General features: G+C 43.4%; 49 protein-coding genes and 1 pseudogene (2 of these 50 running past the window's edge). 13 read left to right on the forward strand and 37 right to left on the reverse strand.

Going from position 1 to position 57,671, the window contains the following annotated elements; all coding sequences use genetic code 11:
- Nucleotides 1-367, reverse strand: partial view of a YqhR family membrane protein gene (locus ACUC6J_RS14895; protein WP_045244446.1) — the 5' portion only. Its footprint begins 224 nt before the window's first position; only the first 367 of its 591 coding nucleotides appear in the window; it begins with the start codon at nucleotides 365-367; its stop codon lies beyond the left edge, outside the window.
- Nucleotides 368-632: 265 nt separating this feature from the next.
- Between ACUC6J_RS14895 and ACUC6J_RS14900 the strand changes: the two genes are divergently transcribed.
- The 3 genes from ACUC6J_RS14900 (at nucleotide 633) to ACUC6J_RS14910 (ending at nucleotide 3,222) form a co-directional block, all read left to right on the forward strand.
- Nucleotides 633-1,634, forward strand: coding sequence for an ABC transporter substrate-binding protein (locus ACUC6J_RS14900; protein WP_016822300.1), 1,002 nt, complete (start codon nucleotides 633-635; stop codon nucleotides 1,632-1,634).
- A 267-nt stretch (nucleotides 1,635-1,901) separates the two neighbouring features.
- The gene (locus ACUC6J_RS14905; protein WP_447249049.1) at nucleotides 1,902-2,894 is read left to right on the forward strand and encodes a DUF1385 domain-containing protein; all 993 of its coding nucleotides are present in this window, start codon (nucleotides 1,902-1,904) and stop codon (nucleotides 2,892-2,894) included.
- A gap of 7 nt (nucleotides 2,895-2,901) precedes the next feature.
- Nucleotides 2,902-3,222, forward strand: a complete 321-nt coding sequence (locus ACUC6J_RS14910; RefSeq protein ID WP_290402767.1) for a hypothetical protein — start codon at nucleotides 2,902-2,904, stop codon at nucleotides 3,220-3,222.
- A 119-nt stretch (nucleotides 3,223-3,341) separates the two neighbouring features.
- Here ACUC6J_RS14910 and ACUC6J_RS14915 read toward each other — a convergent pair whose 3' ends face one another.
- From ACUC6J_RS14915 to mntR, 3 genes are all read right to left on the reverse strand, one after another.
- A complete protein-coding gene (locus ACUC6J_RS14915) occupies nucleotides 3,342-4,331 on the reverse strand; it encodes a patatin-like phospholipase family protein (protein WP_090890111.1) in 990 nt (329 codons plus the stop codon).
- 95 nt (nucleotides 4,332-4,426) lie between these two features.
- Entirely contained in the window at nucleotides 4,427-6,169 is a 1,743-nt protein-coding gene (locus tag ACUC6J_RS14920; protein ID WP_290409545.1) for a family 10 glycosylhydrolase, read from the reverse strand.
- Nucleotides 6,170-6,306: 137 nt separating this feature from the next.
- Nucleotides 6,307-6,732, reverse strand: coding sequence for a transcriptional regulator MntR (gene mntR / locus ACUC6J_RS14925; protein WP_007430946.1), 426 nt, complete (start codon nucleotides 6,730-6,732; stop codon nucleotides 6,307-6,309).
- Between the two features lie 252 nt (nucleotides 6,733-6,984).
- Here mntR and splB point away from each other — a divergent pair, with 252 nt between their 5' ends.
- Nucleotides 6,985-8,049, forward strand: a complete 1,065-nt coding sequence (gene splB, locus ACUC6J_RS14930) for a spore photoproduct lyase (RefSeq protein ID WP_017427491.1) — start codon at nucleotides 6,985-6,987, stop codon at nucleotides 8,047-8,049.
- On the opposite strand, the gene ACUC6J_RS14935 is transcribed toward splB, so the two are convergent.
- The 9 genes from ACUC6J_RS14935 to adhE form a co-directional block, all read right to left on the reverse strand.
- Entirely contained in the window at nucleotides 8,042-8,758 is a 717-nt protein-coding gene (locus tag ACUC6J_RS14935; protein WP_447249050.1) for a cytochrome c biogenesis CcdA family protein, read from the reverse strand. The two genes, splB and ACUC6J_RS14935, sit on opposite strands and share 8 nt — an antisense overlap.
- 168 nt (nucleotides 8,759-8,926) lie before the next feature.
- Entirely contained in the window at nucleotides 8,927-10,945 is a 2,019-nt protein-coding gene (gene metG / locus ACUC6J_RS14940; protein ID WP_113050342.1) for a methionine--tRNA ligase, read from the reverse strand.
- Between the two features lie 415 nt (nucleotides 10,946-11,360).
- The gene (gene yidD, locus ACUC6J_RS14945) at nucleotides 11,361-11,651 is read right to left on the reverse strand and encodes a membrane protein insertion efficiency factor YidD (protein ID WP_045244441.1); all 291 of its coding nucleotides are present in this window, start codon (nucleotides 11,649-11,651) and stop codon (nucleotides 11,361-11,363) included.
- Between the two features lies 1 nt (nucleotide 11,652).
- Nucleotides 11,653-12,144: a Fur family transcriptional regulator gene (locus ACUC6J_RS14950; RefSeq protein ID WP_016822309.1), complete on the reverse strand. Its 492-nt coding sequence runs from the start codon at nucleotides 12,142-12,144 to the stop codon at nucleotides 11,653-11,655.
- 255 nt (nucleotides 12,145-12,399) lie between these two features.
- A complete protein-coding gene (locus ACUC6J_RS14955) occupies nucleotides 12,400-14,619 on the reverse strand; it encodes a copper amine oxidase N-terminal domain-containing protein (RefSeq protein WP_174820876.1) in 2,220 nt (739 codons plus the stop codon).
- A gap of 487 nt (nucleotides 14,620-15,106) precedes the next feature.
- The gene (locus ACUC6J_RS14960) at nucleotides 15,107-15,535 is read right to left on the reverse strand and encodes a hypothetical protein (protein WP_017427487.1); all 429 of its coding nucleotides are present in this window, start codon (nucleotides 15,533-15,535) and stop codon (nucleotides 15,107-15,109) included.
- 503 nt (nucleotides 15,536-16,038) lie between these two features.
- Nucleotides 16,039-16,797 carry a pyruvate formate-lyase-activating protein gene (gene pflA, locus ACUC6J_RS14965; RefSeq protein WP_013371803.1) on the reverse strand — a complete coding sequence of 253 codons (759 nt, stop codon included), beginning with the start codon at nucleotides 16,795-16,797 and terminating at the stop codon, nucleotides 16,039-16,041.
- Between the two features lie 65 nt (nucleotides 16,798-16,862).
- Nucleotides 16,863-19,124 carry a formate C-acetyltransferase gene (gene pflB, locus ACUC6J_RS14970; protein ID WP_016822312.1) on the reverse strand — a complete coding sequence of 754 codons (2,262 nt, stop codon included), beginning with the start codon at nucleotides 19,122-19,124 and terminating at the stop codon, nucleotides 16,863-16,865.
- A 327-nt stretch (nucleotides 19,125-19,451) separates the two neighbouring features.
- On the reverse strand, nucleotides 19,452-22,064 hold the full coding sequence (gene adhE / locus ACUC6J_RS14975) for a bifunctional acetaldehyde-CoA/alcohol dehydrogenase (RefSeq protein ID WP_016822313.1): 2,613 nt from the start codon (nucleotides 22,062-22,064) through the stop codon (nucleotides 19,452-19,454).
- 259 nt (nucleotides 22,065-22,323) lie between these two features.
- On the opposite strand from adhE, the gene ACUC6J_RS14980 reads away from it, so the two are divergent.
- On the forward strand, nucleotides 22,324-23,040 hold the full coding sequence (locus tag ACUC6J_RS14980) for a Crp/Fnr family transcriptional regulator (protein WP_014599995.1): 717 nt from the start codon (nucleotides 22,324-22,326) through the stop codon (nucleotides 23,038-23,040).
- 145 nt (nucleotides 23,041-23,185) lie between these two features.
- On the opposite strand, the gene ACUC6J_RS14985 is transcribed toward ACUC6J_RS14980, so the two are convergent.
- The 7 genes from ACUC6J_RS14985 to ACUC6J_RS15015 form a co-directional block, all read right to left on the reverse strand.
- Nucleotides 23,186-23,953, reverse strand: coding sequence for a dioxygenase family protein (locus ACUC6J_RS14985; RefSeq protein WP_016822314.1), 768 nt, complete (start codon nucleotides 23,951-23,953; stop codon nucleotides 23,186-23,188).
- A gap of 705 nt (nucleotides 23,954-24,658) precedes the next feature.
- Nucleotides 24,659-25,003 carry a winged helix-turn-helix transcriptional regulator gene (locus ACUC6J_RS14990; RefSeq protein ID WP_013371810.1) on the reverse strand — a complete coding sequence of 115 codons (345 nt, stop codon included), beginning with the start codon at nucleotides 25,001-25,003 and terminating at the stop codon, nucleotides 24,659-24,661.
- Nucleotides 25,004-25,246: 243 nt separating this feature from the next.
- Nucleotides 25,247-25,978 (reverse strand): ThuA domain-containing protein, encoded by a 732-nt coding sequence (locus tag ACUC6J_RS14995; protein WP_447249051.1) that lies wholly within the window; start codon nucleotides 25,976-25,978, stop codon nucleotides 25,247-25,249.
- A gap of 19 nt (nucleotides 25,979-25,997) precedes the next feature.
- A complete protein-coding gene (locus ACUC6J_RS15000; RefSeq protein ID WP_016822316.1) occupies nucleotides 25,998-26,966 on the reverse strand; it encodes a sugar phosphate isomerase/epimerase family protein in 969 nt (322 codons plus the stop codon).
- Nucleotides 26,967-27,043: 77 nt separating this feature from the next.
- Complete coding sequence (locus ACUC6J_RS15005; protein WP_016822317.1) at nucleotides 27,044-28,126, reverse strand: Gfo/Idh/MocA family protein; 1,083 nt, start codon at nucleotides 28,124-28,126, stop codon at nucleotides 27,044-27,046.
- Nucleotides 28,119-28,886 (reverse strand): sugar phosphate isomerase/epimerase family protein, encoded by a 768-nt coding sequence (locus tag ACUC6J_RS15010; protein WP_016822318.1) that lies wholly within the window; start codon nucleotides 28,884-28,886, stop codon nucleotides 28,119-28,121. The genes ACUC6J_RS15005 and ACUC6J_RS15010 overlap by 8 nt, the downstream gene beginning before the upstream one ends.
- Complete coding sequence (locus ACUC6J_RS15015) at nucleotides 28,879-29,403, reverse strand: hypothetical protein (RefSeq protein ID WP_447249052.1); 525 nt, start codon at nucleotides 29,401-29,403, stop codon at nucleotides 28,879-28,881. The genes ACUC6J_RS15010 and ACUC6J_RS15015 overlap by 8 nt, the downstream gene beginning before the upstream one ends.
- Here ACUC6J_RS15015 and ACUC6J_RS15020 point away from each other — a divergent pair.
- Entirely contained in the window at nucleotides 29,353-30,171 is an 819-nt protein-coding gene (locus ACUC6J_RS15020) for an AraC family transcriptional regulator (protein ID WP_013371816.1), read from the forward strand. The two genes, ACUC6J_RS15015 and ACUC6J_RS15020, sit on opposite strands and share 51 nt — an antisense overlap.
- A 79-nt stretch (nucleotides 30,172-30,250) precedes the next feature.
- On the opposite strand, the gene ACUC6J_RS15025 is transcribed toward ACUC6J_RS15020, so the two are convergent.
- The 5 genes from ACUC6J_RS15025 to ACUC6J_RS15045 all read right to left on the reverse strand — a co-directional run bounded on the left by ACUC6J_RS15025 (nucleotide 30,251) and on the right by ACUC6J_RS15045 (nucleotide 34,607).
- Nucleotides 30,251-31,735 carry an alpha-N-arabinofuranosidase gene (locus ACUC6J_RS15025; RefSeq protein WP_447249053.1) on the reverse strand — a complete coding sequence of 495 codons (1,485 nt, stop codon included), beginning with the start codon at nucleotides 31,733-31,735 and terminating at the stop codon, nucleotides 30,251-30,253.
- Nucleotides 31,736-32,060: 325 nt separating this feature from the next.
- Nucleotides 32,061-32,339, reverse strand: coding sequence for a hypothetical protein (locus ACUC6J_RS15030; protein ID WP_025365174.1), 279 nt, complete (start codon nucleotides 32,337-32,339; stop codon nucleotides 32,061-32,063).
- 95 nt (nucleotides 32,340-32,434) lie between these two features.
- Nucleotides 32,435-32,752, reverse strand: coding sequence for a hypothetical protein (locus ACUC6J_RS15035; protein WP_016822322.1), 318 nt, complete (start codon nucleotides 32,750-32,752; stop codon nucleotides 32,435-32,437).
- 57 nt (nucleotides 32,753-32,809) lie between these two features.
- Complete coding sequence (locus ACUC6J_RS15040; RefSeq protein ID WP_045244436.1) at nucleotides 32,810-33,754, reverse strand: Gfo/Idh/MocA family protein; 945 nt, start codon at nucleotides 33,752-33,754, stop codon at nucleotides 32,810-32,812.
- A gap of 163 nt (nucleotides 33,755-33,917) precedes the next feature.
- Entirely contained in the window at nucleotides 33,918-34,607 is a 690-nt protein-coding gene (locus ACUC6J_RS15045) for a TerC family protein (RefSeq protein ID WP_447249054.1), read from the reverse strand.
- A gap of 351 nt (nucleotides 34,608-34,958) precedes the next feature.
- Between ACUC6J_RS15045 and ACUC6J_RS15050 the strand changes: the two genes are divergently transcribed.
- Together ACUC6J_RS15050 and msrA are read left to right on the forward strand one after the other, a co-directional pair.
- Nucleotides 34,959-35,576 carry a TVP38/TMEM64 family protein gene (locus ACUC6J_RS15050; protein ID WP_090890090.1) on the forward strand — a complete coding sequence of 206 codons (618 nt, stop codon included), beginning with the start codon at nucleotides 34,959-34,961 and terminating at the stop codon, nucleotides 35,574-35,576.
- Nucleotides 35,577-35,757: 181 nt separating this feature from the next.
- Nucleotides 35,758-36,729 carry a peptide-methionine (S)-S-oxide reductase MsrA gene (gene msrA, locus ACUC6J_RS15055; RefSeq protein WP_016822326.1) on the forward strand — a complete coding sequence of 324 codons (972 nt, stop codon included), beginning with the start codon at nucleotides 35,758-35,760 and terminating at the stop codon, nucleotides 36,727-36,729.
- A gap of 93 nt (nucleotides 36,730-36,822) precedes the next feature.
- On the opposite strand, the gene ACUC6J_RS15060 is transcribed toward msrA, so the two are convergent.
- Nucleotides 36,823-37,626 carry a lipid II flippase Amj family protein gene (locus ACUC6J_RS15060; protein WP_025365178.1) on the reverse strand — a complete coding sequence of 268 codons (804 nt, stop codon included), beginning with the start codon at nucleotides 37,624-37,626 and terminating at the stop codon, nucleotides 36,823-36,825.
- Nucleotides 37,627-37,778: 152 nt separating this feature from the next.
- Here ACUC6J_RS15060 and ACUC6J_RS15065 point away from each other — a divergent pair, with 152 nt between their 5' ends.
- Nucleotides 37,779-37,970 (forward strand): hypothetical protein, encoded by a 192-nt coding sequence (locus tag ACUC6J_RS15065; protein WP_016822327.1) that lies wholly within the window; start codon nucleotides 37,779-37,781, stop codon nucleotides 37,968-37,970.
- 115 nt (nucleotides 37,971-38,085) lie between these two features.
- Here the strand turns inward: ACUC6J_RS15065 and ACUC6J_RS15070 are convergent, their stop codons facing one another.
- Nucleotides 38,086-38,790, reverse strand: a complete 705-nt coding sequence (locus tag ACUC6J_RS15070) for a YitT family protein (RefSeq protein WP_044785253.1) — start codon at nucleotides 38,788-38,790, stop codon at nucleotides 38,086-38,088.
- Between the two features lie 420 nt (nucleotides 38,791-39,210).
- Nucleotides 39,211-40,137, reverse strand: coding sequence for a DMT family transporter (locus tag ACUC6J_RS15075; RefSeq protein WP_447249055.1), 927 nt, complete (start codon nucleotides 40,135-40,137; stop codon nucleotides 39,211-39,213).
- A 302-nt stretch (nucleotides 40,138-40,439) separates the two neighbouring features.
- On the opposite strand from ACUC6J_RS15075, the gene ACUC6J_RS15080 reads away from it, so the two are divergent.
- Nucleotides 40,440-40,853: a hypothetical protein gene (locus ACUC6J_RS15080; RefSeq protein ID WP_447249056.1), complete on the forward strand. Its 414-nt coding sequence runs from the start codon at nucleotides 40,440-40,442 to the stop codon at nucleotides 40,851-40,853.
- Nucleotides 40,854-41,333: 480 nt separating this feature from the next.
- Here the strand turns inward: ACUC6J_RS15080 and ACUC6J_RS15085 are convergent, their stop codons facing one another.
- The gene (locus tag ACUC6J_RS15085; RefSeq protein ID WP_447249057.1) at nucleotides 41,334-43,859 is read right to left on the reverse strand and encodes a transglycosylase domain-containing protein; all 2,526 of its coding nucleotides are present in this window, start codon (nucleotides 43,857-43,859) and stop codon (nucleotides 41,334-41,336) included.
- A 192-nt stretch (nucleotides 43,860-44,051) separates the two neighbouring features.
- Here ACUC6J_RS15085 and ACUC6J_RS15090 point away from each other — a divergent pair.
- Nucleotides 44,052-44,509: pseudogene (locus tag ACUC6J_RS15090) on the forward strand (Y-family DNA polymerase); the annotation flags it as partial.
- Between the two features lie 202 nt (nucleotides 44,510-44,711).
- Here ACUC6J_RS15090 and ACUC6J_RS15095 read toward each other — a convergent pair.
- From ACUC6J_RS15095 to ACUC6J_RS15105, 3 genes are all read right to left on the reverse strand, one after another.
- A complete protein-coding gene (locus tag ACUC6J_RS15095) occupies nucleotides 44,712-45,980 on the reverse strand; it encodes a DNA polymerase IV (protein ID WP_016822332.1) in 1,269 nt (422 codons plus the stop codon).
- A gap of 792 nt (nucleotides 45,981-46,772) precedes the next feature.
- The gene (locus ACUC6J_RS15100) at nucleotides 46,773-47,813 is read right to left on the reverse strand and encodes an NAD(P)-dependent alcohol dehydrogenase (protein WP_017427469.1); all 1,041 of its coding nucleotides are present in this window, start codon (nucleotides 47,811-47,813) and stop codon (nucleotides 46,773-46,775) included.
- A 320-nt stretch (nucleotides 47,814-48,133) separates the two neighbouring features.
- The gene (locus ACUC6J_RS15105) at nucleotides 48,134-49,003 is read right to left on the reverse strand and encodes an SDR family NAD(P)-dependent oxidoreductase (protein WP_290402736.1); all 870 of its coding nucleotides are present in this window, start codon (nucleotides 49,001-49,003) and stop codon (nucleotides 48,134-48,136) included.
- Nucleotides 49,004-49,225: 222 nt separating this feature from the next.
- Here ACUC6J_RS15105 and ACUC6J_RS15110 point away from each other — a divergent pair, with 222 nt between their 5' ends.
- Nucleotides 49,226-50,131, forward strand: coding sequence for a helix-turn-helix domain-containing protein (locus ACUC6J_RS15110; RefSeq protein WP_249506775.1), 906 nt, complete (start codon nucleotides 49,226-49,228; stop codon nucleotides 50,129-50,131).
- Between the two features lie 646 nt (nucleotides 50,132-50,777).
- Here ACUC6J_RS15110 and ACUC6J_RS15115 read toward each other — a convergent pair.
- Both ACUC6J_RS15115 and ACUC6J_RS15120 read right to left on the reverse strand, forming a co-directional pair.
- Nucleotides 50,778-51,635: a GRP family sugar transporter gene (locus tag ACUC6J_RS15115; protein WP_090890261.1), complete on the reverse strand. Its 858-nt coding sequence runs from the start codon at nucleotides 51,633-51,635 to the stop codon at nucleotides 50,778-50,780.
- A 136-nt stretch (nucleotides 51,636-51,771) separates the two neighbouring features.
- Nucleotides 51,772-52,611, reverse strand: a complete 840-nt coding sequence (locus ACUC6J_RS15120; RefSeq protein WP_016822338.1) for an AraC family transcriptional regulator — start codon at nucleotides 52,609-52,611, stop codon at nucleotides 51,772-51,774.
- A 277-nt stretch (nucleotides 52,612-52,888) separates the two neighbouring features.
- Here ACUC6J_RS15120 and ACUC6J_RS15125 point away from each other — a divergent pair, with 277 nt between their 5' ends.
- Nucleotides 52,889-54,253, forward strand: coding sequence for an MFS transporter (locus ACUC6J_RS15125; protein ID WP_031461716.1), 1,365 nt, complete (start codon nucleotides 52,889-52,891; stop codon nucleotides 54,251-54,253).
- 314 nt (nucleotides 54,254-54,567) lie between these two features.
- Here ACUC6J_RS15125 and ACUC6J_RS15130 read toward each other — a convergent pair whose 3' ends face one another.
- The 3 genes from ACUC6J_RS15130 to ACUC6J_RS15140 form a co-directional block, all read right to left on the reverse strand.
- Complete coding sequence (locus tag ACUC6J_RS15130; protein ID WP_016822341.1) at nucleotides 54,568-54,855, reverse strand: stage VI sporulation protein F; 288 nt, start codon at nucleotides 54,853-54,855, stop codon at nucleotides 54,568-54,570.
- A gap of 111 nt (nucleotides 54,856-54,966) precedes the next feature.
- Complete coding sequence (gene recG / locus ACUC6J_RS15135; RefSeq protein ID WP_025365192.1) at nucleotides 54,967-57,015, reverse strand: ATP-dependent DNA helicase RecG; 2,049 nt, start codon at nucleotides 57,013-57,015, stop codon at nucleotides 54,967-54,969.
- Between the two features lies 1 nt (nucleotide 57,016).
- Nucleotides 57,017-57,671, reverse strand: partial view of a DegV family protein gene (locus ACUC6J_RS15140; RefSeq protein WP_016822343.1) — the 3' portion only. 212 nt of this gene lie beyond the right edge of the window; the window shows 655 of its 867 coding nt (coding positions 213-867); its start codon lies beyond the right edge, outside the window; it ends in the stop codon at nucleotides 57,017-57,019.

Below are 57,671 nucleotides of genomic sequence, written 5' to 3' on the forward strand. Positions count from 1 at the left end.
GGCCATTAAACCTGCGCAAAATCAGGGTGTACACCAATGACGCTACCACGGACAATCCAATAAAAAACAGCAACCCCACCAAATGCCCTGCCATGGTGTTCATGAACGAATGCTTGAAAAACGGCTCTGCCAGAAAGCCAGGCGCCACTACTGTAAAGTGCAGCGTATAAAACAGCCAGCGCAGCAACCCCCAGAGCAAACCCGCAAAAAAACCCAGCTCAAGTGCAAAGGGAATGAGCGGTGTATGTAATTTGCCTGACTGTTGTCTGCCTCTGTTACTGTTGTCATTATGATTACGTTGATTTTGAGATTCACGGGACTGTTCCTGATCACGACCTATTTTCGGTATAGAGTAAGTTTCACTCATGTGGTTGGATCTCCTTTCAAAATGAATAAATTTTCTCATGGTGAGGACTCATTGTTATAAGGAAAAGCATGTGTACTTCCACCAAATTCGTGCCTATCCATTTTGAGAGGTAGTATGCTCCAATGGGGGGCAGTTTAACAATGAAGTTGAAGAGTAGATTTAATAATCTTTGCATTGACAAAATTTCAATCCTGTTTCATAATATATTGATGAAAATGATAATCATTATCATTTTATAATACGTTTATACAGGAGAACGCAATCTATGAAAAAGGGATTTATCGGATTCTTATTGTTACTGACTTTTATGCTCACACTGGCAGGTTGTGGAGCAACTGACAATGCAGCAGATAAAGGTCAGACAACTACGTCGGGCAGCAAACCCACTGAAGCAGCGACCGGTCCTGTGACAGTAAAGCATAATCGTGGTGAACTCACGCTTGACAAGCCCGCGCAGCGTGTCGTGGTGCTTGAATGGACATTTACGGAGGATTTGATTGCATTGGGCGTTCAGCCAGTTGGTAATGCGGACAATGCCAACTATAAGGTGTATGTGACTCCAGAGGCGGCTCTGGACAGTAACGTGGTCGATGTCGGTACACGCAACGAGCCTAATTTGGAGGCGATTGCTTCATTAAAGCCGGATCTCATCATATCCAATTTTGATGGGAATGAAGCAATCTATGAGCAGCTCAAGGCCATCGCACCGACGATTGAATATAATCTGAACGATGGTAACGGCTACGACTATGATAAGATGGTGAAGATTTTTAATAGTATCGCAGTCGCTCTTGGAAAAGAGGATAAAGCTAAGCAGGTGCTTGCCGATCTGGACCAGCATTATGCCGAAGCCAAACAAAAGCTCGCCGCTGCAAACAAATCGGATTTCCATTTTATACTGACACAGGCTTTTACTTCGCAAAATGCAGCCAGTCTGCGTATGTTTTCAGATAATTCAGTCGTTGTGGGAACACTGGCGAAGATCGGTTTGGTTAACGATTGGAAACCGAGCAAGGTTGAATCGTATGGCTTTTCAACGGTTGGCATTGAAGCTCTGTCAGCCGTTCAGGACAGCAACTTTATCTATATTGTGCAGCCAGACGATAATGTTTTCGGCTCATCTATGAAAAACAATTCTGTTTGGAACGGTTTGAAATTCGTCAAAGAAAAACGTACTTATCCGTTGGCCAGTACAACATGGACGTTTGGCGGCCCGGTCTCGTCAAAGGGACTGGTGGATGAGACTGTCGGGGCAATTACGCAATGAATTTGATCCGGCGATTCCGTCTGATTTATAACTGGCGATAATAAGCATTTATGGGGGCAGTCTGACCGCTCTCATAAATGCTTTTTTAAACCTATGGCATGATATCTCCCCACACTACAAGGATTTCCATCTTCTCCGTTATGATTAAATTTCCTTTTCGAATGATAAAATTAGCAGGTCACTACATCCCATTTTCGTCTAACTAGATATTCCCTTCCAAATTCGATACAATATACAAAAAAGCATGTATTAAGAGAGGTGAGACGGTTGTCACAAGCATCCAAGCCTGTGAGCTACGGCGGTCAGGCAGTCATTGAAGGTGTCATGTTCGGCGGCAAGCGTGTCAATGTCACGGCAGTTCGCCGCAAATCTGGCGAAATCACATATTTGGAAGTACCACGCAAGGAGCAATTCTGGGTGTCCAAATTCCGCAGAATTCCGTTATTGCGGGGGATTGTCAGCATTATCGACTCCAGTGCCAAGGGCACCAAGCATTTGAACTATTCAGCCGATGCGTATGCTGATGATGAAGTAGATCCGGAAGAACGCGCTGAACAAAAGAAAAAAGAGGAAGCCCGTTGGAGCCTGAGCATGATGATCGGCGTGGCTGCGGTCGGTATATTGTCCTTCCTCTTTGGTAAAATTGTATTAACCCTCGTTCCGGTTGTTGTGGAGAGTTTCCTGTTTGGCGGCTTGTTTCACAACCAGATTTTGCATAATCTCGCTGAAGGAGCTATTAAGCTGATTTTGCTGCTCGCTTATTTATGGGCTATTTCCCAAACTCCGTTAATTAAGCGACTGTTTCAATATCACGGCGCGGAGCATAAAGTGATTACTGCATTTGAAGCAGGGGAAGAACTGACTCCAGCCAACGTACAAAAATATAGCCGACTGCATTATCGCTGCGGTAGCAGCTTTATTATGCTCACCGTGATTATCGGGGTACTCGTCTACTCCCTGTTTACCTACGATAATCTGTGGGAGCGCATGGGGCAACGTCTTTTACTACTTCCGATCGTATTGGGTCTTTCTTTTGAATTTCTCAAGCTGACCAATGCACTTCGGGAAATTCCAGTGCTTCGTTATCTAGGTTACCCCGGCCTATGGCTGCAGTTGCTTACCACCAAAGAACCGACCGATGATCAAGTGGAGGTATCGATTGCCTCATTTAAGCGTATGCTTGAATTGGATGCTGAGTTAGAAAATGTACCTGTAAAGGAGACTCTCAACAGTCCGGTCCTTGATCCTGTGAAAGGATGAGTGAATGATGTACAGACATGCCGTTATTTTCTGGCTTACCCTTGCTTTGGGCGCATATGGAATTGTAGATATGCTATGGAAAGGTAGCTGGGGCTTTCTCATTAGTTTACTAATCCCCGTCTTTATTTTTGCAGTTATATTTCTGCTGTACAAATACCAGCCAGGACAACGCAAGCGAACTCCCAAAGTTAAGCCCTCTGTGCGCACCATGGCCAAAACAGCCAGTGTACGTAAACAGCAGACTACAAGCAAACGCAAAACGTATCCTTTTCATGTCATTGAGGGTTCCAAGGGCAAAAATGAAGAGGAACAACCTAAATATCATTAATCATTATCAACCTTTAAAATGTAACACAAAGGAGCCATCACCCGTGTTTTGCAATATGACCGGGAAGAGGCTCCTTTTTTACTTTCTTTAAAATTACTTCAGCTGCCAGTAAGTGGTGCTTATTTCATGGCGTACATGGTATCTTTCATCAATTGATACTTACTATACTGCTGCTGGTAAGAAGTGATGCTCCATTTGTGGAAAAAAGCTTCTCCTGCCTGCACACCGGAAGCATACAACAAATCACTTTGCTCTGGTGAAATGCTGAATTGGGCAGTGCGGATACCCAAAGTTGGAATTTTAATGGTCCGATACCGATTCTCCTGCTCAATATACCGTTCATCATGTGCCGATAGCATGGTATCAAAAATAGCCTGCAGCATGGTCAATGGGCCTCGTATATAAGAAACCTTGGTCTCCGTCCCTGTTTTGCCCACCATTTGAAATCCTACCGTTGGAATCGTTTTGGCCTCACGTTCATTGACAGGCTCATCAAAAAGCCATAGAGGCAGATTGCTGAGTAAGGCTCCATCAACAACAAATACAAATTGCTGGGAAAAGGTTTTTCCCTTGGCAAGTGCAGAATCAAGTCTTAACATAACAGGATCAAAAAAATAAGGGATACTCGTGCTCATCCGAATGGCCTTGGCTACCTCTAGTGAAGAGGGGTTTATACCAAAACGTTTGATATCCTCAGGAAGCACCAAAATGCGTCCATTCGTAATATCTGATGCAATAATGCGCAGCTTGCCAGGAGGTAGATCCGCGAATGTACGCACTCCTTTAGCTCGTAACAGCTCGCGTACCCAATGCTCCAGTGCCTCCCCTGAGTAGAGCCCTTTTTTAAGAAAGATACGTGCTGCTGGCCCAACCCACTTAATATTGAACACTGGAGAACGTCTTAACAACTTGACCAAGGGAGTTTTCTCAATTACGGCTTTCATTTCATCCGCCGTATATCCCGCAGCCAACAAAGCAGCTACAATAGCACCTGATGATGTACCAGCCAAACGATTGAATACAATATCATGCTCCTCCGCAGCCTTAACTGCACCCGCCAGCGATATTCCCTTAACCCCTCCACCCTGGAACACAGCATTGATCAGCATAGATCAAAAAACCTCCGTTCTCTTGGGAGTAAGCAGTTCTACTGCTTATGTATGAGAACGGAGGTCCATGTAGAACCTAAATGATCCAATTTATATCATAATTGATAATAATTTTGAAGAAGTTGAATGAGTCCGTATGGATTTTTCCGCAAATGCTGTGCACTAAAATAAATATCCCCTTTGACCTGCTTATAATTCTCGTTCAGTTCAAGCTGCTTAATTAACTCTTGAGAGGATTGCCATCCTTTTTCAGGGGTGCCGATTTTATAAGGTGAATGGCCAATATACAGCTTAACATCTGAATTTTTGACCTCATTGGACCACCATGCGACAAGCTTGTCATATCCAGCCGCTGGGAAACCGATACTCCAGTAAATTTGTGGAGCTACATAATCAATCCATTCTTTGTTAATCCAGGTTCTTACATCTGCAAATGTCGTGTCATAAGCAGTAACGCCTGCCTTGGTGTCTGAACCCGTTAAGTCCTGAGACTTGTTGCGCCACACGCCAAAAGGACTAATCCCGAATTGAACTTTCGACTTGCTGGCATGAATGCTTTTGCCCAAATCGCGAACAAAACTATTTACATTATCTCTCCGCCAGTCACCTTTGTTAGAGATTTTGTTGGCGTTATATGCTTTGAAAGTCGCGTCATCATCAAAAGTCCCGCTGTAAGGATAAAAATAATCATCCAAATGGACACCGTCAATATCGTATCCGTTTACGACCTCCATAATCGCAGCAATGACATGCTGACGTGCAGCTGGAATTCCAGGATTGATGTACAACTGGCTACCATTCTTAACAATCCAATCCGGATGTTGATTAGCCACATGGTTTGCTGCCAAACCGCTAGTTGTTCCTGTAGAATTAGCACGGAACGGATTAAACCAGGCATGGAATTCCATCCCCCGCTTATGTGATTCACTAATCATAAATTTCAACGGATCATAGCCTGGATTTTTACCCTGGGTATTCGTTAAATACTTGCTCCATGGCACAAGATCAGACGGATAAAGCGCATCCCCGCTGGCACGAACCTGAACAAATACCGCGTTAATGCCCATACCCTGCAAATCATCGAGCATTTTTGTAAACTCCTGCTTTTGCTTCTCGGAACTGCTTCGTGCAGATGAAGAAGGCCAGTCTCCATTAATGGTGGAAATCCATGCTCCACGCATAGAGCTTGTAGCCTTCACCTGAGCCACATCCCCCTGTGAGGAACCTGAACCTTCCTCATTAGTAGAGGTTGACGGTGAGGTAACAGCATCCTGTCCATCCTCCTTGGCTCCCTGATCGGTACTAACACTCTCCTGATTGCCAGATGCTGAGTTATTTGATGTTGAGCTGCTGTTTCCCACAGAAGTACTCCCACCAGTAGAGGCACCTTCTTTACCACTGCTTAACGTAATGACCCGCTCTGAGGCTTGCCAGTCTACTTTTAACCCCAACTCTTCCCCAACAAAACGCAGTGGTACCATGACTCTCCCACTTGACATACGCGCAGATGCGTCCAATCGAACCGACTTGCCATTCACAGTAGCGCTTTGTGCACCATTATCCATAGATATATTTTTGTTCTGTGCTGTAATCGTTACCGTACCAGACGATGCCGACCAGTTGACCTGTGCGCCTAATCCCTCACTAATCACTCGCAAAGGAACCATCGTGACATTCGCGCCCTGTACAATGTACGGTGACGCATCACTTTGCAGGGACTGTCCGTCCAATATAATCTCAATCTCACCAGTTGATGCCGCTTGAACTCCAGGCACAATGGCAGTCTGTACTGCTAAGAGTAGACCCGCAGCCATGAGCCCTATTTTCTTCCGATTCATATCTTTATAATCCTCCGCTACCCCTGTTAATTTTAACCCCTATCTTGTCCTGCTATATAATGGATAGACGCTAATAACCAGATATTTGTTGCGGTCAGGAAAATAAAAAAAAGCATTGTCCGTAAGGACAGATGCTTTTAGGAATCCCCACTCAATTCCTTGTGTATGTCATGAAGCTGGCGCAAGCGATCTTCATCTCGGCGGAAATATTCAACCAATGTCTCGATACGTGTGATGGAATCCCAGCTCAAATGGTGTTCAATACCTTCCACATCTTTATATATTAGGTCCTTGTCAACCCCAATCATATCCAGAAATTGCTCTAGTAACTGGTGGCGGTCAACCAACCGTTTGCCGACCTTTTTCCCTTTCGGTGTCAAAATCAGTCCCCGATACTTCTCATATACAAGATAATCGTCCTTATCCAACTTCTGAATCATCTTGGTGACGGACGAAGGATGCACCTCCAAACCCTCTGCGATATCCGAGACACGAGCATATCCCTTCTCATCGATCAGTTGGTAAATGCGCTCCAAATAATCTTCCATGCTTGGCGTTGGCACTTGTTTCCCTCTTTTCTGTTATTGAACGGGCGCTTACCGCCTTCATTTCCTGCATTAAACCTACTATGTAATGATACATGTTATCATCGCTCATTGGCAAGTCTCGTCCCTCCACTCACATCTATTGCCACGATTTGTTCAATTTAAGCAGGGTACACTAATGTTGTCGCCCCTGTATCGTTACTTTCTGCGGAGATGCTTTAGAGTTGGACACCAGAGCACAGAGGATTTATTTCGAAAGGAGCGTTAGCCATGTCTACGCTTGAGCGTACTCCTGTCCAAATCAGAGGAACCAAGCCATTCATGCCTGATCTGGTGTTTTTTGAACCAGACGCACTAAATTATCCCAAAGGCCAGCGTATTATGGATTGGGTCAAAGCCAAGGATATTCCGTATCGTATGACGACCTCTCACAACCGAATTACCAATTTACCAGGTGAAACTGAAGTTGAAAAATACCGAATGGCAAAAAAGACACTGGTTGTCGGCATCCGTAAAACATTAACTTTTGACCAATCCAAGCCCTCTGCCGAATATGCCATCCCTATTTCGACTGGTTGCATGGGGCACTGTCACTACTGTTATTTACAAACAACCTTAGGAGCAAAGCCGTATATTCGGATCTATGTCAATACTGACGATATCATATCAGCAGCTAAAGCCTATATCGAGGAGCGGGCGCCTGAAATTACTCGTTTTGAAGCAGCTTGTACCTCTGATCCGGTTGGTTTGGAGCATATCACTGGATCACTTGGAGACTTGATTCGTTTCATGGCAGATGAGGAATTTGGCCGACTTCGTTTTGTTACAAAATATCATCATGTTGATCCATTGCTGGATATTAAACATAATGGCCATACTCGCATCCGCTTTAGCATTAATTCCGATTATGTTATTAAACAGTTTGAACCTGCAACTTCGCGCTTTGAGGAACGTATTGAAGCAGCGGGCAAAATCGCACGGGCCGGTTATCCGCTGGGGTTCATCATCGCACCCATCATTTGGTATGACGGCTGGGAAGAAGGATACGGAGAGCTGCTGCGTAGATTGGGAGAAACCTTGCCCCAGCATGCTACGAAGGATCTGACATTCGAATTAATTCAGCATCGCTTTACCAAAACATCCAAAGCTGTTATCGAGAAACGTTACCCGAAAACCAAACTGGAAATGGACATAGAAAAACGTAAGAAAAAATGGGGCCGCTGGGGCCAGAATAAATATGTTTATCCCGATGAACAGCAAAATGCACTACGGGAGTTTATCACAGAACGCATTTTTGAACATTTTCCTTTAAGTCGTATCGAATATTTCACATAACCAGCATCCAATCCGGGGTAATCCGTTGTAAAAAAAGCGTAACATCTGTCATATGATCCATTACCAGCAGACCGCCAGTGATCACAAGCAGCATGCCACCTATTTGGATAAGGATGGAAGTATAACGGGACGATAACTTAACAGAGCCTGCCAGCAAAGCCAATACAAAAAACGGAATCGCAAAACCAAGTGCGTAGCCAGTAATCAGCTTGAACCAAATGTGATGCTCTACTGCCGCCAAAGCGATAATAGCTGTTAGCATAGGACCGATACAGGGTGACCAGCCTGCCGCAAACCCAATTCCGATTACAAAGGAACCGGCGTAACCGGCAGGCTTCCATGTCCAGCGCAGCTTATGCTCTCTCATTAGAAATAATGGACGCACGAAACCAAGAGATACCAGACCCATGAGTATAATAAGTAGCCCCGCTACGACTCTTAACGTATCCCCATAATTGGCAAACCATTCTCCAAGCAACCCGACACTTGCCCCCAGTGAATAAAAAACAACCGAAAAGCCTAATACAAAAGCAAGCGTGTGTCCCATCGTACGATAGCGAACCTCTGCCCTGTGCCGTCCTTCAGCCAGTTCACGTGCCGACATTCCTGTTATATACGATAAATAGGATGGATATAGTGGCAAGCAGCACGGTGAAAAAAAAGAAACCAGTCCAGCAACGATGGCCAACCCGGCGTTGACATCTGACATCATCATTTCCTCCCACCTGTCTTAGTGAACACGCAGAGCAAATACAAGCCCTACCTACTAAAACATACGTATAGACAGAGAAAAATATGATGCAAGCCAAAAAGCGTATGCCTGGGAGAATAATATCCAAGCATACGCTTTTTACGTTCTTTTATTTTATATAGCCTCTTATTTTACAATCGCACCATTTGGCATACCATCCGGTACAGTGGCCAATGTAAGCTGATCCCCATGTGATGCTGCCAAAATCATACCCTGCGACAGCTCACCCCGAAGTTTTACTGGCTTAAGATTGGTCACACAGATCACCTTACGCCCAATGATATCCTCAGGTGTATAAAACTTCGCAATTCCTGATACCACCTGTCGCTGCTCATAACCAAGATCGAGCTGAAGCTTCAATAGTTTATCGGCCTTCTTCACAGGCTCACAGGCGACAACCTGAGCAACACGCAGTTCTACCTTGGCAAAATCCTCAATGCCAATCTCTTCTTTCGGCTCTGGTGCTTCCTGGCTCGCCTCAGATGCATTCATCGGTTGAGCTTGTGTGGCAGCTTCCTCCGGTTTCTTACCTCCAGTCATTGCTTCTACGATAAAAGCAACCTCTTGCTCAGAGTCCAGACGGGGGAAGATCGGATTACCTTTGACCAACTGCGTTCCTTCTGGAATACGTCCAAATTGCTTGCCGCTATCCCATGTAGTCAGCTCCCCTTGACGAATACCGAGTTGTTCCCAAATTTGATGAGGTGCACGCGTCAAGAAAGGCTGAAGTAAAATGGAAGCAATACGTAAGCTTTCTACCAAATGCACCATAACAGATGCCAATTCGCGACGTTTTGCCTCATCCTTAGCCAGATTCCAAGGTTGCGTCTCGTCAATATACTTGTTGCTACGGCTAATAAATTGGCTAATCGCCGTTAAAGCCACGGAAAATTCCATGTTTTCCATAGCTTCTTCAACTTTACTATAAGTCGATGTTGCCATATCTACCAAAGCTGCGTCGAATGAGGTTACATTGGCTTCATAAGCGGGAACTTTGCCGTCAAAATATTTGTCTACCATCGCTACCGTACGATTCAACAAGTTGCCCAGATCATTGGCTAAATCCGAATTTACACGATCTACAAAACTTTCAGGTGTGAATGTTCCATCCGCTCCAAATGGCACCTCGCGCAGCAAGTAGTATCGAAGTTGATCCAGACCATAACGGTCAATCAACGTTACCGGGTCTACCACATTGCCTTTAGATTTCGACATTTTGCCATCTTTCATGAGTAACCAACCATGTGCAAATACTTTTTTAGGCAACGGAAGGTCCAGTGCCATCAGCATGATTGGCCAATATATCGTGTGGAATCGGACAATCTCTTTACCTACGATATGCACATTTGCTGGCCAAAATTTATCGTACAGCTCAGTATTAGAAGAGCCATACCCCAAGGCAGTGATGTAGTTAGAAAGTGCGTCAATCCACACGTATACGACATGCTTCGGGTCCCCCTTGACCTTAACACCCCAGTCAAAAGTTGTACGGGAAACAGCCAGATCTTCTAACCCCGGCTTGATGAAGTTGTTAATCATTTCTTTTTTCCGGGATTCCGGTTGGATAAACTGCGGGTTCTCTTCATAAAATTGCAGCAACCGATCAGCATACTTGCTCATGCGGAAAAAGTAACTCTCTTCCTTGACCAGTTCTACAGGGTGTCCACTATCCGGGCTCTTACCTCCAGTTACATTACCTTCAGCGTCCTTCACGACATCAACGAGCTGAGTTTCTGTGTAGTAAGTCTCGTCAGGAATGCTGTACCAACCTTCGTATTCTCCCTTATAAATATCGCCTTGTTTTAATAAACGATCAAAGATTTCCTGTACGACAGCCTTATGACGTTCCTCCGTAGTACGGATAAAATCGTCATTGGAAATGTCGAGCTTCCGCCACAGGTCTTGAATACCTGCCACAATGTCATCTACGAAACGTTGCGGCGTTTTGCCAGCTGCACTTGCCTTTTGCTCAATCTTCTGGCCATGCTCATCCGTTCCTGTCAAATAACGAACCTCATAGCCCCGTAGCCTCTTGTAGCGAGCCATCGCATCACCCGCTACCGTCGTGTAGGCATGTCCTATATGGAGCTTGTCACTGGGATAATAGATCGGTGTTGTAATGTAAAATGTGTTCTCACTAGACATGTATGTTCCTCCTGTTTTGTTCACGACAGCAAAAGATTTGCTACCATGATAGGTACTCCAATTCATGAATTCGACACAAATTGGGCACAAAAAAGACCCCCGTCCCTATGGGACGAGAGTCACCTCACGCGTTACCACCCAAATTCCCTGTACCCTCGCAGAATACAGGCTTCACCGGTCACATCTGACCGCCCATTAACGCTGGATCACGCCTCCTCCTTACGATTGCCTCTTGAACATAGCTTCTTCACTGTGGCAAATACGCTCGAAAAAGGTTCCTCCAGGACCATATTCAGGCTTCACTCCAGACCGGTTTTCAGCTAACTCCGGCTCTCTGTACTGGACGACTTACCTTACTCATCCCTTCACAGGAAAACAATATTAACCAAAATATAACCAAATCGGCATGGCGCTGTCAAGTCAGACCCTTCTCAGTATGGGTAGCCAAACGATCTTTGTCAGACTGATCTAACCCCTTTTTTGCAGGAGGGACCAAATCTACACCGCCGGGATGAAATGGATGGCATTTAGCTATACGCTTTGCAGCTAGCCATGAGCCTCTGAGCGCACCATGCACTTCTACCGCTTCCAGCGCATACGCCGAACACGTCGGATAGAACCTGCAGGTAGCCGGCTTTAATGGTGAAATGTAAGCACGATAAAACTGAATCGGAGCCTGTACCACTCTGCGTGTGGTGATTTTCATTTCAGTAGCCCCCGTGGCTGTGAGTGTGACTGCTCGTCTGTTTGAAACCCCCATCCGAATTACTCTCAGTATGCCCATTCTTCTGCTGACAGTCTTTGCAATAACCAAAAATTTCAAACTTATGCTCGACGATTTGGAATTGATCTGTTGTATCTGTCATTTGCATTGGACAAAAAGAAATCGGCAATGTTTTCTGACAGCTCAAGCAAATCATATGGTGGTGGTGATGATGTTCATTACAGCTCACCTTGAACTTCATCCCATCCTCAAAAGATACCTGCTCCAGTACACCCAATTCCTGCATTACACGCAGATTGCGATATACTGTATCAAAGCTAAGTCCGCTGTACTTCTTACCCATATATTCATAAACGTCTTTAGGGGACAGATACCCTTCATTCTCGGAAAATAACGTGGCCAACGTCTTGCGTTGATCTGTAATACGCAGCCCCTGAGCGGACATCGTTGCGATAATCTCATCCTTTGTCAGCATGCGTTTCACCCTCCCCTGTCTATAGTTTCAGGTTTTCTGATGCAGGCTTAGGCTTGCATCTATTCATTATACCACGATTAAAGTCAATATTATAAGAGATATTCGCGCTACTCATAAGAAAAAGACGTTCTCCAGTGCTGCAACCAAGTTCGCAACGGGAGAACGCCTATATCCTGCAAGTGACATCGACTTTTAAAACGGTGAATGATGAGACTCAAGTGGTCTAAGCCGGTATACAACACCGGTTATTTAAAATTAATTTTTAATAGCTGGTAAAGGCATAACTACTACGGAAACCGGCAGATTACTACCAGCAGCTGCAGTGAAATACATCTCTACACTTTCCTCAATATGACCTGTACGATACAGTACACTCATTTCATTCGGAGCCCATACAGCACCATTTGTCGGTATGCCCACAACCTGATTATTCACCATCGCATAGCCGGAATATTCGCCTCCACGCGGGTTGAACGCAATCAGTGAATACGGCGCTACATGGTCCAACTTAACCTTATATACAACACCAAAGTTACCAGCATTGGAAGCAGAAGAGCCGTCCAGGCCGTCGGTACCAATCAGGTTCGGGTCTACCTTATTATCACCAAGAACGATACGTTGAGCTGTTTTACCAACTTCTTCGGTATAATTGAGCGAGATATCCGAATTCGCGTACGTTCCACGGTTATGAATACCGTCCTTAGGCAGTTTTGCCAGTGTAGGCAGTACAGTCATTGGATCTGCATTTGCATCCACCATAATGACCGTATATTGGATTGGCTGATCCGTGTATAGATCGGACAAGAGAGAAATGACTTGTTTTTGTTTCATTTTTTTCTCATTCAAATCCTGCAAAATAATACGGCTTTCGCCTGGATTCAGAACCGTACTAGAACGTTTGCTTCCATCTATCATAGACTGAAAATATTTTTGAATTGAAACTTTTCCCGCAGCTGTAGCAAATTCAGATGGTCCAGCAAAACCTGAATTTTCGACATTAATATTGGTAGGCGTGATATTGTTGTTGGTCGCAATCACATACATCTTTACATCTCTACCCGTTTCATTCACATGATGGACAAGAATACGGGTACTGCCTGATCCGGTTTCCTGATATACGATACCATCCTGGAACACACGTTCCGGGCTGTTGGCACGAATCAGAAGACGTGGTGAAGATGTACTAGTCAAAGGAATGGTAGGCATTGTAGGCACCTGACTGCCATCTACACTGTATTTATCGCCATATGGCGTGAAAATTTTATTGAAATCATCTTCGTTGTATAGCAGTTCATTCGTAATTTTAATTGTTTCACTTTTGGTACCTGTTGCGCCATGCTTATCAGTCACGGTCAGTGTAATGGTTACATCACCTGGCTGGAAGAAGGCAAGTTTCTTGTTCTCCCAATCACGCTTAGTGATCGCATTCTCATCGTCAGTACTCAGGTCGGTAATGGTAATTTTTTCACCCATCTTGTACTCTTTTTTATCCGTTGTAAACAGAGCTACCGGCGGCTGATTTGGCGGTCTTACTGTAATTGTTACAGAGTAAGGATCACTCCAGTTCCCAGCAGAGTCAAGAACGGAATAGGTAACTACATATGTACCCGGCTCCTGAAATACGTCCTGCTTACCTTCCCAACGTTGGTTCACAATCGGAAGACCTGTAGGAGAAGATTCCTTGGTCAAATACGTAACTTGAGTTTCACCCGCATAGATATCTTTTTGTTGAACCGTGAAAGAAGCTTTTGGCTTCTGATTCAAATCCATGATAACTTGTTTAGTTGTATTATTCACAGTATAAGGAATATTTAAGGCCTGCGTAATCGAGGTCAACGGTACCATAAATACGTTCTTTTGTTGGAAAGCCGGTCCCTTCATTTGTCTAGCTTCACCGTTAACCGTATAAACTTTGCTGTCTGTTTTGAAGCGTAGGACATTTGTTCCTTGGGTGATTACGGTTTCTTTGGTGGCAGTGTCATAACTAAACTGCAATCCGACACGGCTGACAAGAGAACGGATAGCTACATAGGAAACTCCGTCTTTGACTGTCATCGGCTGAGTTGCCGTATATACCTGTCCATTTTGTTCCATTTTAGCACTGTTCAAATACAAAATCAGTTGATTCGCATTCATGGATGTTGGAGCTCCACCAGGATTGGTGATCGTTCCGTCTCCACCGTATACATCATTGGTTACGTTCGATCCGTTAGTGGTATCTGTAGGCAGCCCAGTCAATGGATCATTGGATACACCCGTGTTATCAGGTGTTACCGTATTAGCTGGTGTGCTTGTTCCATTTTGATCTCCGATACTATTCTGAACGCCGGAATCAGCAACATTGGTCGTCTGCTGGGCGCTAACCGAATCGGTGGATTGAACGCTTGTTGATGCTGCTTCTGCTCCTACAGGGGCTACTGCAGCCACCTGAGCTACCGCCAAGGCGGTGAGCATGGTCCATTTCTTGAAATTCATTGTCTGTCTCCTTCTATCCCCAAATTATTATCATTCCCGTGAAAAGTCATACTATTAGACGCGACAGTTGTCAAAAAGTTTCTGGAAATTTTGACGATCATGAAAAAAAGGGAACTTCCTCCTGTGATTGCAATAAACGAAAAGAATTATCCCTTAATACATTAAAAATCTACTAAATAAATAGGCTATTAGATTTAAAGATTTGGCTTCCGATCTTGCTAATTTATTTCGTCATAAAAAGTCCTCTATTGGAATAATCTCTTTTTATTAAGCTAATTTTTGTTCATAGGTGCTTTATTTAAAACTCTCATCTTATCAACTTGTAACTATAGAGTATGGCATTTATGAATGACTGGAATATGAAAATTAACCATAAACAAAGTGAAACAATTACTTTATCGTTAGGTAGTAGTCCTCTCTTTGTGAAAAGAAAAGGTGCCCCAAGTCATCAAATCGACTTTGGGCACCCAATAAAAATGGTCATTAATCAAGGCCAAGTTAGAGAATAAGTTCCGTTATTATTATAAGTTTGAACACGAACTGTATGATAACCATATAAACCACTTACATGAAAACTAGATCCTTCACTAGGATTTCTATCACGCTGGTAGACATGTCTACCGTTACTATCATAAATATCAATACTATACAAATCTGAACTACTTGAGGCCGTATAAATCTGTACATCCAAAGACCCATTTAAATAAATAGATGCAGAAGTTTGACCCAGTTGATATGACCTTGATCCTTGAGGTGTAACTACACTTTCATTTGTTAATGTTTGTTCAATAACCGATTGTGAACTCGTGTTTGAGTTCATATTTTCTTTAGCATAGGTTAGTTGAGTAGGTACAAAACTTAAAGATAAAGTGAGAGCTGAGAGAGCAGTTAAACCTAGCAGCTTAGATTTTACCATGTTTCTTGTCTCCTTTTCTTTTATTATAATTTACAAATTCATAGTACAATAATTAGGTGAAAAAGTAAACATTTTTTTCCTTATTATTATATATATTGTTGTTTTATAATAAAAAATTCATAAAATATTGAAAATTTCAATAAAACAAGACTATTATGATTCTCTTCAGTTTCAGTAGCATAAATTTTATATTTATTTACTGTATATACTTCGACCGAAAGTTCGTGCTGTGAAATCTAAGTACATATTTTAGTAAATTTTCATTGTATCTATCAATGTTAATCAGGTACTGAAAATTACCTTTAAATACAAGAACTTAGATAACAATGAAACGTTTTTCTGAAAACTAAGAAGTGAGCAGAGCAAGAACAAGCCGATTCAAGTCGCAGCCTAAAAAAGTTTTTTTATCTTAAATATTTCAAGACAAATTAAAACAGCGTGCACCGTTTAATACTGGTGCACGCTGTATACTCATTTTTTGCTTTGCAAAACTTACTACAACATTATGATGGACGGCAAGCAGTATTCGTTCCTGCAGTCTCCAGACGACCCTCTTCAATGAGTCGGTAAGCACGTTGAACTTCTTCATCTGTAGGAGACGGAACTCCCTCCAGCGGATATGCCTTACCGAGCATTTCCCATTTGTAAACACCCATTTGATGGTAAGGTAAAATCTCGAATTTCTCGACTCCGTTCAACGTTCCAATGAACCGTCCCAAATTGAGTAGATCTTGCTCGTCGTCATGGATACCCGGTACAAATACGTGTCTAATCCACATTTTTCGCCCTTGCTCAGACAACCAGCGGGCCGTACTTAGCATACGATCGTTGGATTTGCCTGTAAGCTTAATATGCTTGTCGTTATCAATGTGTTTAATATCTAGTAGTACCAAATCCGTTACGTCCAGTAGATCATGGATACGACCTGCATCATTAAAGCCGTTACTGTCCAATGTCGTGTGCAAATTCCAGCGACGTTTCACTTCTTTGAACAGCTCTGCTACAAAATGAGCTTGTAATGTCGGTTCTCCACCGGAAACTGTTAATCCGCCTCCCGAAGAACGGTAATAGGCTAAATATGGTTCAATCTCAGCCAATACTTCTTCTAACGTCATCGGATTACCTTCATTCAAGGCCCAAGTGTCCGGATTATGGCAATATTGACATTTCAACAAGCATCCTTGCATAAAGAGCACGAAGCGGATGCCGGGACCATCGACGGTCCCGAAGGTTTCCAATGAGTGTATGTGACCTTTCAACATGTTGCATCATCCTTCCCGCATCCGCTATGCGTGCGTCAGTGTATTATTTGATACGTAAAACTTATTTACATTGTACCGTGGAAAGTACGGTTAATAACATCCAATTGTTGCTCACGAGTCAGCTTGATAAAGTTAACCGCATAGCCGGAAACACGAATCGTAAGTTGTGGATAGTTTTCTGGGTGTTCCATTGCATCCAACAGTTGTTCACGAGCAAACACATTGACATTCAGATGATGTGCGTGGCTTCCAAAGTAGCCATCCATCATCGAAACAAGGTTTGTTTTGCGTGTTTCTTCTTCTTTACCCAATGCTTTAGGCACGATGGAGAAGGTATTCGAGATACCATCTAAGCTGTGTTCATAAGGCAATTTGGCTACGGAACTCAGGGATGCCAGAGCACCTTTTTTATCACGACCATGCATTGGGTTTGCACCTGGTGCGAACGGTTCGCCCGCTTTACGTCCATCAGGTGTTGTACCTGTTTTCTTACCGTATACCACGTTGGAAGTAATGGTCAGTACAGATTGAGTAGGAACCGCATTACGATAAGCTTTATGTTTGCGGATCATGCTCATGAAGCTTTCTACCAGTTCTACAGCGATAGTATCTACGCGGTCATCATTGTTACCGTAGCAAGGATATTCGCCTTCGATTTCAAAGTCAACAGCAATTCCTTTTTCGTTGCGAATTGGTTTAACTTTTGCATATTTAATGGCGCTCAAGGAGTCGGTAGCAACTGACAGACCCGCAATACCACAAGCCATGGTACGAAGAATATCACGGTCATGCAACGCCATTTCAATGCGTTCGTAGCTATATTTATCATGCATATAGTGAATAACATTCAAAGTGTTCATGTACAGTTTTGCCAGCCATTCCATCATAGGTTTGAAACGGCTTAACACTTCTTCGTAATCCAGCACTTCACTTGTAATAGCTGGGAACTCAGGTCCTACTTGAACGCCGGATTTTTCATCCTTACCGCCGTTAATGGCATACAGCAGAGCTTTTGCCAAGTTGGCACGAGCGCCAAAGAATTGCATTTGTTTACCGATTCTCATAGCGGATACACAACAAGCAATACCATAATCATCGCCGTAGATTGGACGCATCAAATCGTCATTTTCATATTGAATGGAGCTAGTTTCAATAGAAACTTTTGCACAATATTTTTTAAAGCCCTCAGGCAGTTTTTCTGACCACAGTACAGTCAAGTTAGGTTCTGGAGCAGGTCCTAAGTTGTACAGTGTGTGCAAGAAGCGGAAGCTGTTTTTGGTAACACGAGTTTCTCCAGTGACAGACATACCACCAATGGATTCTGTTACCCAAGTTGGGTCACCACTGAACAGTTCGTTGTAGTCAGGTGTACGCAGGAACTTAACAATACGCAGTTTCATAACAAAATGATCGACCAGTTCCTGAGCTTGTTCTTCGTTCATCGCACCTTCCTCAAGATCACGTTGAGTATAAATGTCAAGGAATGAAGATACACGTCCCAAGGACATTGCTGCACCATTTTGTTCTTTAATCGCTGCAAGGTATCCAAAATATACCCATTGGAAAGCTTCTTTTGCATTGTTAGCTGGTTTAGAAATATCAAAACCGTGCTCAGCAGCCATTTGTTTCAATTCATTCAAAGCACGAATTTGTTCAGAAATTTCTTCACGCAGACGGATTACGTCTTCTTCCATGGAATCAACTTCAAGGCTTTTCAATTGAAGTTTTTTATCTTGGATCAAGAAGTCTGCACCATACAGAGCTACGCGACGATAGTCACCGATTATACGACCACGACCGTATGCATCTGGCAGACCAGTAATGATGCCAGCTTTACGAGCTGCTCTCATTTCATCTGTATAAGCGTCAAATACACCTTGGTTGTGTGTTTTACGAATATGAGTGAAAATGTCAACAATGCTTTGTGGCACTTCAAAACCATAGGCTTTACAAGCATCGATCATCATCCGAATTCCACCAAACGGCTGCAAAGAACGTTTGAATGGAGCATCTGTTTGTACGCCGACAACTTGTTCTTTGTCCTTGTCCAAATAGCCTGGTTTATGTGAAATAATGGTGGATGGCGTATTTACGTCTACATCAAGAACGCCGCCGTTTGCCAACTCTTTTTTAGTAAGATCAGATACAATTTCCCACAATGCAGTTGTATTGGCGGTAGGACCAACCAAAAATTCTTCATTGCCAACATAAGGTGAGATATTTGTTTCAATAAAATCGTTGACGTTAACTTCTTTAGTCCATTTTCCTTTTTTAAAACCTCTCCAGCCAGATTGTTGCTCTTGTAATTCTCTCTCAATCACCGACATGTAAATCCCTCCAAATTGTTTGGTCTTCCGGACTTGTGATTTTTTTCACGTTTAAACTATTTCTTGAGCCCGGCCTTTTCACCGATGCCTTACGCTCAGTGTCGGGACCTTTCTTACACTCTTATTGTAGAATAATGATAGAGTGTAGTATGTGACAAAAATCACAATATGAGTGATTTTTGTCACTTTATTTTCCCTAGCTTCACGCGCATACCTCTAGCCTTGCCGTTCACCTCCCTTCCCAAACCAAGAGGCCCTCTATATAGAGAGCCTGCATTGGTATTGTATAGAAAAATGCTTAGTTACAAGCCTCTTCATACTATTATATTATTGATCAAAGCGTCCGTAGAAGGCATTACGGTATACATCAGCCAATTCAGTAACCAGCGGCAGCTTTGGATTTGCAGTTGTACATTGATCCTCAAAAGCGCGGTCAGCCAAATAATCTACACGTGATTCAAAGTCTTTTGGATCGAAACCAAGTTGTTGGAACGATTCCTCGATACCGAGTGTTTTGTTCAACTTACGGATCGCGTCAATTAAGCTGTTAACCCCTTCTTCAGTGGTACGTGCAGGCAGTCCCAGTATGCGTGCGATTTCTGCATAGCGCTCATCTGCAACAAAGTGCGAATATTTAGGGAACGATGCAAATTTTGTCGGTTTTTTCGCATTGTAGCGAATAACGTGCGGCAGCAAGATAGCATTCGTGCGGCCATGCGCTGTATGGTATTGTCCGCCCCATTTATGTGCAAGACTATGGTTAATACCCAAGAATGCATTAGCAAACGCCATACCTGCAAGTGTAGAAGCATTATGCATTTTTTCGCGAGCCAGCTTATCACCAGTCAGAGCCGATTGCTCCAGGTATTGGAATACCAGTTGAATAGCTTTAATTGCCAGACCATCTGTATAATCATTGGCCATTACAGACACATAAGCCTCGATAGCATGGGTCAGAACGTCCATACCTGTATCGGCTACAGCAGTTTTAGGCAGCGAATATACAAACACAGGGTCAATAATTGCCACATCAGGAGTCAACTCATAGTCAGCCAGCGGGTACTTCGTGTTGCCCAGGTTTTTGTCCGTAATAACTGCAAACGATGTAACTTCCGAACCTGTACCCGAAGTTGTAGGGATAGCCACAAATTGTGCTTTTTGACCCAGACGTGGGTACTTGTAAATCCGTTTACGGATATCCATGAATTTTTGTTTCAAGTTATTGAAATCAGTATCCGGATATTCATAGAACATCCACATGCCTTTAGCAGCATCCATTGGCGAACCGCCGCCGAGTGCGATGATGCAATCCGGTTGGAAACGTCTCATCATTTCAGTACCGCGCTCTACCGTAACTGTCGATGGATCTGGCTCTACTTCGGAGAACACTTCAATAGCAACCGGTGTTTGACGCTGGTGCAAATAATGGATGACACGGTCCACATATCCGAGTTTCACCATCATAGGGTCAGTGATAATGGCTACACGTGTGATATCAGGCATTTTAGCAAGATACTGTGTCGAATTTTTTTCAAAATAGATTTTGGAAGGTACTTTGAACCATTGCATATTCACCGTCCGTTTCGCCACCCTTTTCACATTAATCAAGTTAACTGCAGATACGTTCGACGAAGTCGAGTTACGACCGTACGAACCGCAACCAAGTGTCAACGAAGGAAGGTTGGTGTTGTAAATATCACCGATTGCGCCATGTGTGGAAGGTGCATTTACAATGATACGTCCTGTTTGCAAACGATCTGCGAAGCGAGCAATAACATCCTCATCTTGCGAATGGATTGCTGACGAGTGACCCATACCGCCGAACTCTACGACTTCAGCAGCACGTTGGATACCTTGCTCTGCATTTTTTACTTTGTAGCAAGCCAATACCGGACTCAATTTTTCCGCAGATAATGGGAATTTGGTTCCTACTCCTTCAATTTCAGCGACCAAAATTTTGGTTCCTGCCGGTACTGTAATACCGCTCATTTCAGCAATTTTTACAGCAGACTGGCCGACAATGGCCGGGTTCACTGCACATTTTTCTACATTCATAGCTCCTTGAGTGAGCTTAGCTGCCTCTTCTTTATTTACAAAGTAGCAACCATTAGCAATCATCAATTTCTTCACTTGCTCGAAGATAGGCTCTTCAATAATTACAGCTTGTTCCGAAGCACAAATCATACCGTTATCAAAAGATTTAGAAAGGATAAGGTCGTTCACGGCCTGTTTGATATCGGCTGTTTTCTCAATAAAGCAAGGTACGTTACCAGGACCTACGCCAAGTGCAGGTTTACCACAGCTATAAGCTGCCTTAACCATGCCTGATCCACCAGTTGCCAAAATCAACGCTACATCAGAGTGGTTCATCAGTACATTTGTTTTATCCATCGAAGGTGCTTCAATCCATTGAATACAATCCGCTGGAGCACCATGTTTAACAGCTGCTTCAAGCAAGACGCGGGCTGCTTCCGCACTACACGATTGAGCAGATGGATGGAAGCCGAAAATGATTGGGTTACGTGTTTTAATGGCAATTAACGCTTTGAACATCGTAGTCGAAGTTGGGTTTGTTACTGGAGTAATCCCCATGATAATACCGACTGGTTCAGCTATCTTTTGAAAACTATCAAAGTCATTGTCTTCAATGACACCGACGGTTTTCTCATTTTTGATGCTATGGTAGACATATTCTGTTGCAAACATGTTTTTGGTGATTTTGTCCTCGTACACACCGCGTCCTGTTTCTTCAACAGCCAACTTCGCGAGGTGCATGTGCTTATCCATCCCTGCGAGTGCCATAGCTTGTACGATTTCGTCAATCTGCTCCTGATTCATACTCATGAAAGCTTGCTGTGCCCGGTTCGCCCGGTCAATCAGCGTTTGAATATACTGCTCTGCGCTTTGCTCTTTTTGGATAACCTCGTTTTTAACAGCCATTTCCCTCATCCTCCTGTTATCTCGTGTACTATCTCTTGTTCACGCACTGATCGTAACACAGCTTTCTAAGATATTTTGTGATTTTTTTCACAATCTATTTAAAATTTTATTTTATGAAGTGAATTAAATCACAAAGTTTGGAATTCTGCCACTTTTACCCCCTCATCTTGCCCCAAAAACGCATTGCACAGGTATATAATGAATTTGAATTGATCAAGTTGCAGATAAAATAACATAGGATACAAAGGGGAAATGGACGATGAGAAACCCTACAAATGTAATGGAAGCCCGCGGCAACACCTGTTGCTTCTCGGAGGCCAGCTTCAACCGGCTGCAAGTGATGATGAAAGATCGAGTTATGCCAGAAAGTTCGCATCTGTTCTGGGAAGGAGATACAGCGGATAAGCTGTTTTATATTAAGCGCGGACGCGTAAAAGTAACCAAAACAACGGATGAGGGTAAGGAACTTATTCTATATATGTATCAAAGCGGCGATCTTGTTGGTCAAGCTGATCCTTTCTTCGGCACTAAGCATTCCTTTTCTGCTGAGGTTCTGGAGGACAGTGATATTGGCGTAATCGATCATACAGATTTGGAGTTGCTTATTTGTCAGCATTGTGATTTTGCGATTGACTTTATGAAATGGATGGGATCGCATCACCGCATTACCCAGACCAAATTCCGCGATTTGATGATGTACGGCAAGCCTGGCGCTCTATGTTCCACACTCATCCGACTATGCAACACCTATGGTGAGCCTCACGGCGACTATATTCTGATTCATAAAAAAATTACTCATACTGACTTATCAAATATGATCGGTGCTACCCGGGAAAGTGTAAATCGGATGCTCAGTGATCTGCGTAAGAAAAATGCAGTCGAATACGATAATGGAATGATTGTTGTCAAAGATTTGGAAATGCTGCAAGGTGTATGTCATTGTGAATTGTGCCCACGTGAGATTTGCCGGATATAATAAATTGTTTTTTAATGTAAAAGGGAGTGCTGTAAGCCATTATTAGCTTATAACACTCCCTAATTTTATTCTACTCCCCATTTTTTTTGAGAACGGACGGGACAGTAACAAAGCACATAACTCGACCTTCTTCTGCCTACCCACTTTAAAACTGCAAACATAGATAACTTAAATTTCCCATTTCATAGCTTCTATGGATGACCTTAGCTTTGTTGGCAGGGTCGCCACTACCCATTGCAATAAACAACGGTACAAAGTGTTCTGCTCTAGGTACAGCCTGACGAGCATACGGCGCTTCGCTTTCATAGTGATCTAAAGCTTCTATATCTCCGCTTTGCACTTTTTCGATAATCCAGTCATCAAAATCAATTGCCCAACGTTCCGTTTTCGTTTCTCCCCATTTGACAATACGCAGATTATGGACAGTCACGCCACTGCCAATGACCAGAATATCTTGTTCTCCCAACTCACGCAGCACTTCACCAATGGCAAATTGTGCTTTGGGCGAGAGGTACGGATTTACGGAAATCTGAACTACCGGAATGTCTGCCTCAGGATACATACGATGCAACAATGTCCAGGAACCATGATCCAGTCCTCTCACATGATCAGTTTGTACCTCGATGCCGTTTTGTTCATATAACTTTTTCAACTTATTAGCTAGTTCAACAGAACCATGTGCTGGATATTTCACTTCGTACAGTTCCGGTGGGAAACCTCCAAAATCATAAATTGTATCGTATATGTCATCCATTGAACTAATCGTTAACATTTGTGTCTCCCAGTGAGCTGTAAAGATAACAATCGCCTTAGGATGAATGCTTTTCCCCAACTGCTCTAAAAATGCAGTATAGTCCGTCTGTTCAATAGCAAGCATAGGTGATCCGTGGGCTAAAAATAAAGATGGTATCATTAAAATCTCCTTATCGTATACAGTTTATTTTATTCACATAGTAACTTTATGTAAGTTATAATACATAAGTAATAGAGTAATGTCAATCTCGATGCCAGCATATACTCAAAGATCAGCAATTTCTTTAAATAAAGATTGATATAGGTATAAAGTCATAGTAATATGTAACTAATAAATTTTAAAATACTACTATATTCCGATACAAAGGACTGGTTTCTATGGAGATACATACTTCGAATTGCCCAAAATGCGGTTCCATTTTCCGTCAAAATCTTAGAAACCTGTGTAGCACTTGTATTCAAGAAGAAAATATATTCTTTGACCGCTGTTCTAACTATCTATGGAGGCATCCTTCTACTCATACCCGCCAACTCAGTGATGTGACTGGCACACCTATGGATTTGCTCACAGATTGGGTAAGAGCAGGCAAATTTCCCTCCACATACAGTCAGCTTGATTATCCTTGCGAGTCTTGCCGTTCTCCCATTTATGCAGGAAGACTTTGCCACTCGTGCTTAGGCACATTTCGTACAGCCGCACTGGATATTCAATCCCGTGTCCCCCGCCGTACAACAGCCGGAGTATTCTCAGTAGCAGGCCGTGCTAAAAGCTATTAAGCCGTACTACCTATCACAAAATAAAAAAACAGCCTTTTTCCTAGGAAAAGGCTGTTTTGCTATGAAAAACACTTAATGAGTTTGGTGATCATCTAATCCATTCCTCAGCCCAAAATTGAATCTGCTCCATAACCGGCTGAAGTGCACGACCTTTGGTGGTTAGCTCATATTCAATGCGGACAGGAGTTTCCGGATATACATGGCGTGTAAGAATCCCTTCATTTTCCAGATCCTTCATCCGCTCTGATAACATTTTGTCACTCATTGTGGGAATCAGATTGGAAATATCCTTAAACCGCTTGGGACCGCTCATCATGGATTGAATAATCAATCCATTCCAGCGCTTACCCAGACATGAAAAGGCGGTTTCAAAACGCGGACACATTTTTGTAAATTGCGGTTGACTCTCCAAATTTTTCACCTTCTTTTGCATTTCGGTTTGATAAAGCTTTCCTTTTGTTAGTATATATCATTTTAGCATACTTTATCCCGAAAGAAAACACTTTCTTAAATTTAATTACCTGTGATGATAAAGTTGCCATGACCAAAACTGATTATACAACAAACCAATGCGGCAGGTATATGTCTAATTCGTTAAATACAAAAAGGCGGAATCCCAGAGGTTCCGCCTGTAAATCTGTTCTTTATAGAATTTATCATAATGTGATAATTGTAACTATACCAACACTCCACCAAGAGGCCTTACTGGTTCACTCCTACCATATATTGGTTTTTTATTACTTGTCGGAGAAGCCCAACGGATGCTGTTAGCAATGACCTTCAAAATATCAGGTTGGTAATAAGTTGGATAGGTTTCATGCCCTGGTCTGAAATAAAATATTTTACCACTGCCTCGATGGAAGGTGCATCCAGTTCTAAATACTTCGCCGCCTTCAAAGTTACTGATAAAGACCAGTTCATCCGGCGCAGGAATATCAAAGAACTCTCCATACATCTCTTCCTGCTCTAAGAGAATTTTGGCGTCTATCCCTTCTGCAATGGGATGTAACGGATTTACTGACCAAATAATCTCCTGCTCGCCTGCAACTCTCCATTTTAAATCACAACTGGTGCCCATCAGAGCTTTAAATGGCTTAGAAAAATGGCCTGAGTGCAGTACGATGAGGCCCATCCCTTCCTGCACACGCTTGACGACACGCGCTGTAACTTCATCGCTCACCTGATCGTGGGCTTTATGTCCCCACCACAGCAGCACATCTGTGGAATTGAGGATTTCTTCTCCCAAACCATGCTCGGCATTATCACGCAGAGTAGCTATTCGAATGGCAAAACCTTCATCTGCCAAGCCGTCAGCCAATGCTTGGTGTATGCCGTTAGGATAAATCCGTTTGGCTTCTTCATTTAACTTCTCGTTCAGAAATTCATTCCAAATGGTGACGTTAATCATCACAGTTCCCCCTATTAGGTTAGACCCACCACATCTCGCTAAGCGGTTCTTCAATCAGGACCTGGCGAAGATTATGGACAGCCTTAGTAAAGCCTTCTTCTACAGACATCAGACCGTCTTCATGCTCAATACTCACTACATAATCGTATCCCACCAGACGCAGAGCACTGATAATATCTGCCCAGGTTTTTACATCATGACCATAGCCCACAGTACGGAACTGCCATGCACGATCTAACATATTCGTATACTCCTGCATATCAGTAAGTCCGTATTTATTAACATTGATCGGATCAATCGTCGTATCCTTGGCATGGAAATGGTGGATGGCTCCCTCTCGGCCCAAAATTTGAACCGCCTGTACGGGATCAATTCCCTGCCACCACATATGGCTCGGGTCCAAATTAGCACCAATGACCTCTCCTGCCGCTTCACGCAAACGAAGTAAGGTTGCTGGTGTATGCACGGAGAAGCCCCCGTGTAACTCCAGCCCTATTTTAACATGGTGATCTGCTGCAAATTTACCTGTCTCGGTCCAGTAAGGAATAATTTTATTTTCCCATTGCCACTTCAATACTTCCTGAAAATCATTAGGCCACGGAGCCACGGGCCAGTTTGGATACTTCGCGTCCTCGTGATCCCCCGGACAGCCTGAGAAAGTGTTCACAACAGGAACTTCCAGCTTTTCCGCCAAGCGGACTGTTTTCAAAAATGCATCATGATCTGCCTGTGCCAAATGCTTTTGCGGGTGAAGAGGATTACCATGACAGCTAAGCGCGCTAATCGTTAGTCCGCGAGATTCTACTGCCTTTTTAAAATTTTTGAGCGCCGTATCGTTCTCCAGCAGCTCATCAGGCTTGCAATGCTTATCTCCCGGGTTGCCACCTGTTCCAATTTCTACAGCATCCAATCCCTGAGAAGCCACATAATCCAGCGCCTCCTCCAGCGAACGTCCACCAAACAGCACCATAAATACTCCAAGTTTCAAAAGAAATCCCTCCCTGTATCATATGTGAAAAAAGCTGCTTTCATTATAGTGATTGTCTATTCGGGATAATTACAGGCTTAGTCAAAGTAAACTGCTTTTCCCGTGCGGGCCGATTCATAGATGGCTTCCAAAATTTCAGTAACAACCAGTGCCTGCTCCGGCTTCACAAGAAGTTCTTTGTCGTCCAGAATAGATTCGATCCACAGACGGGCTTCACGGTCTGCTTCATTTTCCGTTTCACCGGAGTAAAAGGCAACTCCTCCTGCATTCAGATCTATTTTTGTATCAAACAAACGGCTATTTTTTTCTCCGTTAATGCGCAATCCATCCTGCATATCTGCTCCGCCTTCGGTACCGCATAACAACGTCTTGGCTTCACCAAACTCTACAACATTTAATGCCCAGCTGGATTCCAATACAATTGTAGCTCCATTTTGCATGGTGATGAATCCAAAAGCTGAGTCCTCTACTTTAAATTCATCAGGATTCCACGGTCCAAAAGCGTTTGCTGCATTTTTTCGGTCTCCCAGCTTATGGAAGGTTGAACCTAGTACGCTTTTAGGCTTGTAATTATCCATCAGCCAAAGTGTCAGGTCGAGTGCGTGTGTGCCGATATCAATAAGCGGGCCACCCCCCTGTTTCTCTTCATCCAAGAACACTCCCCAGGTTGGAACCGCACGGCGGCGTAGAGCAATGGCTTTACCCAGATAAATCTCACCAAGCTCTCCTTGCTCGACCAATTGCTTCAGATACAGACTGTCATCACGATAACGATTTTGATAAGCAATGGACAGCTTTTTGCCTGTACGGTTGGCCGCATCAAGCATTTCCCGTGCCTGCTCAGCAGTTTTAGCCATCGGCTTTTCACATAGCACATGCTTACCTGCCTCCAGCGCCGCTACTGTAATTTCTGAGTGCGAGTCGTTAGGGGTACATACATGTACAACTTCAATGTCTTTATTTTCTAGCAACTGACGGTAATCGCTATAAACTTGCGATCCTTCTGCACCATACTTTTCAGCAGCCTCTTCAGCACGTTCTGGTATAATGTCACAGAAAGCAATGATTTCTGCTCTCTTTTGCTTGGCAAGACTCGGCAAGTGTTTGCCGTTGGCAATGCCCCCACAACCGATAATCCCGATCTTGAGTGTTTTAGACATGAATATTTCCTCCTTGAGCTGCGTATTGTTGGAGCCACTTCATACTGGTTTCAATGCTTTCGATTGGAGGATTTGAGCTGAAATCCTGTTCCACGACAACCCAATCCACACCTGCTTCAATAGCGGCGTCTGTAATAGCCTGAAGCTGCACTTCTCCTTTGCCTAACTCTACAGTAATTGCTTTCTGCTGCTCGTCACGTGCCATATCCTTTAAGTGAATGATAGGTAGGCGTCCACGATATCGTCCGATGTATTCCACTGGATCATAGCCTCCATAGTATACCCAACAAGTATCCATTTCGACCTGTAACAAATCATCGGGAACCGCATCATATAGAGCATCGAATACCGGGCGATCATTGATTTTCTCTGTTAGTTCAAAATCATGATTGTGATAGGCGAGTATCAACCCATGCTCCTTTACTTTTTCACCAATACGATTCAGATTAACAAAAAGGTCATCCCACTCCCGCTCTTCTTCGGTTAAATAAGGAACAATGAGGTATTTATTGCCCAATTCTTTGTGATATGCAATTTCCTCATCCAAATGATGCAGCAAGCGGCTGTATTGTATATGGGTTCCGACAACCTCCAGATTCAGCTCATCCAAAAGCGCTCTGACATCCTTGGCACTACGTCCGAAAAAGTTATGAAACTCAACCCCTTTGTAGCCCAGCTCAGCTACCTTGCGCAATGTACCTTCAAAATCCTGTTCAATCTCTTCCCTAACTGTGTATAATTGCAATCCTACTTTAGTCATTCTCCTTCACCTCTTTGTCAGGATGAATTTCCGTTATATCTGTTCCATTACACCTGCTTGCCCGCCTCTGGTATCGCACATCTGCAGTGCCTGGCAGCCAGGTACCGGCAGATAAATGCAAGCTCCATCTCAAGCCGAAGCATCGATCCATCACTTTGTATACGTTTTCAACACTCAATTTATCGACCCTCTCCTTGGCCCTTCCATTCAATAGATCACCAAAGATCACTACTTCAAAGGGCGGGTTGGTTTGGAGAATTTTAAGATATACCGAGCTAGTGTTACCACAGCTGATAATCCCGGCCTTGATTCGTTTTACGTCTTCACACTCCTTGGCCTCTAACATGTAAGCTTTACAGTTCACATGGTATTCTATTTTGCTTTCGTTTAAAATGAATAATATGATTAAAACATGAACAATCTGGTCAATATTTGAAACAGCCATATGCCCAAAGGAGTCATCATCATGTCTATCATTGAGCCTTGCCAGGTTCTTACCGCAGGCTATTCCTTCCACCGTAAGCCCTTTTATTCGAACCAGCCTGATGGAATCAAAAATTATTTATTCCGTCTGCAAACAGATGGACGCTGTCAAGCACGCATTGACGGGAAAATGACACGGATTGAGGCAGGTGATCTGCTGCTGTTCAATCCAACCGAGCCTTATGAACTGGATATTCACAGTGAGTTGAATCCCATGGGAGAACAGGTTGTAGAAAGTGGGGATTATCACATTTTTTTCGGTGGTCCGTGGGTAGATGAGTGGTGGAATCATCACAAACGTCCCAACCGAATTAAGGTTCAACTCACAGAAGCCCTGCTTGGTCTATTTCGTCAGCTCGTGTTGGAGCAGCGACGTATTTCTAATCCTTACCCGGAAATATCAAGCTATTACATACGCATTTTATGTTTGGAGTTTGACCGTATACTCTCCGAGCAACCCATTGCTACTCATCATAACTATCTTGCTTATCAGATTAAAAATTATATTGAAGAAAATGCATCATCTAATTTTAAGCTGGATGATGTCTCTTCACACGTCGGGATCAGCGTATCCCGAGCGGTACACCTGTTTAAGGAAACGTTCGATACGAGCATTATGCAGTACACACTGGATATCAGGCTCAACATGGCAAGGGAGCGTATCATTTTCAGTCCCATGTCACTGGAACAAGCCGCCGAATCATCAGGATTTGCGAACTACACATACTTTCATCGTGTATTTCGTTCCCGCTTTGGTATGTCGCCCAAGGAATTCAGGTTGATTCACCGCGAGCAATTGTAGGAAAAAGAGAGCGTTCAGGGGAACGCTCTCTCTTTTTTATAACAATATACCGATACTACTCACATACCACAATCTGTTTTTACGGAGCAATTGTCAGCATCACTACCGACATCGGCGGCAGCGTAACATCCAAATGCTGATCTTGCAGTTGATAAGATGTAAAAGCTTCCTTTTTCACACGCTCTGGCTGATCAAATGTATTATGTGCCTGCATATCGTCACTGGCTAAGACAACACCAATGATCTCCTTAACCTCTTCGAGCCCTCTTAGCTCAAGGCTCAAATTTGCCGATTCACCTGGATGGACGTTGCATAAGCTTATATGAATAAAGCCATCTTGTGCCTTAGAGGCGGACACACTTACTTGTGGGATGGAATCTCCATCATACTCATAGTTGCCTACCTTCGCCTGAATAGCCAGTGCTTGTGCATCCTGATGCACTTTGAACATTTCAAATACATGGTATGTCGGCGTCAACAGCATAGCAGGGCCTTCTGTCAAAACCATCGCTTGCAAAACGTTGACCATTTGAGCAATGTTGGTCATTTGCACACGATCATGATGATTATGGAATATGTGCAGGTGTAGTCCGGCTACCAGCGCATCCCGCATCGTATTTTGCTGATAAAGGAAGCCAGGATTGGTACCCGGCTCGGTCAGGAACCAAGTTCCCCATTCATCGACGATCAGCCCGACCCGTTTGTCAGGATCATATTGGTCCATAATGGCAGAGTGACGAGTAATCAGTTCATCCATATGCAATGATTTTTTCATCGTCTCAAACCATTCTGCTTCATCAAAACCAACTGCGTGTCGTTTCCCTTCCCAACTCCCCGGAATTGTGTAGTTGTGTAGACTCAAACCGTCCATCAGATGCCCGGCTTCGCGCATCAGCACTTCGGTCCAACGGTAATCATCCACATTCGCCCCACCAGCTATTCGATAAATGCGATTCTCTCCATAGTTACGGACATATGTCTGATAGCGGCGATACAAGTCGGCATAATATTCAGGGCGCATGTTACCGCCACAGCCCCAGTTTTCGTTACCCACTCCAAAATATTTGAGCTTCCAAGGTTTTTCACGACCGTTTTCCTGACGCCATGCAGCCATAGGGGACTCCCCGTCAAAGGTCATGTACTCTACCCACTCCGACATTTCCTGCACTGTACCACTGCCTACATTCCCACAAATATACGGCTCTGCATTCAATAGCTCACACAGCTGGAAAAACTCATGTGTACCAAAATGGTTATTTTCAACCACACCGCCCCAGTGCGTATTTACCATTCTTTTGCGGTTTTCTTTCGGTCCAATCCCATCTTTCCAATGATATTCATCCGCAAAACAGCCCCCAGGCCAGCGCAGCACAGGAATGTTCAGCTGTTTCAGCGCTTCTACCACATCATTTCGAATTCCGTCAGTGTTAGGGATTGGAGAGTCCTGTCCCACCCATAAGCCTTCATAAATGCATCGTCCAAGATGCTCAGCAAATTGCCCATAAATATTTTTATTAATGACACCCTGTTCCCAATCGGTATTTACAATAACAGAACCCTTCACAACAAACCCTCCCAAAACATTAAGATTGTTGGAACATCACACAAATGATTGCGCTTTCATAACGGTATAAATTACACTCTCACTACCGTTATCTTCTTGGAATCTAATGTTACACATTGTCATGCCTAATAACCTCTTTATTAATATAAATATTAATAATTAAACAAAAACATTTTACGTGTTTAATATATTTTATTGTCTACAATTTGTCAATTGCTAACAACAAAGTCCAAGCAAACTAAAAAGGTCCGCCATTAAGGCAGACCAGGGGATGACTACTTTAGCCTGTAATCTCAGGTTTAACTGAGTCTGGGCTTTACATTTTTCAAGCTGATCCTTGCCAACGTGAACCATGGTAGCTGGGACAATTTTGAGCTGCTGCCAGGGCACGTATACGAACAATACTTCCGCTAATGCCACATGTATGCCCCGACATTAACTCATTGCATTGTGCGCAGGCCAACAGTCTGGCTTCGTACACTTCATCGTTTACACATTCCATTTTGGGTCTCATATTGTTTAGTATTCTGGTAATTTGCTCTTCCGATAAAGCGATATCTCTTTCACAGCCTTTACAAGTGCTTGGCACAGGTATATCTTCCATCGTCAGCTTACCCTCCCGATCAACAATATCCTCAGTAAATAGTTTATTTACACGATGTTATGATGATTTTGCCAGATGTTTTATTTTAGCTGGACTTATTTTCGTTCCGACGGGAGCTGGGCAGCCGCCTCGGATACGACCATCGCCAAGTCCTCATTTCCGAACATGGACAGCACACCTAATACCGTATCCAGCGGAATATCACCTGCTTCTTCGCGCGATACAGTCAGTTTGCGTATTCGTAGCAGACGCTCGTTGCTATCCTGCTGTGGATACGCTACACGATATAATTCCTCTGGCTCCAAGCCGTTATTAATGCACCATTGAGCAAACACAAGGATCATCATATCTTCTTCTTGCTTATAATTTTCAATGATGGCTTCTTCTAACTGTTTTCCGCGGTTGTCTTCCATTGATACATTTCTCCTTCAACCTATAACTCTTGATGTCTCGATCGTCATGGTTCCTTATTAATTACGCAAACGACTAATCAGTTCTTCTGCCAGCATATGGCTTTCCAGGACTTTTCCAGCTTGTATCGCACACTCCTCCGGACGATGAATATGCTCCAGAAAATGATTCACCACCCCGGTAAATCCCCGTCTTTCTAATATTGTATCCCAACTTCCAAAAGTTTGAGTTTGTGATAAATTATTTTTTTGCATGAAAACAGCCTGTTCCATATTCGTTACCTCAACAGACCGTCCTGCCCCGTGAAGCTCCAGCTTCTCTATGTCAGCCCCTGCCTGTCTGCTCATACTGTATGTACCGGCAGCATCCCCCAAACGCAAAGTCCCAAATGCAGCGTCCATGTAACCTTCACTCGTTGTATCCAGACTACTATGCAGTAGCTCATAATTATCGCCACCCAGCCATAATAGCAAGTCAAGCATGTGAATTAAATCATCATAAACCGTCTGTGCCGCCGGTCTACGATCATATCCAGTTCGGTGTTTAATCGCCGCACATTGACTGAAACCACCCACTTCCTCTAGCCAAGCTTTTGCAGCCACATAGTGCGGAGCAAAACGCCGATTAAAACCTACCGCCAGCAGTACAGCCTGCGCTTCCGCGAAAGCAGTCATTTCCAAATTCTGACGAACATCATAGGACAATGGTTTATCCACGTACACCGCTATCCCTTTTTCAATACACGCCATGACTAGGTCAAAATGAGCTTCGGTGGCCGCATGTATAAATATTGCTTCCGGCTCCCATGCCAGCATTTCCTTCACATCCGTCGTTCCTCTTGGTAGTCTATACTGCTCCATAATAGAACTGACCGGCTCCTGTGATCGGTTCATGACACCTACGATGTCTACACCTTGGTGTGCAGCCAGTAACGGCAGGTACACTTTACGAGCGATACCACCCAATCCTGCAATCGCTACTCTTGTCTTGATTTGCTTGTCCATATCGTTCCACCTCTAATCACTCATTTCATCTGTTGTCTAGTTTACATGGAAGTCCGCTGACAAGCAAAGAAAAGAGGCTACTCCCGATCCAGATGGACCTGACGGAACAGCCTCTAAAACTTGAGTATCCAGCTTCAGCCAGATTACTTCAATATAAGTCAGCTTATGCGTGCAATGCTTCCTTTTTTGTTTTCTCACTTTTTATTTTTTTAACACGCATACCGATGGCTACAACCAGAACTACAACCAAGGCTTCAAAGCCATATTTAACGACTCCATTTGCGAACCAGTGTGCAATTAATGGCTCAGCCACCACCATTTTAGCAGCGGTATACGCTAATACTGCGGCTCCAATCGTAATCACTATCGGGTAACGTTCTGTCAGTTTCAAAATAATCGTGCTTCCCCATACCATGATCGGAACGGAAATTGCCAGACCGAGAATAACAAGTAGCATATCTCCATGAGCGGCTCCCGCAACAGCAAGCACATTATCGAGTCCCATCATTGTATCCGCAATAATAATGGTGCGAATCGCTGCCCACATCTGATTTGTAGCTGAAATTTCATGTTTTTTCTCTTCGACCAACAACTTATAGGCGATATAGATAAGGGCGAGACCCCCAACCAAACGCAATCCATATATTTGCAGTAAGTATGTGACCAGCACGGTAGCAATCACACGAATGATGACTGCTCCGACCGTTCCCCAGATAATGACCTTCTTTTGATTGGCCTTATCAACATTCCGCGCCGCCAAGCCGATTACGATCGCATTATCACCAGCTAGTACCAGATCAATGATAATGATGGACAATAATGCGGTTAAAAACTCAATTGACAAAAAATCCATACGTTTCTCCCACCTTCTTTATTTATTTGTTATACTGTACATAGTTCAGCGCTTTATACTAAAAAAGCGCCATTTCGCAGAATCCGGAAACGGCGCTTGACCCCATTTTGGCATCAAAAAAAGACCATTTACCCGGATTCCTAAAATCCTGGCAAAGGTCTCGCTTACAACATTACGTTGCCAATAAAGCCGGGGATTAAGAATCCCGTAATGACGACTTTACTCGCTGAGCTACTCCCCTTTGGGAACTATTCTGTTAGTGGCAGTATAGCATACATTTTTGGGAATGTGAACCCTATTTTTTTCTGTATAAGCAATAAGCCGAACAGGGATATTGAAAGAGGTATGTAAATGAAAAAATGGTTACTCCCCGCGGCTTATGTTTCGCTGCTCTGCATCGCGTTTATCTACAGATATGATTGGCTCGCATGGGCGGACCAGCAAACCTCCTTTCCGGTTCTGCTGCTGCTCGCATTTTTATTCGCGTTAATTCCGTTTATCCCTTACAAGCTGATTATCGCTTCCATTGCTTATGCAGCAGGCGCCTGGCAAGGTGCTCTGATTTGCTGGCTTGGCACTACTTTCGCTGCGTTGGTCGTATACAGTGCCGTACGTACCCTGTTTCGTGACAAAGGACGTGCTTATTTGGAGCGTGTTCCCGCACTGGAGCGCTTCAATCAGGTCATGGAGAAAGAGCCTTTTACTGCTGTGCTACTGGCTCGCCTGATTCCAGTCATTCCTCAGGCAGCTGTAAATGTATATGCCGGAGTAGCAGGGTTTCCGTTCTGGAGCTTTATGCTAGGCACAGCGATCGGCAAGCTTCCCGCAATTGCAGTGTATGCTTATGCAGGCGGTACCTTTGCGGAACATCCAATCACGGGTTTACTTATTTTGCTGCTATATACTGCACTGGTAGGTGGCGGATTTGTACTTTACCGAAAAAGAGTTAGGCGCGGCAATAAAACATGATAGCAATGAGTTTGTACCGGTTCTGTAGTATGTTTGATTGCTTTTTTTGGGACACACTACAGCTACGCAGCTGAGTACTTTCTGATGTTTCGTTGGTTTTTGCAAAAATCCCGTATATAATTTAATTGTAAGCTATTTAAATAACAACTAATTAAACATTCTCAGATTGGAGTGATAAAATATGAGCACCAACAATCCAAACACGGTAGAAAAGGCAACTTTTGCGGGCGGCTGCTTCTGGTGCATGGTCTCCCCTTTTGAGGAAATGCCCGGTATTTTGAAGGTTAGATCTGGATATACAGGGGGTCACACCGAAAATCCTACCTATGAAGAGGTATGCTCTGAAACAACGGGACATGTGGAAGCCGTACAGATTACATTTGACCCCCAAGTGTTCCCGTATGAAAAACTGTTGGAGCTATTTTGGCAACAGATTGATCCAACGGATGAAGGTGGACAATTTCACGATAGAGGTTCATCCTACCAAACGGCTATTTTCTATCATAATGATGAACAACGCATCAAGGCAGAGGCTTCCAAAGAAGCCCTCGCTCAAAGTGGCCGTTTTGACAAGCCCATTGCAACATCTATTCTGCCTGCGGCAACTTTTTATGAAGCAGAAGAATATCATCAGGACTATCATAAGAAAAACCCCGCTCACTACAAACGCTACCGCAAAGGGTCGGGACGTGAAGATTTTATTGAGCAAAATTGGGCTGCCAAGATTGATAAGTCCGGGCTCAAAGATCGGCTGACGCCTATTCAATACGAAGTAACACAAAAAAACGCGACCGAGCGCCCATTTCAAAATGAGTTTTGGGATCATGAAGCTGAAGGCATTTACGTGGATATCGTATCAGGAGAGCCTTTGTTTAGTTCACTGGACAAATATGATGCGGGTTGCGGCTGGCCTAGCTTTACCCGTCCGTTGCGCAGTTACAATGTCAAAGAAAAGACCGATCTCAGCCATTTCATGATTCGTACCGAGGTGCGAAGTCGCGAAGCAGACTCCCATTTAGGGCACGTATTCGATGATGGTCCAGGTCCAGAGGGTTTGCGTTATTGTATCAATTCTGCCGCGCTCCGCTTTGTGCCTCAGGAAGACTTGGAGCGTGAAGGATATGGAGCATATAAGTCATTATTTGAAAAGTAAGCAGCCGTAAAATCATTAAGGCTGACCCGGAATCATCTTTATTAGAGGTTACGGGTCAGTCTTTTTTGAATATGACAGTACATCTTTACTGATCTAGCTCATCACCCACCCAAGCCAAATGGCTAGCGGTACCAGCAATAGCTGAGCTAATAAAGTTCCTGCCAAACGCGAGATGATCATCCAACCGTACACACTATTCATCCGAATTAGGGGTAGCTCCCCTCGTAGTGTTTTTTCTGACAACACCGCCAATCTTGGATCAATTAACAAGGTCAACAATACCGTTGCGACGCCATTGATTAAGCCTGACGACATTGACATTGCCGTACCTTGAGCGGGCCATAGGAATGACGCATACAAGGCAGATACCACTCCAGTTGTATAAATTGCGGTAACGGTAACATTTAAAATAATTAGACGCTTGGGGATCACTCCACTGATCAGGGAGGTAAGCATGGACCAGCTAGGGCGCTTTATGTAGTAGCCTGCATGCTTCCAGCGATTTCGACTCATTAAATGACGTATTAAAGCTGGAATAGATCCAGTATGCTCCAAATGCACAATCCATCTGGCTGACATGCGCACCACTGTTGGATACAGTAATATAGCAAACATAGTTCCAACGGTGGCGGCCAGCAGTACCCCGTGCATATACAGTTCCAGTCTCGTATCCGTTCCGCCCAATTGAGCTGACTCTTTAGCCTGATCGACCATCCCTCCAAGTAAAGGCCCCTGCGCCATATTGGAGGTGCGTGAAACCAACAGCAGCATTCCGGCCACGGTTAAGGCCAATCCAATCCGACGTGCTCGCAAACCACCAAGCCGAAGAGCATAAGACAAGCTATCGGTAGTATGAATGATGATGGTTAGTAAAAAAACGAAACCCCAGGCAAGCAAATGTTCCACTCCTTTTTCTGGTATTCTGCACACCATTATACGCCTTTTCTCAAGATATATTTTACAATACATTCATTACTTTAATTTTTGTTTGTCTAAGCCAACAACGGGTAATACATAATACAACACCTGCTAAAAAGGAGTGTGCAACAATGCCTTGGAACAAACATGATTACCCGCCATCCATGAAAAATCTGGAACCCCGGGTGCGAGAAAAAGCCGTTGATATCGCTAACGCTCTACTCCGCGAGGGCTATGAAGAAGGGCGTGCTATTGCGATTGGCACTGCTCAAGCTGAAGAATGGAACGATAATCATCCAGAAGAAGAAAATAAGAAGCAGTAGAAAAAATACAAAAAACAGCATTCAAGCGGCACTAAGTATGATCAACATTTGCTCTTCCCATACAGCGAAAGGGTGTTACGTAAGAAGATTTCTCTCCTGACGTAACACCCTTTCCTTATTGACGAAGGCTGTGGACGACCGGCACTGTTTTGGTAACTACCTTTTTAGCGGGAATAGCCGCTGGCAGTACCTTTTTCACAGGTCGGTGCAATTGGAACGTGGTCGTCCATGTAATTATTTTTCCGGCAAGCCACACAGCCAGTATTGTAAACATTGTTTCCTTTACAGGCAGATACAACAGCGATAATCCTAGCACGATGATGTCACTGACAATAAACACGTTGCCGATTTTCCATCCGCGCCACTCGCTCACCAGCAGAGACAAAATATCATCGCCCCCGGTTGCTCCACCGAATCGCAGTACGATTCCGGCTCCTAAACCTGTGAGCACCCCACAAAGTAGAGCTGCTATCAGCAGATTTCCATGCAGGTCTATAACCAGAGTCGAGTATTTCTCAAATCCTGCATAAAACAGTGAAAAGGCGACGGCTCCGATTAATGCTAGCATCATAAATCTTTTGCCCTTCAGTACCCATGCCAGCAATATGACAGGAACATCAAGCATCAGCATACTCCATGCTGGAGATATGCCAAACGCATAATGCCCCAGCAGAGCTAAGCCTGCAAATCCGCCCTCTGACAAATGATTCTGGGCATTAATGTGATAGTACGTAAAAGCTAAAATGCATGTTCCGAGCAACATGACAGCAATCTGTCTCAGTGCTCCATTGTTCACGATAGATTCGTAAGTTTTCCTCATACAGGCTCCCTCGGTTTCTCGTAAGTTTGATGTGGATGAACCCACTCTTACGGAAGCAACCTGGTAAGATGTGCCTGGAGGACTTGGTCCTTCGCATGTACAATCCCCTCTTCCGCAGAGTTGGCTTTCGCAACTTGACGTTACTCCGCGGAAAAGCTAAGTATAAGACAGATCAAATCGTTTCCAAATCGTCCTTTGGGGAAGTATCCTTCGGGGACACATGGTATCCTGATCCTTTCTTTTGTGGAATAAAACTCCGACATTTCTGTGGTGCATATAATTCTATAATTTATTATACCACACCTTGTCACCTGCTAAACAGCTTGCTTTTTTGCTGCACCATATTTTATTTTATGTGTGAGCATGCTTTATTGTATGTGCGAGTTGACGCATTATACCAAAGGTTTGGCGAGTACACACTCAATGACCTGAGTGTGTTTTATTTTCACTTGGAGTCATTACCCTTAGTTTGGCTGTTCTGCGCTGATTGGCCATAAATACGCCCCCGAGTATAAGAACCAGACCGGTCAGCACGTTCCAGCCGATATGCTCATTCAGAAGTAAAAAGCCCCATACGATGGCACTCACTGGTACAAAATACGTTACCGAAGAAGCGAATTCCGCACTCCCCCGCAAAATCATATAGTTGAACAAGATATATGCTACTCCTGAACCCAAAACTCCTAGTCCTATTAGGGAACCTAATACTCCTGGAACAGAAACGATCGACAAATCTGGTCTCTCTACAATTACCATCATAATACCACCCCCTGCTGCCGCACCAAACAGTGTCGCAAAGGTAGCCTGATACATGGAAAGATTGGAGAGAAAACGTTTGGAGAGCTGTGTTCCAAATCCGTAGCAGAGAGTCGCAAGCAGCATACATCCAAAACCTACCGGATCAACAGAAATAATAGAGGCAGGATTAATACCCAATAAAATAATAATTCCTATAAATGCTAGACCCATTCCTAACCACTGCAGGCGATGAAATATAGCCCCGAAGAAGGCAAGCCCCACTAACATAGTCCATATTGGTGTGGTGGCATTCAATACAGAAGCCATGCTGCTAGCTATTCTGGTCTCACTAAAACCAATCAATGTCCATGGTAAAACCATGTTGACGCATGCTACCAGAATAACCGATTTCCACGGGATGCTTTTGATTTTAAACGGCCTGCGCATAAGAAGCATTAATAAGACGATAAAAATAAAACCAAAGCTGGATCGCAGAAATACAATAGTCCACGGTCCTACTTGATGTAGCAATAACACCTTAATAAACATAAAGGAACCGCCCCAAATAAGGCTCAACAATAATAAAGCTACATATAACGAACGTGACAATATGTAAACCTTCTTTCTCGACTTTCTTATGTTAAATAGTAAAAAACGTCGCTATCAGAACGCTATCCCCTTCTATGTAAGTTTTTTATCCATTAGCTTAACATAAACTCTGTTTGGCTGTCATCGGCCCTATACGCAAGAATCTTTACACAATGGCACATGGAAGTAGCGCTCCCCGCACTTTTCCAATAATTGATGATTGCTTTAGCAACAGAAAAATTCCTATGATGAAGTATATTCAGAACATATGTTCTATATACTTATTGTATATTGTACTTTCACTCCGCGTAAAGGAGATATTTATGACAAACAAAAAGGTACTTGCTAACAAGCATAAAGCTCCTTTGCCTTCTGAAGAAGACGCAGGACTGATCAAGATGTGTGTACTTCTAACACTTGTACTGGATGTGCTGGAACGAGACATTCGCATTATTAATATCTCTCCTCTAAAAATGCCCGATTTGTATATTCGTAGCCTGACTGGAGTACAACAGCGCATAACTGTTCAATTAGCAGAAACAAAAGCACGAATGAAAAGACAGGGAGTGAAAATATACAGCGAAATCCGAAATCATGAAGGCGTAGAGGTTTTGTATGTATGCCGAGGTTACCAAAGACGATTTTTCATGCTTTCATCCTTTGCCCGCAGTGAGGTTCGGCGTAAACTCGGATACTACCTGGGAATTGATCTGACCCAAGACTATGCCCCCTTATAATCTCGCCTTGCCTACTTGCCTGAACAAAGAGAAAATTTTAAAGCCCATTGGTTACATGCAAATAATTTGGCTCGTATTTTCAAAAAGGAGAAATCTAAAATATGAAAAAAGAGCAGAGCCGCATAAAATGCTGGCTCTACTCATAATTACAACAGGCTGCTGGGATCAGGACAGCTTAAAGGATGCCAGATTGGCAAATGCATCGATTTATGATCTTACTCCTAAGGGCCTACTCCAGCAAACACTAGAAGTTGTAGATGAATCTCAAACCAATGAAGGTAAAGTACCAATGAAGTTTATTCAGGCACCGAGAATTCTGTCCGACAGATGTACCGGAGCCTGACTATCCAACTTCCCATTCAAGGTAGCCATTGTAATGGAATAGCGTTGGAATGAGGAGTATCCCCGTGTCCGTTTTCATCCGCAGGTCACTGTCAATATTGTTGGAAACGGTGTTCTAAACTAGATCGTCCATGTTGCTTAGTTGTTGGATTGATCAGTCGTTGGTTCAGGATAGATAACCTCATCAGGCTGAGTTTTTGGAGCACCATTCTGGTTTTCTGATTCAGGTGGTGTCTCCGGCTCGTTTTCAACAGAAGGTTGCGAAGTATCCGTTGATGGCACATCGTTATTCTCATCAGGCGGTTCGATCTCTGCGTCTGTGTCAGGAACAGAAGGAACTGTTTCCTCTGGTGGAACCTCCTCTTGATCTGTTGCTGGTACCTTGATCTCAGGGACATCTTCTTTCTTGATATCTGGTTTGGACGGAACTACTGGTCTAGCAGAACGTGGAAGCTGTTCTCTTCCGACTTCGGTCGGCACGTACTTTTGGTTAAACCAGTCAGTCACGAGATGACCCGATTGGCGGGAATAGCGCCCTGGCAGCTTACCTGTAAGACTAGATACCGTAACTTTCACAACGCCTTCCGGCTGTATAAAATGCTTATTCTTAAAAAGCTCAGGCTGGTCTTTGACCGCCTCATTCATGATCAACGCCCACACCAACTGTGCTCTGGTGTGACCTTCTTGAGATAATGTATTAACTTGTTGACGATAACCAGCCCATACGCCTAGCGTAATGTCAGGCGTGTATCCCATAAACCACACATCACCAAAGTTCTGTGTCGTACCCGTTTTACCCGCAATATCAATGGTACCGTAGTTTTTAAATGCTTTTTGCAGACGTTTGCCAGTTCCTCTCGGATCTGATATAACGGTTCTGAGCATATCCGTCATCAAAAATGCGGTTTGCTGCGAATACACACGCTTCGTCTGTGGTTTAAATTCATATACAATCTTACCGTTGGCATCTGTAATTTTACTGATCAAGTGAGGGGCATTATACACGCCCATATTGGGAATTGTTCCGTATGCTGCGGTCAGTTCCTCGACAGATACCCCCTTACTAAGTCCACCTAGAACTCCTGTTTGAGCATGTTCATCCTGCGGCTGAATCGTCGTAATTCCAAGAGAACGCACAAAATTCCAAGCGTTTGGAATTTTAACTTCATATAAAAACAGCCTCAGTGCAGGGATGTTAATTGACCGATTGAGTGCTTCACGGGCTGTCATAAGCCCCTCATACCTTCTGTTATAATTTTTAGGAATATGATAACCCTTTCGTCCGTCTTTCAATATGATTTGTGAATCATCAATAAGACCGGCGGGCTGAGTGTAGCCCTTCTCCAAAGCAGGTAAGTAAGCAGCAATAGGCTTCATGGCAGAACCGGGCTGACGTGTCATTTGAGTTGCATAGTTCATTTGCTCGGTATTAAAATCCCGGCCCTCGATCATACCGAGGATAGCCCCTGTTTTATGATCAATCATGATTGCCGCAATCTGTTCTAGTCCCTTCTTCTTACTGTATGGAGAAAAATTTTGTGGATTAGCTGCAATCTGTCGCATATTGCTATAAATTTTTTTATTTATCGTTGTATAAATTCGATAGCCGGACCGTTGCAACTCTTCTCGCGTATTTTGAAGAAGTTCAGCATGCTCAGGCTTAGAAATCTCGGCTGCTGTGAGATTCGGATTTTGCTGGAGTGCTAACAGCTGTGCGGCCTCCCGCTCTGTTTCCAGCATCAAATAAGGGAATGTGTTATAGCTTTTTTCGCGATGGGGTGCAAGAGTCGCTCTCACATCAAATTGAAGCGCATCATTATATTCGGACAGTGTGAGCTTGCCTGTTTCCAGCATTCTTCCCAACACAACACGTTGGCGCTCCATCGCTTTGTTGAAACCTTCTTCATCAAAATTCCCTTTACCATCAAAAGCGGAATAAACAGATGGCAGCTGTGGAAGACCTGCCAAATAAGCCGCTTGAGCAATATGAAGCTTATGTAGATCACTTACATTAAAAATTCCTAACGAAGCAGACTTGATTCCATACAAATTGTAACCAGCGGAACCATTACCAAAAGGCATTTTATTTAAGTAAGCCGTTAATATTTTGTCTTTGCCCATAAAACGCTCCATACGTAGTGCCAGCAGCATTTCCTTCACCTTTCGGCTGTCCGTTTTATCCAGACTGAGGAAAACTCTTCGGGCTACCTGCTGCGTCAGTGTACTGCCGCCAGTTTGGCGGTTTTCATTCAAAAGTTTCTGTTTGACAGCACGAGCCGTCCCCTTTAAATCTACACCATGGTGCTCATAAAATTGGCTATCTTCTGTTGAAATGAGGGCATCCACAATGGACTGAGGGACATCCTTCAAGTCAACGAGCTGTCGGTCCTCTTCCATGCGCATTCTTCCAACCGGAGTTACCTGATCATTAAAAAATACAAAACTGGTCAGAGCATTCTCATTTACCTTTTCATATATCAATTGACGTGATCGTACAGGTTCATCATGAACCAGTGCCGCCACATAGCCGGATATAAGACCTCCGGCAAACAGCACTCCAAGTACACCCGCAAGCGAGAACCACTTGATATTAATCAGCAAAACTCTGCCAAAAATGCGCCACCTACTGCGTTTTTGAGATGATGGTCGACGTTTTGGGTTCATAAAAATGGTTTTCTCCCCTCAATATTCATTCATTTCCACTTGTTTTTGTTCAAGATAATATGATACGCCATGCTAGGTTTCCCGTAAACTGTAATGTTCCAAAAAATACATTTGTATTAGGAACACTTGTTCTATATATAATACTACTATAAGGGTATATGTTCAAGAATATTCTGGAATATGATTAATCACATGCCAGGAGAGGAGGTCAACATTGTGAAGGAGCGTGGAAGTAGAACCATATTTCTAGCGGACTGCCAAAGCTTTTACACCAGCGTCGAAAAAGCGGATAATCCCGCATACCAACATAAGTCGCTCGTTGTGGCCGGTGACCCTGCACTTCGTTCAGGCATTATTTTAGCCACGTGTCCGCTGGCCAAAAAACATGGTATATCCACTGCAGTACGTCTGGGGGAAGCTGTAAAAAATGTCCTGACCTTATCATTGTACGCCTGCGCATGCAGCATTATATCGATGTCTCATTAAAAATAACAGAAATCTATAATGAGTATACGGATTTGGTTGAGGTTTTCAGCATTGATGAACAATTTCTGGATATGAGCGGAAGTCTCTCCCTGTTCGGAGATCCGTTGAGTATTGCAAGTGAAATTCAGCGGAAAGTGCTGGGACAAAGAGGAGTATGGATTCGAACCGAAGGAAAAGTATAAAACACAGCTAAAATACCAAATAGCATTGTAGTATTAACAAAGTCCAGCAATAATTTTCTAGACTTTAATTCAAAGATTAACAGTTTTTTAGTTTTACCTGTTTCCCAAGAACTCTTCAGACCAATATGTAGTGGGATCTGACCTTGCTCTAGTAATTCTAAATTACATCAGTATATCCCTTCATTTATTTATAATGCCCCCCGATTTTTAGGGATCTCTCCAGTGCCTGACCAGCTTGGGTCAAAGAGGACGCTCTTACGATAGCTGCGCTACCATAGCGTTCTTTAATTTTATCTGTTGCTTCTTCCAAGGAGCGGATACGCTCATGATCCTCAAAGAAGGAAAGTTGATAAGTTTGGTCGTCAACCAACCCACTTAAAGTGACACCTAAGCGTCGTATCGGCATACCGTTCCAAAAATTATAAAATATTTTTTTTGCTGCGTTGTACACTTTATTCGTATTGTTAGTCGGATCTGTAAGCTTCATTTGCCTGGAAAATCCGGTGGGAGCCTCATATGGGCTACATATACAACTAACGGTCACGACAGAGCCCATGCACCCCTTACGACGACTGTCTCGACAAACTTCTTCCGAGAGTTCAAGCAGGATGGTCTCTACTTCATTTGGTTCCAGATAATCTTGGGGTAGGGTCATCATATGGCTTACCGACTTTTGTGGAGAACTGAAGGTATACGGAGCTACAGGACTCTCATCTAGACCATTGGCTGTTTTCCACATGACCTCCGCCTGTATATCCGACTGTTTTCCAAAACGAGCGCGAAATTTAGACTTAAGATCTGGTAGAGACGTTCTAGCGATATCTCCAATGGTTGTCATACCAAGCCGCTCAAAATGGGACGACATCCGCGAACCTACCCCAAACATTTTATTAACTGGCTGTGGCCAGAGCAGCTGCTCTAATTCTGTCTTGGGCAACGTGAATATACCGCTTTTAATTTTTTTAGCCCAAATATCGGTTGCGCTTTTGGCAAGAACCTTATTGGAACTGATTCCTATTCGTACCCAAACCCCGGTTTGTAAAAGAACCTTCTTTTGAATTTCTCTTGCAACGGTTAAAGAATCTCCAAAAATTTTAAAACTACCCGAAATGTCCAGAAACTGCTCATCGATACTAAACACCTCTACCAGGTCAGTGTATTCCTTGTATATATCCGTAATTGCTAAAGAGACATCGATATAGTGTTTCATACGGGGACGGACGATCACAAGCTCAGGACACTTCTTGAGGGCTTCACCGAGCCGTTCTGCTGTAGACACCCCGAAACTTTTGGCCATAGGACATGCTGCTAAAATAATTCCAGACCTGCGTGCAGGATCGCCTGCTACCGCAAGCGGTTTATTTTTATACTCTGGGTAGGAAGCTTTTTCTACACTCGCATAAAAAGACTGGCAATCCGCCAAAAGAATTGTCCGCTCAGTTGTTTTAGTCATGCTGCACCCTCCAAAAAAACGATCATATACGTACGAACATGTATTCTTATTTATTATAATGCCAAACATTAGTTCTGTATTCAGGTAATTTATAGGATTATGTAAATCAATCATCAAAATTGGGTATCTGGTACGAGCGTGGATCATCACATTATTTCTGTGATCATAAAGGCCAAGAAAGCTTAATGTGCTCGTGGGGGATGAGGATCGGAACGGAATTCTGGTTGGCTGGGCTTCATCTTTTAAATGTCAACAAAATAAAGAACCAATGTATAACATTTTATCTTGTCTTGAAAAAGCGGAAACTTGGTATACACATTTGAATTCAATTAAAAAAAGGCTTTCTTCAACGATGTCGTAGGTACATTTCCGCTGTATGGACTGAATTTCATGACATTTATAGTTCCCAATGTACTTTTAATTTCTTGAAAAGCTCTAGTAAGCTGTGCTTTGTTAGTAATATCCGCAGCAAAACCTTGAGCCTCAATTTAGTTAATTGCTCAGTATACTGGTCTAGTTTCTCTTATGTTCTTGAAATCATAGCGAAATCCGTGTTTACCAAACGTTTTAGCCAGTGAAAAGTCCAATCCGGGATCTGCACCAACTATGGCCAATGTTTTCAATGCAAATTCACTTCTTCTCTTTTTAAATTCTTATGAGTTAATTTACTAGCGTATTTATAAATTAGAAAAGCGGACGAGCAGCAATTCGTCCGCTCTATTGTAAGTCCTGTCTTTCAGATAAGTGCTTTTGATGATGTTTGGTCTATTGAGTTATCCTCGAAAATACGACTTAAAAGGTAGATGTATCAATAACAAATCGATATCGTACATCATTTCGGATAAGTCGCTCAAAAGCTTCGTTGATTTGATTGGTGTGAATTACCTCAATTTCAGGGACAATACCATGCTCTGCGGAGAAATCAAGCATTTCTTGGGTTTCAAGAAGATCGCCTCCAGGCGTTGCTGCAATTCTGCGACGACCCATAAGCAAACTGAGCGTATTAAATTGGTTCGGCTTACCGGAATCACCGATGATAACAAACGTACCATTTATATTAAGCATGGATACGTAAGCATCTAAATTAAGACTTGCAGAGGTCGTGTTGAAAATCACATCAAATTGACTAGCTAGCGTCGAGAATGTGTCAGGATCGTTCGTTGCATAGTAATGATCGGCGCCAAAACTTAGCGCATCGCTTTTCTTATCCATTGTCTGACTCAAGGCCGTAACTTCAGCTCCTAATGCATGGGCATATTTGATAGCTAGGTGGCCGATACCTCCAATACCGACGATAGCGACTTTTTTGCCTGGACCTACTCCCCAATGTTTCAAAGGATAGTAAGCCGTAGCTCCTGCACAGAGTAGTGGACTGGCAACATCTAAGCCCAAACTATCTGGGATCTGAAGTACGTAATTTTGCTTCACTACAATTTTTTGACTGTAACTACCGTAAGTAATATTTCCATCGTAGTCTACGGAATTATACATCATGACCATGCCCTTTTTACAGAACATATTCTCACCACGTAGGCAATTCTCGCACTCTCCACAAGAGTTCACGAGAGGCCCTACTCCAACCCGGTCACCCACTACAAACTTAGTTACTTCCGTTCCAACCGCTTCTACAATTCCTGTCATTTCATGACCGGGAACCATTGGGAATTGAGAGTAACCTCCATCATTATGGACCATATGAACATCGGTGTGGCATACACCACTATACTTAATATCGATTAGAACATCATCTGGGCGCAATACCCTCCGTTCAATCATCGTCCGTTCAAATGGCGCATTCGCACTGGGAACACTCAATGCATGAACTTTACACATACTTGTTATACCCCTTTCATTTTTCATATTATATATTTCAGATATCAGCTAAATTGTTGTATTTGAATTGTATTCGTATCCCTATCTCATCCCCCTTCATACACTATTTCCAGCCTACACTTAGGTACAGCGTGATAACGCATCTAAGGTTGTCTTAATGGATACTTATAGTTTAAAACTCCAGATCTGTGGTTAACATAGCCTGATTACAGACAAAGTTGTCCCTATTACTGATTATTAGGAAAGAAAATGAATACAAAAAGCCCCTCAACTTCAGGAAAGCAGAGGGGCCATCGTTAAACCTTATTATTGCTCCGTACTTATTTATTCATATAAGGGCTAATAACCTTTTGGCAGTAATCCCAAACTTTTATTTCGTTTTCTACAGAATAATATCGATCCCTTGGTTTTTCCTCCTTCATGTTACCAAAGAATTTCCCATTAACCTTTTCTACTTCTTGTGATGTGGCCAAATATACGGTTGTAGCAGCTCCTTTTTCTGGCGTATTCATGAATGGAAGTGCCAACTTAAACACTATATTATTAATAAAACCTTTATCGTTGTCTTGTCCAAATCTAGTCGCAACAGCACCAGGATGTAACACGTTCGCAGTTATATTTTTCAGTCCCCTTCTCATTAGTTCAGCTGACCAGTGTCTTGTGATCCAAATCGTATACAATTTGGAGGATGCATACGCACCGGATGAGGTGTAGTCCTTTTCCAACTGTAAATCGCTGAAATCTGGTTTTTTGGCAATCCTATGTGTTGCGGAAGAGGTATTAATGATCCTTGCTGAGGGGCTTTTTGAAAGAACATCTAATAATAACTCTGTTAAGAGCAATGGTGAAAATACATTAAGGGTCATTGTCTTTTCAAGTCCCTCCTTGGTTAGCTCCCTATCTTTACTTAATATAGCACCAGCATTGTTAATCAGGACATCCAACCGATCGTATTTCTGTTTAAAAGCTGCAGCCATGCGTTTGACCTCAGCAAGAGAAAACAAATCACCTGTTATAATGTCCACCTTATTGTTGCCTGTTTCAGCAATTATCTCTTCACATACTTTCTGTGCTTTGTTTTGATTCCGTCCATGAATGATCACAGTGTGTCCCTGCTTTGCCATGGTTTTCGCCGCAACTTTTCCGATTCCATCAGTAGCTCCAGTAATAAGGATGATTTTTGTAATCATCGTAATTCTCCTTTTCATTTAAGTAATATATTTATACTGCAACCCATTCGATTAGGTACATATCCAGGTTACTGATGATATTGTCCAGATTACTGATAAATAGTTCTGTAATTCAAACAAGTTTATCGTGGATTAGACTATGTCTTACTTGAAATTCAAAGGATATGATAAGAAGAGCTTTCTATTTGCGAGGAATTGTTTTGTTCATAAGGAGGGCAAATCATGTTAACGGTTGAATCAATATCTGACTTACATGAATTACTCGGATACAATAAACCTAAACATCCATTAATTACTGCGATGAATTTTGAAAATGCTAATCCATCGGAAACCATGTTTAACACTGACGTCATGTTGAATTTTTATGTGATATCTCTAAAAAGTGGTACTCAATGTGATTTTAAATACGGCAGAAAAAACTATGATTTTCGTGAAGGCAGCCTTGTTTTCACAGCTCCTGGTCAAATCATGATTTCTGAGGGCAATTATACACCTGAATATTCGGATGGCTGGATGCTTTGTGTTCATCCTGACATGATCAGAGGAACCACACTATGGTCAAAAATATCCGAGTACAGCTTTTTTGAATACGAAGCAAATGAAGCCTTGCAGCTCTCTGAACAAGAAAGAGAGACGATTGAACGTATAGTGAAGAACATTGAGAATGAATACAGTAAAAATATAGACCTTTACACGAAAGAACTCGTTGTGTCCAATTTGGAATTACTCTTAAACTACGCTAAACGCTTTTATGGCAGGCAATTTATCACTAGAGCAGTGGTTTATAAAGACGCCGTCACCAAGTTCGAAGAGCTTTTAAATGAACAGTGTACAGTGGATATTATTGAAAGATCAGGTACACCAAGTGTAAAAGGCCTTGCTCAAGCAATGGGGTATTCACCTAATTATCTTTCGGACATGCTAAAAAAAGAAACCGGTAGAACAGCTCAGGATTTTATCAAATCCAGGGTGCTGGAACTTGCAGAAAACTTGCTTTTAACGACTAAAGAGCCTATTCATCAAATTGCTGAGAAGCTTGGATTTGAACAGCCTTCTAGCTTCACAAAATTTATAAAAACGCACTTAGGTTTGAGTCCAATGGATTTCAGAAGACAGCATTTGGTATGAATAAAATTAAAAAAAAGGTTTGTCTCTATGTTTATTTTGAGACAAGCCTTTTTCCTAATGTTCATCCTATCCATCGAAATAGAATAAAAACATTATATTGACACTTTTTGAGCCTCTCAAAACTGTAAAACATCATTGCATTTATTAATTATTATAAAATACAACTAAATAAGCTTGTCCGAATAACACACCTATCTTAAACACCTGTAATCAGGAAGTATGCGCAACGAAATTTATGCCATGTACAAAGCTGTCTGTCACATATATTAATGCACCACATTTATGACTGTAGTAAAGTACAGCAAACGGATAATCTTTCTATTATTTATAAAAATACTTTTACAGCGGGAGATGTTATTTCAATCTCAATAGCTACTCACCTGAAAACTACTTCCTTTGACAGTGATTGCGCGTCCCTATGACCGCTGTTAAACACAAAATTCCAAAAAAACTCTATGCAAATGGTTAAACCATTCACATAGAGTTTTCTCATTATCCGTTTACTTGCGAAAGCTAATATTTTTAATATTTCCGCCTCGGTCAGCCGCAATCTGTAGCTTGCAGCGCTGGACGAGAACGGGTACGCTACAAGCTATCTCAAAAGGTACGGGTTTGTAATCAGCCGCTAATATTCAATTGCTAAATCTCAGAGCTTGACCAGGCTAATCAATCCCACTCCGACCATGATTACCGTAATGCCGGCCAGTAGACGAAGCCATTCGCCGGGACTCTTCTTTTCCCTGAAAATCAGAATACTGCCAACACAGGAGATGGCGATACTCGCCTGAGAGATCGGAAAACTGGCAGCGACTCCAATAAGCCCATTCGAAATGAATAGCGCCAAATTTGCCACGCTCCACGACAAACCCGTAGACAAATTGCGCAGCACCTGAACCAGATGAAGTTTCTGCCCTCCCTTACAGTTCATTAAAAGCGCAGAACACAGCATGCCAAGTGATTGCGGTAAGATGACCGACAGACCGGAGACATGAAAGATTTGATTAATAATAACATACAAGGTTAAGGCTATACCTGAACAAACCAACATGACAAGAATTTGAAGGGGTAAAGGCTTGGACAAACCACTTGATTTGCCCTGATAGCTCGTCAGCAAGATGCCAGACAAAATAAATATAAGCGCTGCTAATCCAATACCAAATTGGTACCCAGTCGTCCATTCGCCCAAGATTAGTGCTGCAAAAAGCGTCGTTCCCATAAGTTGTAGCCCACAAATAATGGGAATGGCCGTTGAAACGCTTACTTTCTGGAAAGCTTGAAATTGAATCAACTGTCCTACGGACCAAAACACACCTGAGACAAAGCTCACAATAAATGGTGTGATTTGAAAGTTAACAGGTGAGTACGAATACAGGCACAGTGCGAACAATACGGCACCGATGACCGTCCCCGTCAGTTGCTCGCGAGGACTGGCTTTTGTCATTTGCGCCAGTATGGGCATGAATCCCCAGCCTATGGCTGGAATAAAGGCAATGAGTGTATCCACATGCAGTTCCCCTCTCGTAAAGTGAGTTCTTCCGTGCAATCCTTTAAAATACCATGCAAGAAAAACCAACAGCTTTACGATATCAAAATACACCCACCTCAATCACCAGTATTTTTAGAAGATTTATATAGCAAAATCAAAGAATATTTTCACGATAAGCGCTGGGAGAAATGCCCATCATTTTTTTAAACGCCCGTGAAAAGGTCAGTTGATCCGAGTAACCGACCGAATTGGAGATTACTTGAATAGAGTAACTGGTATCCTGTAACAGCTCGCATGCCTTTTTAATCCGAATGTTCATTAAATATTGCTTTGGTGTTTCGCCTATTTCCTGCTTAAAAACAGAGGTTAAGTAATTTGGGTGAAGGCCGAGATACTCTGCCACCTCATTGATTTGAATGCCACCGTTGTAGTTTTTCTCCATATAGTTGATAGCTTGAACTGAATAGGGAAGCTCTTGTTTCACAGGCATCGTTTCACCCGATTCATGCACCAGCTTGGCGAGAATATGGCACAAATACCCCTGAATAGCCAAGGATGAAGAAAGCGTATTATTCCCTATACGAAGCATTTCAAGAATGGTCGAATGAAAAAAAGTGATGTCTCCGATACTTACCACATACGGATTATCCTGAACAAGAGAGATGTTCTGCAAGTACATTTCGGATTTGATCCCCATAAACCCCACCCAGCTGTACTCCCATGGCTCGTACTCATCAGCTTGATAATAAGCGGCCTTATTGGCAGGGATTAAAAAAGCCTGTCCCTTCTCTATGTTATATGTTTCCTTATCTAATACCAGTTTGCCTCTCCCCTTTAATACGAAGTGGATAAGATTGAAATCCCTGGCGATAGGCCCAAAGTCCTGGTTGGGAGAACAAGGCTCGGAACCACAATTATATAGGATTAAATCTGTAATATTCTTATGTTTTGAACTGGTACGTGTATCTACAAATTGAATCATATTCTCACTCATTCCTAACCTCCACGTTTCAGAATTTAAAAGTTAACCAAGGGCGGTGTTCCCGTAACAAATATAGCATAAATTAAGAATTATGTTATAAGAGCTAAAAAGAAGCCTCAACCTGTGAATATTTGCGACAATCTTTGTTTTTGCCATCATCTGCTTTAGAAAAATCATGTACTCCTCCTGCAGCTTTTGTTATTCTGTATCTCAAGATAACGCTTACAAGTTTGCGTTAAACGTATCATTACAGCTGTTATGATCGTCAATTTTTGAAAGGGGTTAAAACATGCTTACTTCTGCATCTGCAAAAAATAATGACAAAGTCAGTTTAAAAACACTGATCTCTTACTCACTGAGTAGTTATGGGATGAATGTTATTTACAATTTAACCGCCGTTTATCTTATGTTCTTCTATACTGACAGCTTTGGATTGAATGCGCTTGCAGTCGGGACATTACTGATGGTGGCACGGGTGATTGACGCGGTGGTTGATATCTTTATCGGCATTGCAGTCGACAACACGAATACGCGTTGGGGGAAGTTTAGGCCTTACATGTTCATCGGGGCTTTCTTGGTAACACTCACCACCTTCGCACTCTTCCTCAGTCCGGACCTTTCTTCCGCCGGGAAGCTGGTTTATGCCTATGTTACCTATATCGCTTGGAGCATTAGCTATTCCATATTGGATATTCCGTATTGGTCACTGTCCGCCGCTATAACCAAAGATGCTGCAGAACGAACCAAGGTCGTGACTGTTCCTCGTACGGTTGCAAGCGCCGGCTTGTGGACGGTCAATGTCGTAGCGCTTCCCCTCGTCCATTTCTTCAACGGCTGGGCTGGAGCGGTTGCTGTACTTTGTGGCCTGTTCTTCGTCTGCATGATGTTTACGGTGTTTGGCGTAAAAGAAAAACACGTAGTGCCTCGCCATGAAAAACAAACGTTAAAAGGAGTACTCCGCCTATTCTTCATTGAAAACCGACCTTTGCGGCTGTTGATCATCTCGTTTTTTATTATCGAAATGACTGCCAACATTCGTAATGCCTTTACTTTGTATTATTTCAAATACAACCTAGGTGCCGAAGCATTCATTCCACTGTTTATGGGACTAACCGTGGGATTCCAAATCGCAGGTAACGTCGCAGTTCCGTTCATTGCCAAGTGGATCGGCAAAAAAGGCACTAGCATAGCAGGGGTGCTAATCACCTCCATATCCATGATAGCTCTTTTCTTCTGCGGCAACTCTATTGTACTTGTCTTTATTCTCAGCTGTATCATTTCTTTCGGTGTGGGGCTGAACTATGTTGTCATGTCCACAATGCTAGCAGATTGCGTCGATTATGGAGAGTGGAAAACTGGAAACAGATCAGAGGGGATGGTTTTCTCAGCTAACGTTTTCCGGGCCAAATTGGCGGCCGCAATCGGCAGCGCCGTGGGTGGTTATGCGCTGGCGTTAGCGGGTTATCAGCCTAATATCGTCCAAACAAATACAACCCTAATTTGGCTCACACTACTATTTACAATTATTCCGGGGGTTCTGACATTTCTCTCCGTATTTCCAATGAAGAATTATGAGCTGACGGAAACAATGAACAGAAAAATTGTTCAGGAGGTTCGGGCAAGACGGGAACAAGGTGAACCATCCGTACAGTAACCGGATTCTGGTCCTCCGCGTGATGCGCTTACTGGAGCAGTCACCGTGCTAGCCTATACAATTTTCTGGAGCGGAGGCGTTCTCTGCACCGAACAACGGTACGTCCAGGTGTACAGGCCATGGAACGGTCTATCAAGATTGGTGGTTATTACGAATAGAATTTCACACTAAAAGACTACTGCCTATTGCCCGGGGAATGAAATACAAAAGCCTTAAATAAACCCAAAAAGGATCGCCTAACATCAGGCAATCCTTTTTTATCTATGCTTCACATAAAACATGGAAAGTGCTTTGAAGCACCCGTTCGAACAGCATCAACGGAACATTCCCCATAGCTTGATCAGATGGAACGTATTAGATGGATCAATTTTTTGTGCCAATACGAAGGCAGTCAGTTGCTCCTCCTGTGTAGCCGTCAATCGCTCGTTTAAAATAGCAGAAGTGGTCTTCACAAGATGACGCACCTTAGCTTTGTTTTGCAGATCTGCTTTGGTCACGCCCTCGATCTGCTGCTTAACCCGCTCCTTGAGCGCACGATTTTTCATTTTTAACTTAATCCGCTCCACCAATTGCGGACTAATTCCATATTGCTGATAGCTCAATGTTGCCACACCTCCCATATCATTCGGTCATTCCCAAATATATGACGGTCAGCCTGTCCATTGTACCTATCTGTTAGAAACGTTTAGAACATCCTCATCATTCATGGTGGGTCAGTCGATAAGATCCCCTTGGAAAATCTGCTCTTTTTGCAAATAACCGCGAAGTGCTTCATACTGCGGAGATGTCCAAAAAGAGGAGTCCTTGATTAGATCAGTTGCATCCTCACGTGCCTTTTCCAGCACCTCAAAGTCCGCTACCATATCTGCTAACCGAAACTCGGGCAACCCGCTCTGCTTGGTGCCAAAGAAATCCCCCGGCCCTCTCAAATCCAGATCGCGTCTAGCAACCTCAAAACCATCGTCCGTATCGGTCATTACCTTCATCCGCTCTTGACCAACCTCCGACTTAGGATCCGCGATCAGTACACAGTATGAGGCATGTGCGCCCCTTCCAACACGTCCACGTAACTGATGTAGCTGGGACAATCCAAAGCGATCTGCATCCATAATAATCATTAGCGTCGCATTGGGCACATCTACCCCCACCTCTACAACCGTGGTTGAAACGAGTAGCTGAACCTCATTTGCATAGAAGGAACGCATAACTTCTTCCTTTTCTGCAGGAGTCATTCGTCCGTGCAACAGCCCAACGCGATAATGTGGAAAAGCCTGCTGCATTTGGATATGCAGATCGATGGCATTCTGTACATCCAGCTTCTCTGACTCTTCAATCAACGGGCAGATTAGATAAGCCTGCCGTCCCTGATCTACCTCACGAGAAATAAAACCGAGCACTCGATCCATCAGTTCGTGCTTCACCCAATACGTAGAAATTGGAATCCGTCCCTTTGGCCGCTCTGATATTGTAGAAACATCCATATCACCAAAAGCAGTAATCGCCAGCGTACGCGGGATCGGTGTGGCGGTCATGGTCAGCACATCGGGGTTGTAGCCCTTGCGTCGCAGTACACTACGCTGGTTGACTCCGAACCTGTGCTGCTCATCCGTTACAACTAGTCCAAGCTGGCGGAAATACACATCCTCCTGAATAAGGGCATGCGTGCCCACCACAATATCCAGCAGACCCATTTGAAGAGCGGCAAGCAACTCCTTACGCTTCTTCCCAGTTGTACTTCCTGTCAGTAACCCCACGCTGATTCCAAAGGGTTCAAACAGCTTGTGAAGCGACCGCATATGCTGCTCGGCCAATATTTCGGTTGGCACCATCAGTGCTCCCTGAAAACCGGAACGTACTGTTGCGAATAAACCGATGGCGGCAACCACAGTTTTCCCCGACCCAACATCCCCTTGGAGCAGACGGTTCATACAATAAGGTGAGCGTAGATCATACAGTATTTCAAGCTCAACCTTCTTCTGTGCATCCGTTAATTCAAAAGGTAAAGCCCTCACAAATTCACGGATCGTGGCGTTATCCACCGTATGCACCACCCCGTCCGCTCGACCACGATTTAACGCTCGGAATGCCTGCATTTTCAGCTGGAATAAAAAGAGTTCCTCATACACCATCCGTCGCCGAGCCTCTTGTCCCTCTCGATTGTCCTGAGGTTGGTGTATACCTGCAATGGCCTGCTTGCGCGGCATCATACTATACTTGCGTACCAGCAGATCTGGCAATATCTCGGGAATCATTTCACCAAACTGCTGGAGCGTCTGATTCATTATTTTTCGCATCCAGCTCTGCGTAATCTTGCCACCTATAGAGTACACCGGTTGAAGTGTCCCCGAACGAGCCACTCCTTTATCAGGGAACTCAGAGTCTGCAACAGTCATCTGCATTCGCTTAAGATCCCATTTCCCAGTCACCACAATTTCACGACCTGATGTTAGCTGATCCTTCAAAAAATGCCGATTAAACCATGTTGCAGTAAACATCCAATCCTCAGCCATCAATTTACAAGTTAACCTTGATTTGCGTCCGTAACGCTGAAGCACCGGAATGCCCATAATTTTCGCCTGTACTGTAATCTTATCTCCGTCCTTCACTTCGCTTAGCGATCGCAGTCGGTAATCTTCATACCGAAACGGATAATATTCCAGCATATCTTGCACGTTAGAAATGCCAAAAGCGTGAAGCTCTCCTTCTTTGAGAGCACTCACGCCGTGTATTTGTTTTAATGGTATTTGATCCAATTGCAGCATATTACCTCTCATCTCCGGCCGGCCATGCAAAAATACCAATCGTTCCTGGTCCCACATGAGTTCCGATCACAGCGCCAAGTTCAGTATATATTTGATCGCCCAGTTCAAAATGCTCTGCCAGCTGAGCCACAAACGCTTCTGCCGCCGAGCGATCTGCCGTATGACCCACAGCAATATTAATTTTTTGGCCTTTTAAATCCCGCTCCAGCAGTTCAATAATTCGTGCTGTCGCTTTTTTATGCCCTCTCGCCTTATCAGCCGAATAAATAATACCTTCTTTGTCAATCGAAAGAATTGGCTTAATGTTAAGCAACGTACCAACCATAGCCGCTGCCTTGCCAATTCGTCCGCCTTTTTGCAAGTATTCCAGTGTATCCACCAGGAAATACAAACAACGGCGTTCCCCAAGACGTTCCACACCCTGAATAATTTCAGCCGGGGATTGCCCGGCAGCTGCCAGCTCTGCGGCGTAAACCACGAGCATACCGTATCCGTACGAGGCCGACTTGGAATCCATAACGGTCACTCTATCTTCATGCTTCTCCAACATGGATTTACCCAGCAGAGCGGACTGGTACGTTCCGCTCACACCGGAGGATAAATGGATAGAGATAACCTGGCTCTCGGGGTATTGCTCCAACAGCTCCGTGTACGTC

The organism is Paenibacillus sp. JJ1683 (genome assembly GCF_053006485.1).

Coding starts and splice junctions, on each gene's coding strand:
- ACUC6J_RS14900 (WP_016822300.1), top strand. CDS start 633: ATGAAAAAGGGATTTATCGGATTCTTATTGTTACTGACTTTTATGCTC.
- ACUC6J_RS14910 (WP_290402767.1), top strand. CDS start 2,902: ATGTACAGACATGCCGTTATTTTCTGGCTTACCCTTGCTTTGGGCGCA.
- ACUC6J_RS14915 (WP_090890111.1), bottom strand. CDS start 4,331: ATGCTGATCAATGCTGTGTTCCAGGGTGGAGGGGTTAAGGGAATATCG.
- ACUC6J_RS14920 (WP_290409545.1), bottom strand. CDS start 6,169: ATGAATCGGAAGAAAATAGGGCTCATGGCTGCGGGTCTACTCTTAGCA.
- splB (WP_017427491.1), top strand. CDS start 6,985: ATGTCTACGCTTGAGCGTACTCCTGTCCAAATCAGAGGAACCAAGCCA.
- ACUC6J_RS14935 (WP_447249050.1), bottom strand. CDS start 8,758: ATGTCAGATGTCAACGCCGGGTTGGCCATCGTTGCTGGACTGGTTTCT.
- metG (WP_113050342.1), bottom strand. CDS start 10,945: ATGTCTAGTGAGAACACATTTTACATTACAACACCGATCTATTATCCC.
- yidD (WP_045244441.1), bottom strand. CDS start 11,651: ATGAAAATCACCACACGCAGAGTGGTACAGGCTCCGATTCAGTTTTAT.
- ACUC6J_RS14950 (WP_016822309.1), bottom strand. CDS start 12,144: ATGCTGACAAAGGATGAGATTATCGCAACGATGTCCGCTCAGGGGCTG.
- ACUC6J_RS14955 (WP_174820876.1), bottom strand. CDS start 14,619: ATGAATTTCAAGAAATGGACCATGCTCACCGCCTTGGCGGTAGCTCAG.
- ACUC6J_RS14960 (WP_017427487.1), bottom strand. CDS start 15,535: ATGGTAAAATCTAAGCTGCTAGGTTTAACTGCTCTCTCAGCTCTCACT.
- pflA (WP_013371803.1), bottom strand. CDS start 16,797: ATGTTGAAAGGTCACATACACTCATTGGAAACCTTCGGGACCGTCGAT.
- pflB (WP_016822312.1), bottom strand. CDS start 19,124: ATGTCGGTGATTGAGAGAGAATTACAAGAGCAACAATCTGGCTGGAGA.
- adhE (WP_016822313.1), bottom strand. CDS start 22,064: ATGGCTGTTAAAAACGAGGTTATCCAAAAAGAGCAAAGCGCAGAGCAG.
- ACUC6J_RS14980 (WP_014599995.1), top strand. CDS start 22,324: ATGAGAAACCCTACAAATGTAATGGAAGCCCGCGGCAACACCTGTTGC.
- ACUC6J_RS14985 (WP_016822314.1), bottom strand. CDS start 23,953: ATGATACCATCTTTATTTTTAGCCCACGGATCACCTATGCTTGCTATT.
- ACUC6J_RS14990 (WP_013371810.1), bottom strand. CDS start 25,003: ATGCAAAAGAAGGTGAAAAATTTGGAGAGTCAACCGCAATTTACAAAA.
- ACUC6J_RS14995 (WP_447249051.1), bottom strand. CDS start 25,978: ATGATTAACGTCACCATTTGGAATGAATTTCTGAACGAGAAGTTAAAT.
- ACUC6J_RS15005 (WP_016822317.1), bottom strand. CDS start 28,126: ATGTCTAAAACACTCAAGATCGGGATTATCGGTTGTGGGGGCATTGCC.
- ACUC6J_RS15010 (WP_016822318.1), bottom strand. CDS start 28,886: ATGACTAAAGTAGGATTGCAATTATACACAGTTAGGGAAGAGATTGAA.
- ACUC6J_RS15020 (WP_013371816.1), top strand. CDS start 29,353: ATGTCTATCATTGAGCCTTGCCAGGTTCTTACCGCAGGCTATTCCTTC.
- ACUC6J_RS15030 (WP_025365174.1), bottom strand. CDS start 32,339: ATGGAAGATATACCTGTGCCAAGCACTTGTAAAGGCTGTGAAAGAGAT.
- ACUC6J_RS15035 (WP_016822322.1), bottom strand. CDS start 32,752: ATGGAAGACAACCGCGGAAAACAGTTAGAAGAAGCCATCATTGAAAAT.
- ACUC6J_RS15040 (WP_045244436.1), bottom strand. CDS start 33,754: ATGGACAAGCAAATCAAGACAAGAGTAGCGATTGCAGGATTGGGTGGT.
- ACUC6J_RS15045 (WP_447249054.1), bottom strand. CDS start 34,607: ATGGATTTTTTGTCAATTGAGTTTTTAACCGCATTATTGTCCATCATT.
- ACUC6J_RS15050 (WP_090890090.1), top strand. CDS start 34,959: ATGAAAAAATGGTTACTCCCCGCGGCTTATGTTTCGCTGCTCTGCATC.
- msrA (WP_016822326.1), top strand. CDS start 35,758: ATGAGCACCAACAATCCAAACACGGTAGAAAAGGCAACTTTTGCGGGC.
- ACUC6J_RS15065 (WP_016822327.1), top strand. CDS start 37,779: ATGCCTTGGAACAAACATGATTACCCGCCATCCATGAAAAATCTGGAA.
- ACUC6J_RS15070 (WP_044785253.1), bottom strand. CDS start 38,790: ATGAGGAAAACTTACGAATCTATCGTGAACAATGGAGCACTGAGACAG.
- ACUC6J_RS15080 (WP_447249056.1), top strand. CDS start 40,440: ATGACAAACAAAAAGGTACTTGCTAACAAGCATAAAGCTCCTTTGCCT.
- ACUC6J_RS15085 (WP_447249057.1), bottom strand. CDS start 43,859: ATGAACCCAAAACGTCGACCATCATCTCAAAAACGCAGTAGGTGGCGC.
- ACUC6J_RS15095 (WP_016822332.1), bottom strand. CDS start 45,980: ATGACTAAAACAACTGAGCGGACAATTCTTTTGGCGGATTGCCAGTCT.
- ACUC6J_RS15100 (WP_017427469.1), bottom strand. CDS start 47,813: ATGTGTAAAGTTCATGCATTGAGTGTTCCCAGTGCGAATGCGCCATTT.
- ACUC6J_RS15105 (WP_290402736.1), bottom strand. CDS start 49,003: ATGATTACAAAAATCATCCTTATTACTGGAGCTACTGATGGAATCGGA.
- ACUC6J_RS15110 (WP_249506775.1), top strand. CDS start 49,226: ATGTTAACGGTTGAATCAATATCTGACTTACATGAATTACTCGGATAC.
- ACUC6J_RS15120 (WP_016822338.1), bottom strand. CDS start 52,611: ATGAGTGAGAATATGATTCAATTTGTAGATACACGTACCAGTTCAAAA.
- ACUC6J_RS15125 (WP_031461716.1), top strand. CDS start 52,889: ATGCTTACTTCTGCATCTGCAAAAAATAATGACAAAGTCAGTTTAAAA.
- recG (WP_025365192.1), bottom strand. CDS start 57,015: ATGCTGCAATTGGATCAAATACCATTAAAACAAATACACGGCGTGAGT.